Annotated in this window: 51 protein-coding genes and 2 pseudogenes (2 of these 53 cut by a window edge); 28 read left to right on the forward strand and 25 right to left on the reverse strand. The window is 72.3% G+C overall.

The genetic code is table 11. The annotated features are described in order from the left end of the window. Window positions 1–837 carry the 3' portion of a GlxA family transcriptional regulator gene (locus tag KIS93_RS57345; RefSeq protein WP_222108130.1) on the forward strand. The gene continues 144 nt to the left of window position 1, outside the view, so the window shows 837 of its 981 coding nt (coding positions 145–981); its start codon lies off the left edge, out of view; it ends in the stop codon at window positions 835–837. A 222-nt stretch (window positions 838–1,059) separates the two neighbouring features. Here KIS93_RS57345 and KIS93_RS57350 read toward each other — a convergent pair whose 3' ends face one another. Beyond that, window positions 1,060–1,737 carry a DUF998 domain-containing protein gene (locus KIS93_RS57350; protein WP_080039478.1) on the reverse strand — a complete coding sequence of 226 codons (678 nt, stop codon included), beginning with the start codon at window positions 1,735–1,737 and terminating at the stop codon, window positions 1,060–1,062. A gap of 119 nt (window positions 1,738–1,856) precedes the next feature. Here KIS93_RS57350 and KIS93_RS57355 point away from each other — a divergent pair, with 119 nt between their 5' ends. Continuing rightward, window positions 1,857–2,309, forward strand: coding sequence for a GbsR/MarR family transcriptional regulator (locus KIS93_RS57355; protein ID WP_080039479.1), 453 nt, complete (start codon window positions 1,857–1,859; stop codon window positions 2,307–2,309). Then, on the forward strand, window positions 2,306–3,481 hold the full coding sequence (locus KIS93_RS57360) for an FAD-dependent monooxygenase (RefSeq protein WP_080039480.1): 1,176 nt from the start codon (window positions 2,306–2,308) through the stop codon (window positions 3,479–3,481). The genes KIS93_RS57355 and KIS93_RS57360 overlap by 4 nt, the downstream gene beginning before the upstream one ends. A 903-nt stretch (window positions 3,482–4,384) precedes the next feature. Here KIS93_RS57360 and KIS93_RS57365 read toward each other — a convergent pair. The 3 genes from KIS93_RS57365 to KIS93_RS57375 form a co-directional block, all read right to left on the reverse strand. Continuing rightward, window positions 4,385–5,611, reverse strand: coding sequence for a cation:proton antiporter (locus KIS93_RS57365; protein ID WP_080046820.1), 1,227 nt, complete (start codon window positions 5,609–5,611; stop codon window positions 4,385–4,387). A 288-nt stretch (window positions 5,612–5,899) separates the two neighbouring features. Then, a complete protein-coding gene (locus KIS93_RS57370; protein WP_222108080.1) occupies window positions 5,900–6,796 on the reverse strand; it encodes an FAD-dependent monooxygenase in 897 nt (298 codons plus the stop codon). 116 nt (window positions 6,797–6,912) lie between these two features. Continuing rightward, window positions 6,913–7,953 carry an integrase core domain-containing protein gene (locus KIS93_RS57375; RefSeq protein WP_222108081.1) on the reverse strand — a complete coding sequence of 347 codons (1,041 nt, stop codon included), beginning with the start codon at window positions 7,951–7,953 and terminating at the stop codon, window positions 6,913–6,915. A gap of 294 nt (window positions 7,954–8,247) precedes the next feature. Here KIS93_RS57375 and KIS93_RS57380 point away from each other — a divergent pair, with 294 nt between their 5' ends. Beyond that, the gene (locus KIS93_RS57380; RefSeq protein WP_080039482.1) at window positions 8,248–10,935 is read left to right on the forward strand and encodes a tetratricopeptide repeat protein; all 2,688 of its coding nucleotides are present in this window, start codon (window positions 8,248–8,250) and stop codon (window positions 10,933–10,935) included. On the opposite strand, the gene KIS93_RS57385 is transcribed toward KIS93_RS57380, so the two are convergent. After that, on the reverse strand, window positions 10,898–11,557 hold the full coding sequence (locus KIS93_RS57385) for a transcriptional regulator (protein ID WP_080039483.1): 660 nt from the start codon (window positions 11,555–11,557) through the stop codon (window positions 10,898–10,900). The two genes, KIS93_RS57380 and KIS93_RS57385, sit on opposite strands and share 38 nt — an antisense overlap. A 206-nt stretch (window positions 11,558–11,763) precedes the next feature. Here KIS93_RS57385 and KIS93_RS57390 point away from each other — a divergent pair, with 206 nt between their 5' ends. Further along, window positions 11,764–12,036, forward strand: a complete 273-nt coding sequence (locus tag KIS93_RS57390; protein WP_080039484.1) for a hypothetical protein — start codon at window positions 11,764–11,766, stop codon at window positions 12,034–12,036. A 1,392-nt stretch (window positions 12,037–13,428) separates the two neighbouring features. Here KIS93_RS57390 and KIS93_RS57395 read toward each other — a convergent pair. After that, a complete protein-coding gene (locus KIS93_RS57395) occupies window positions 13,429–13,578 on the reverse strand; it encodes a hypothetical protein (RefSeq protein WP_155127659.1) in 150 nt (49 codons plus the stop codon). Between the two features lie 164 nt (window positions 13,579–13,742). Next, window positions 13,743–14,048, reverse strand: a complete 306-nt coding sequence (locus KIS93_RS57400) for a DUF1330 domain-containing protein (RefSeq protein ID WP_080046821.1) — start codon at window positions 14,046–14,048, stop codon at window positions 13,743–13,745. Window positions 14,049–14,266: 218 nt separating this feature from the next. Here KIS93_RS57400 and KIS93_RS57405 point away from each other — a divergent pair, with 218 nt between their 5' ends. From KIS93_RS57405 to KIS93_RS57415, 3 genes are all read left to right on the forward strand, one after another. After that, window positions 14,267–15,169, forward strand: coding sequence for a LysR family transcriptional regulator (locus KIS93_RS57405; protein WP_186405061.1), 903 nt, complete (start codon window positions 14,267–14,269; stop codon window positions 15,167–15,169). A 458-nt stretch (window positions 15,170–15,627) separates the two neighbouring features. Then, the gene (locus KIS93_RS57410; RefSeq protein ID WP_186405062.1) at window positions 15,628–15,759 is read left to right on the forward strand and encodes an alpha/beta fold hydrolase; all 132 of its coding nucleotides are present in this window, start codon (window positions 15,628–15,630) and stop codon (window positions 15,757–15,759) included. 454 nt (window positions 15,760–16,213) lie between these two features. Then, window positions 16,214–17,248: a polyprenyl synthetase family protein gene (locus tag KIS93_RS57415; RefSeq protein WP_080039485.1), complete on the forward strand. Its 1,035-nt coding sequence runs from the start codon at window positions 16,214–16,216 to the stop codon at window positions 17,246–17,248. A gap of 55 nt (window positions 17,249–17,303) precedes the next feature. Here the strand turns inward: KIS93_RS57415 and KIS93_RS57420 are convergent, their stop codons facing one another. Further along, window positions 17,304–18,041: a TetR/AcrR family transcriptional regulator gene (locus KIS93_RS57420; RefSeq protein ID WP_080039486.1), complete on the reverse strand. Its 738-nt coding sequence runs from the start codon at window positions 18,039–18,041 to the stop codon at window positions 17,304–17,306. Window positions 18,042–18,105: 64 nt separating this feature from the next. On the opposite strand from KIS93_RS57420, the gene KIS93_RS57425 reads away from it, so the two are divergent. Then, a complete protein-coding gene (locus KIS93_RS57425; protein WP_080039487.1) occupies window positions 18,106–19,308 on the forward strand; it encodes an FAD-dependent monooxygenase in 1,203 nt (400 codons plus the stop codon). Window positions 19,309–19,364: 56 nt separating this feature from the next. Here the strand turns inward: KIS93_RS57425 and KIS93_RS57430 are convergent, their stop codons facing one another. Both KIS93_RS57430 and KIS93_RS57435 read right to left on the reverse strand, forming a co-directional pair. Further along, window positions 19,365–19,976, reverse strand: coding sequence for a LysE family translocator (locus KIS93_RS57430; RefSeq protein WP_080039488.1), 612 nt, complete (start codon window positions 19,974–19,976; stop codon window positions 19,365–19,367). Next, a complete protein-coding gene (locus KIS93_RS57435) occupies window positions 19,973–20,722 on the reverse strand; it encodes a metallophosphoesterase (RefSeq protein WP_080039489.1) in 750 nt (249 codons plus the stop codon). The genes KIS93_RS57430 and KIS93_RS57435 overlap by 4 nt, the downstream gene beginning before the upstream one ends. 82 nt (window positions 20,723–20,804) lie before the next feature. On the opposite strand from KIS93_RS57435, the gene KIS93_RS57440 reads away from it, so the two are divergent. Further along, complete coding sequence (locus KIS93_RS57440; RefSeq protein ID WP_080039490.1) at window positions 20,805–21,422, forward strand: CGNR zinc finger domain-containing protein; 618 nt, start codon at window positions 20,805–20,807, stop codon at window positions 21,420–21,422. 206 nt (window positions 21,423–21,628) lie between these two features. On the opposite strand, the gene KIS93_RS57445 is transcribed toward KIS93_RS57440, so the two are convergent. The 3 genes and pseudogenes from KIS93_RS57445 to KIS93_RS57455 all read right to left on the reverse strand — a co-directional run bounded on the left by KIS93_RS57445 (window position 21,629) and on the right by KIS93_RS57455 (window position 23,888). Beyond that, a complete protein-coding gene (locus KIS93_RS57445; protein WP_155127662.1) occupies window positions 21,629–21,769 on the reverse strand; it encodes a hypothetical protein in 141 nt (46 codons plus the stop codon). 250 nt (window positions 21,770–22,019) lie between these two features. After that, a complete protein-coding gene (locus tag KIS93_RS57450; RefSeq protein ID WP_080039491.1) occupies window positions 22,020–23,231 on the reverse strand; it encodes a sensor histidine kinase in 1,212 nt (403 codons plus the stop codon). A gap of 1 nt (window position 23,232) precedes the next feature. Beyond that, window positions 23,233–23,888: pseudogene (locus KIS93_RS57455) on the reverse strand (response regulator transcription factor). 157 nt (window positions 23,889–24,045) lie between these two features. Between KIS93_RS57455 and KIS93_RS57460 the strand changes: the two are divergent. From KIS93_RS57460 to KIS93_RS57475, 4 genes are read left to right on the forward strand one after another with little or no spacing between them, the layout of a single operon-like run. Then, window positions 24,046–24,525, forward strand: coding sequence for a hypothetical protein (locus KIS93_RS57460; RefSeq protein WP_080039493.1), 480 nt, complete (start codon window positions 24,046–24,048; stop codon window positions 24,523–24,525). Then, window positions 24,522–25,592 carry an efflux RND transporter periplasmic adaptor subunit gene (locus KIS93_RS57465; RefSeq protein ID WP_246005530.1) on the forward strand — a complete coding sequence of 357 codons (1,071 nt, stop codon included), beginning with the start codon at window positions 24,522–24,524 and terminating at the stop codon, window positions 25,590–25,592. The genes KIS93_RS57460 and KIS93_RS57465 overlap by 4 nt, the downstream gene beginning before the upstream one ends. Beyond that, window positions 25,589–26,392 (forward strand): ABC transporter ATP-binding protein, encoded by an 804-nt coding sequence (locus tag KIS93_RS57470; RefSeq protein WP_080039495.1) that lies wholly within the window; start codon window positions 25,589–25,591, stop codon window positions 26,390–26,392. Before KIS93_RS57465 ends, KIS93_RS57470 begins: the two co-directional genes overlap by 4 nt. Next, a complete protein-coding gene (locus KIS93_RS57475) occupies window positions 26,389–27,585 on the forward strand; it encodes an ABC transporter permease (protein ID WP_080039496.1) in 1,197 nt (398 codons plus the stop codon). The genes KIS93_RS57470 and KIS93_RS57475 overlap by 4 nt, the downstream gene beginning before the upstream one ends. A 167-nt stretch (window positions 27,586–27,752) precedes the next feature. Here KIS93_RS57475 and KIS93_RS57480 read toward each other — a convergent pair whose 3' ends face one another. Together KIS93_RS57480 and KIS93_RS68100 are read right to left on the reverse strand one after the other, a co-directional pair. Further along, window positions 27,753–28,682 carry a helix-turn-helix transcriptional regulator gene (locus KIS93_RS57480; protein WP_186405063.1) on the reverse strand — a complete coding sequence of 310 codons (930 nt, stop codon included), beginning with the start codon at window positions 28,680–28,682 and terminating at the stop codon, window positions 27,753–27,755. Further along, on the reverse strand, window positions 28,679–28,813 hold the full coding sequence (locus KIS93_RS68100; RefSeq protein WP_268966973.1) for a hypothetical protein: 135 nt from the start codon (window positions 28,811–28,813) through the stop codon (window positions 28,679–28,681). The genes KIS93_RS57480 and KIS93_RS68100 overlap by 4 nt, the downstream gene beginning before the upstream one ends. 251 nt (window positions 28,814–29,064) lie before the next feature. Here KIS93_RS68100 and KIS93_RS57485 point away from each other — a divergent pair, with 251 nt between their 5' ends. Beyond that, the gene (locus KIS93_RS57485) at window positions 29,065–29,958 is read left to right on the forward strand and encodes a LysR family transcriptional regulator (RefSeq protein ID WP_222108082.1); all 894 of its coding nucleotides are present in this window, start codon (window positions 29,065–29,067) and stop codon (window positions 29,956–29,958) included. A gap of 241 nt (window positions 29,959–30,199) precedes the next feature. Here the strand turns inward: KIS93_RS57485 and KIS93_RS57490 are convergent, their stop codons facing one another. After that, window positions 30,200–31,147 (reverse strand): DUF5937 family protein, encoded by a 948-nt coding sequence (locus tag KIS93_RS57490; protein WP_186405064.1) that lies wholly within the window; start codon window positions 31,145–31,147, stop codon window positions 30,200–30,202. A 179-nt stretch (window positions 31,148–31,326) separates the two neighbouring features. Between KIS93_RS57490 and KIS93_RS57495 the strand changes: the two genes are divergently transcribed. The 3 genes and pseudogenes from KIS93_RS57495 (at window position 31,327) to KIS93_RS57505 (ending at window position 34,382) form a co-directional block, all read left to right on the forward strand. Beyond that, window positions 31,327–32,349: a helix-turn-helix transcriptional regulator gene (locus tag KIS93_RS57495; protein WP_222108083.1), complete on the forward strand. Its 1,023-nt coding sequence runs from the start codon at window positions 31,327–31,329 to the stop codon at window positions 32,347–32,349. A 122-nt stretch (window positions 32,350–32,471) separates the two neighbouring features. Next, the gene (locus KIS93_RS57500; protein ID WP_080039500.1) at window positions 32,472–33,206 is read left to right on the forward strand and encodes a hypothetical protein; all 735 of its coding nucleotides are present in this window, start codon (window positions 32,472–32,474) and stop codon (window positions 33,204–33,206) included. A 134-nt stretch (window positions 33,207–33,340) separates the two neighbouring features. Beyond that, a pseudogene (locus KIS93_RS57505) lies at window positions 33,341–34,382 on the forward strand (IS630 family transposase). A 13-nt stretch (window positions 34,383–34,395) separates the two neighbouring features. On the opposite strand, the gene KIS93_RS57510 reads toward KIS93_RS57505, so the two are convergent. The 3 genes from KIS93_RS57510 to KIS93_RS57520 form a co-directional block, all read right to left on the reverse strand. Then, complete coding sequence (locus KIS93_RS57510; protein WP_080038912.1) at window positions 34,396–36,033, reverse strand: ISAzo13 family transposase; 1,638 nt, start codon at window positions 36,031–36,033, stop codon at window positions 34,396–34,398. Window positions 36,034–36,309: 276 nt separating this feature from the next. Next, window positions 36,310–37,299: a radical SAM protein gene (locus KIS93_RS57515; protein ID WP_222108084.1), complete on the reverse strand. Its 990-nt coding sequence runs from the start codon at window positions 37,297–37,299 to the stop codon at window positions 36,310–36,312. Between the two features lie 41 nt (window positions 37,300–37,340). Then, on the reverse strand, window positions 37,341–37,541 hold the full coding sequence (locus KIS93_RS57520; RefSeq protein WP_080039502.1) for a hypothetical protein: 201 nt from the start codon (window positions 37,539–37,541) through the stop codon (window positions 37,341–37,343). Between the two features lie 213 nt (window positions 37,542–37,754). On the opposite strand from KIS93_RS57520, the gene KIS93_RS57525 reads away from it, so the two are divergent. The 3 genes from KIS93_RS57525 to KIS93_RS57535 all read left to right on the forward strand — a co-directional run bounded on the left by KIS93_RS57525 (window position 37,755) and on the right by KIS93_RS57535 (window position 41,057). After that, window positions 37,755–38,357 carry a TetR/AcrR family transcriptional regulator gene (locus KIS93_RS57525; RefSeq protein WP_186405065.1) on the forward strand — a complete coding sequence of 201 codons (603 nt, stop codon included), beginning with the start codon at window positions 37,755–37,757 and terminating at the stop codon, window positions 38,355–38,357. Then, window positions 38,354–39,229, forward strand: a complete 876-nt coding sequence (locus KIS93_RS57530; protein WP_080039504.1) for a phytanoyl-CoA dioxygenase family protein — start codon at window positions 38,354–38,356, stop codon at window positions 39,227–39,229. Before KIS93_RS57525 ends, KIS93_RS57530 begins: the two co-directional genes overlap by 4 nt. A gap of 250 nt (window positions 39,230–39,479) precedes the next feature. Next, window positions 39,480–41,057, forward strand: a complete 1,578-nt coding sequence (locus tag KIS93_RS57535; protein ID WP_080039505.1) for a right-handed parallel beta-helix repeat-containing protein — start codon at window positions 39,480–39,482, stop codon at window positions 41,055–41,057. Between the two features lie 48 nt (window positions 41,058–41,105). Here the strand turns inward: KIS93_RS57535 and KIS93_RS57540 are convergent, their stop codons facing one another. Beyond that, window positions 41,106–41,567 (reverse strand): Lrp/AsnC family transcriptional regulator, encoded by a 462-nt coding sequence (locus tag KIS93_RS57540; protein ID WP_080039506.1) that lies wholly within the window; start codon window positions 41,565–41,567, stop codon window positions 41,106–41,108. 102 nt (window positions 41,568–41,669) lie between these two features. On the opposite strand from KIS93_RS57540, the gene KIS93_RS57545 reads away from it, so the two are divergent. Beyond that, window positions 41,670–42,134: an aminoacyl-tRNA deacylase gene (locus KIS93_RS57545; protein ID WP_186405066.1), complete on the forward strand. Its 465-nt coding sequence runs from the start codon at window positions 41,670–41,672 to the stop codon at window positions 42,132–42,134. Window positions 42,135–42,396: 262 nt separating this feature from the next. On the opposite strand, the gene KIS93_RS57550 is transcribed toward KIS93_RS57545, so the two are convergent. Further along, on the reverse strand, window positions 42,397–42,993 hold the full coding sequence (locus KIS93_RS57550; protein ID WP_080039508.1) for a TetR/AcrR family transcriptional regulator: 597 nt from the start codon (window positions 42,991–42,993) through the stop codon (window positions 42,397–42,399). An 82-nt stretch (window positions 42,994–43,075) separates the two neighbouring features. Here KIS93_RS57550 and KIS93_RS57555 point away from each other — a divergent pair, with 82 nt between their 5' ends. Beyond that, complete coding sequence (locus tag KIS93_RS57555; RefSeq protein WP_080039509.1) at window positions 43,076–44,545, forward strand: amidase; 1,470 nt, start codon at window positions 43,076–43,078, stop codon at window positions 44,543–44,545. A gap of 50 nt (window positions 44,546–44,595) precedes the next feature. Beyond that, window positions 44,596–44,967, forward strand: coding sequence for a winged helix-turn-helix transcriptional regulator (locus KIS93_RS57560; RefSeq protein ID WP_080046822.1), 372 nt, complete (start codon window positions 44,596–44,598; stop codon window positions 44,965–44,967). A 99-nt stretch (window positions 44,968–45,066) separates the two neighbouring features. Here the strand turns inward: KIS93_RS57560 and KIS93_RS57565 are convergent, their stop codons facing one another. Continuing rightward, window positions 45,067–45,993: a TIGR03619 family F420-dependent LLM class oxidoreductase gene (locus tag KIS93_RS57565; RefSeq protein WP_080039510.1), complete on the reverse strand. Its 927-nt coding sequence runs from the start codon at window positions 45,991–45,993 to the stop codon at window positions 45,067–45,069. Window positions 45,994–46,167: 174 nt separating this feature from the next. Between KIS93_RS57565 and KIS93_RS57570 the strand changes: the two genes are divergently transcribed. Then, window positions 46,168–49,164 carry an MGH1-like glycoside hydrolase domain-containing protein gene (locus KIS93_RS57570; RefSeq protein ID WP_155127677.1) on the forward strand — a complete coding sequence of 999 codons (2,997 nt, stop codon included), beginning with the start codon at window positions 46,168–46,170 and terminating at the stop codon, window positions 49,162–49,164. A 52-nt stretch (window positions 49,165–49,216) separates the two neighbouring features. Here KIS93_RS57570 and KIS93_RS57575 read toward each other — a convergent pair whose 3' ends face one another. Then, complete coding sequence (locus tag KIS93_RS57575; protein WP_080046823.1) at window positions 49,217–49,765, reverse strand: MerR family transcriptional regulator; 549 nt, start codon at window positions 49,763–49,765, stop codon at window positions 49,217–49,219. Window positions 49,766–49,775: 10 nt separating this feature from the next. Then, complete coding sequence (locus tag KIS93_RS57580; RefSeq protein ID WP_080039512.1) at window positions 49,776–50,636, reverse strand: SDR family NAD(P)-dependent oxidoreductase; 861 nt, start codon at window positions 50,634–50,636, stop codon at window positions 49,776–49,778. A 245-nt stretch (window positions 50,637–50,881) separates the two neighbouring features. Here KIS93_RS57580 and KIS93_RS57585 point away from each other — a divergent pair, with 245 nt between their 5' ends. Then, window positions 50,882–53,611, forward strand: coding sequence for a SpoIIE family protein phosphatase (locus KIS93_RS57585; protein WP_080046824.1), 2,730 nt, complete (start codon window positions 50,882–50,884; stop codon window positions 53,609–53,611). A gap of 12 nt (window positions 53,612–53,623) precedes the next feature. Here the strand turns inward: KIS93_RS57585 and KIS93_RS57590 are convergent, their stop codons facing one another. Next, window positions 53,624–53,971 (reverse strand): STAS domain-containing protein, encoded by a 348-nt coding sequence (locus tag KIS93_RS57590; RefSeq protein ID WP_186405067.1) that lies wholly within the window; start codon window positions 53,969–53,971, stop codon window positions 53,624–53,626. Window positions 53,972–54,426: 455 nt separating this feature from the next. On the opposite strand from KIS93_RS57590, the gene KIS93_RS57595 reads away from it, so the two are divergent. Both KIS93_RS57595 and KIS93_RS57600 read left to right on the forward strand, forming a co-directional pair. Next, a complete protein-coding gene (locus tag KIS93_RS57595) occupies window positions 54,427–54,789 on the forward strand; it encodes a MarR family winged helix-turn-helix transcriptional regulator (protein WP_080046825.1) in 363 nt (120 codons plus the stop codon). A 40-nt stretch (window positions 54,790–54,829) separates the two neighbouring features. After that, window positions 54,830–56,182: the 5' portion of an MFS transporter gene (locus KIS93_RS57600; protein WP_222108085.1), read on the forward strand. 18 nt of this gene lie beyond the right edge of the window; the window shows 1,353 of its 1,371 coding nt (coding positions 1–1,353); it begins with the start codon at window positions 54,830–54,832; its stop codon lies off the right edge, out of view.

Consider the following 56,182-nt stretch of genomic DNA (forward strand, 5'->3'; position numbering starts at 1 on the left):
TGCGCACCCGAGCCCGGGGACATACACACGGACGCCGACTTCACCGTCACCGTCGCGCACGGCCCCGAGGCGCTGGCCGAGGCCGACACCGTCATCGTTCCAGCCTCCGTAGACGACTTCGAGCCCCGAAGCAGGCCGCTCGAACCCTCGCTCACCGCCGCGCTGGCGCGGATTCGACCCGGTGCCCGGATCGCCTCGATCTGCACGGGATCGTTCGTGCTGGCCGCGGCCGGCCTGCTCACCGGGCGGCGAGCCACCACGCACTGGCGCTCATCAGCCCGCTTCCAGGAGCGATTCCCGGACGTCCTCTTCGATCTGGATGTCCTCTACACCGACGACGACGGTGTCCTCACTTCTGCCGGAGGGGCGTCGGGCATCGACCTGTGCCTGCACATGATTCGCACCGACTACGGCGCAGCAGTCGCCAACGACGTGGCACGCGGCTCCGTCGTCCCGCCACACCGCGAGGGCGGGCAGGCGCAATACGTGCGGCGGCCGATGCCAGACCCGAGAATCTCCTCGACCAGCAAGGCACGCCGATGGGCACTGGCGAACCTGCACCGGCCCATCACGCTCCGGGAACTGGCGGCCCAGGAATCGACGAGCACGCGAACATTCACCCGACGCTTCCGTGAGGAAATCGGCACCTCGCCGGGACGGTGGCTCACCCAGCAGCGTATCGAGCGCGCCTGCTCCCTCCTGGAACGCACCGACCTGTCCATCGACGAGGTCGCCGTCACCGCAGGCTTCGGCACCGCCGGCTCCATGCGCTTGCATCTCCAAGCCGAACTAGGGGTCTCACCCAGCGCCTACCGCGCCACATTCCGCGGCCCCTGACCTGACACATTCCAAGGTCATGAGGGCGTTCAGTCCTGTCTGGTCCCGGGGTCGGACGCCGCGCCGGGTGGGGTGTTCTCACCGGCGAGGCGGCGGGTCATGAGGTCGATCATGACGGTGTGGACCATGGCTTCGGAGTGGTCAGGGCGGGCTTCGTACCTGACCGGCCCGGCACTGCTTCTCCGCCATATCCGCGGGATCGCCGAGTAGAAGCCCGACGCGTCAGCCGGTCCTGCCGGCCGCGGCGGTGTACGCCACGTGGCGTCGCAGCAGGTACGTGCCGACGGCGACGATCCAGCCGAAGCCGGTCAGCAGGGAGAGGTGTTCGAGCAGGCCCGCCGGGGCCGGCTGCCAGATCCCGAGCGCGTCCAGGCGGTAGGCGATGCCGGCGGCGAAGGCGAGGACGATGACCAGGGCACCGGCCAGCCGGGAGCGGGCCCTCCATCGGCGGTTCGTCTCGCCGAGCCGTCCGGCCAGGGCGAACGCGGCACCGCTGAGCCCGGCGAAGAGCAGGAAGCCGGCCACCTGGTGGATGCGGCCGTTCGCGGTGACGATGTTCGCCTGCCCGGGCGGATAGCCCAGCGCCGGGTCGGTGGGCACCAGCCCGGCCACCACCAGGCCCGCCGCGGCGGTGGCGAGCAGGATCGGGCCCCACGTGGCGCCGCGCCCCGGCCGCAGGGCGCGCCGTACCCCGAGGGCGAAGGCGGCCAGCAGCAGCCCGCCGAGCACGAAGTTGATCGTCTGCAGCCAGGCGCGCTCGCCGGTGCCGAGCTGGCTGGCGCCGTGGTGCCACAGGCTGTAGCCGGGCCGGGTGGCGCCGTCGGCCCACAGCAGCACCGGCACCAGCACTCCGGCGGCGATGCCGCTGCGGAGCAGCGCCCGAAGAGTACGAGAGGGCATGGGAAGTTCTCCTCTTCTCCGCGGCGACCAGCGACGCGGGCCGACCAGACTTCCCGGCTCACCTCTGACTTGATACAGTGATTTTAGCTTGTACTGAAACTACTGCAACAGGGGTGGGTGTGAGCGAGCAGGATCCATTGCTGGAATGGGTCGAACGAGTCGCCATGTACCTGGCGCGTGACGGGGTGCCGCCGATCGCCGGGCGGGTGCTGGGCTGGCTGATGGTGTGCGATCCGCCGGAGCAGTCGGCCGGACAGATCAGCGAGGCGATCGGCGCCAGCCGCGCCTCCCTGACCTCCAACCTGCGGCTGCTGACCGGCATGGGGTTTCTGACCTGGCGCACCCGGCCGGGCGAGCGCACCGTCTACTACCGCATGGCCGAGGACGCCTGGGCGGTCGTGGTGCGCAAGCAGATCGCCGGCCTGACCTCGTTCCTCGACATCACCCGCGACGGCCTGGACCTGGTCGGCCCGGACGACGACCGGGCCGAACGCATCCGCCAGGCGCACACCACCTTCGAATGGATGGCCAAGGTGTTCCAGAACGCACCACTTCCGGGACAGGACGCATGACCGGGCACGCGATCGTGGTCGGCGGCGGCATCGGCGGGCTGGCCACGGCGGTCGCCCTGCGGCGGATCGGCTGGCGGGCCACCGTACTGGAACGCGCCCCGGAGCTGGGTGAGATCGGCGCCGGCATGTCGCAGGCGCCGAACGCGCTGCGGGCTCTGGACGAGCTCGGTGTCGGCGAGCAGGCGCGCGCCACGGGCGTGCCCTCCTACTCCGCCGGCAACCTGCGCCTGCCCGACGGCCGTCACCTGCAGCGGGCCCGCCGGGGCGAGGCGACCCCGCTGCTCGCCTTCCACCGCGCCGACCTGCACGGGCTGCTGCTGGAGGCGGTGCCCGGCGGCTGGGTCCGCACCGGCACGGAGGTCACCGGCCTGCGTCAGGACGACGGCGGCGTGACGGTCGTCTGGGACGGCGGCGAGCTGAGCGCGGACCTGGTGATCGGCGCGGACGGCATCCGCAGCACCGTACGCCGCGCGGTGTGGCCGGACGCACCACCGCCCCGCTTCCTGGGCCGTACCGCCTGGCTCGGCGTCGCGGACACCAGCGGAATCCCCAGCGACTCCGGCGAGCTGTCCGGCAGCATCACGATGGGGCCCGGCGCCTACTTCCTCATCCACCCGATCAGCCGCGGCCGCGCCTACTGGGCCTTCGTCACCACCGCCGACCGGCCGGACCTGCGCTACGAGCAGGAGAAGGCGGAGGTGGCCGCTCGCCTGGCCGGCTGGCACCACCCGATCCCCGACCTGATCGCCGCCACCCCGGACAAGGCCGTGATCCACATCGACATCCGCGACCTGGACCCGCTGCCCACCTACGTCCGCGGCCGGGTGGCGCTGCTCGGCGACGCCGCCCACGCGATGAGCCCCGACCGCGGCCAGGGCGCCGGGCAGTCCCTCGAGGACGCCGTCGTGCTGGCCGCCGCCCTGCACACCGAATCCGGCATCGAGGCCGCGCTGGCCCGCTACGACGCCGAGCGCCGTCCCCGTACCCAGGCCACCGCGCGCGGCGCCCGCGCGGACGGGCGCCGCACCACCTCCACGGCGGCGCACCGGACCCTGGTCACCATGATCCGGCTCATGCCCGCACCGCTGTGGCGCAAGGGCATCGCGGCCGACGGCAACGCCACCTGGCGGTGGCGGCCACCCCGCCTGCCGGAGCCGACCACACACTCCTGAAACGAAGGACCCTTGCGGGTTGACTCAGGTGAGAAGGCAGCGACCCTCGCGGCGACACGGGGATAGTCGAGGCCGAACAAGATCAGGCGGCTGTCGGCCTGGCTGACCACCAGTTCGGCTCTCGGCATCGCCGCGACCAGAGATTCGGCGTGGGCGAAGGACACCGACCGATCGTGACGGGTCGCGATAACCAGTGCGGGCTGGCTGACCTGCGCGGCGCAGTCCGGTACGGGGAGCATGTCGGCGACGAAACCGTGCCCCGAGCGCATGAAGGTGAACAAGGCGACGAGCAGGCCACGCTCAGCCGTGGACAGGTTCCGCAGCACCTGGCGCGCAGGCAGGACCGACAGGTCAAGCAGTAGCAGGCGCAGCCCCAGCGAGGGTGCCGCGCGGAGCAGGAGTCGCAGGACGCCCCAGGTGCCGGCCTCCACCCGGCCGTTGAACACCGCCCGACCGCCCAGCCGGCCAGCCGGCCAGCCGGTCTGCCAGGGCAGGAACCCGACCGAGCTTTGCAGGATGACCCGCTCGACCAGGTGCGAGCGGCCATGCTCAGCGCGGTACGTCCGCCTGCCGAGATCCCCACGACGGCGGCCAGGCGGTCGATGCCCAGGACCCGGCACAACTGAGGGTGGCGTCGGCGAAGCCGACGGCCGTGGTGCCGGTCGGTCAGGGGCGTTCGCCCGTATCCGGGACGCGAGGGGGCCAGCACCGAGCATCCGGCGACGGCGAACGCCTCCTCGCCCAGCGCCGATCCTGCCCGCATGTGGCCGCCGTGGAACACCACGACCGTCCTGGGCCCGTCTGCCTCCAGGCGATACTCCACCGGCCCTGAGGGCAGGCTCACGACGGCGGCGCCGCGCTCGGGATGAGTTGGGGCAGCGGGCACCATGGCGTCTCCTGGCGTCACTGGAAAGGGCGTTCCCGGCGGCGGATCTTGCGGGTGACGGTGCCGTACCAGACGGGGACCTCGCGCTCGTCGTCGAACCAGCGGGCCACCACGATGTCGGTGGAGGAGTGCAGCAGGATCGACAGCACGATGGTCACGGCGACGAGCTGGAAGACCGGCACGGCGGCGGCGATCCCGGAGCCCAGCACTAGCAGCCCGTAGACGACGGAGGCGAAGCCCTTGGGCCCGAACCAGGCCACCGCCGCCTGCTCGCGCACCCCCAGTCCCGAGCGCAGGAACGACAGCCAGATCGCCACCGGCCGGGCCACGATCAGCGCGAGCACCGCGAACAGCCACCCCTGCCAGCCGACCGAGCTGAGCAGCGCCGGGGTGATGAGCGCGCCGAACACCAGCAGCGCGGCCAGCTTGAACACCTCGGCGATCAGCTCGCCGAAGTGCTCGAACGACTCGCGCTGCCGCGGCCCGAACGTGGCCACCGTGATCCCGGCCGAGAACGCGGCCAGGAACAGGTTGCCGTGCGTGGCCTTGCCCACGGCCAGCACGAGCAGGCCGATGGCCAGCGCGTTGAGCGGCTCGTACGGGGTGGAGGCGGCGAACCAGCGGGTCTGCTCCAGCTTGATCGCCAACCACGGGACGGCCACCCCGATGACGATGCCGAGGCCGAGCTCCAGGCCCAGCTCGCCCAGGTGCAGGTCGTCGGATCCGGCCGCGACCGCGAGGAAGAGGATGACGAACGGCAGCGCCAGCCCGTCGTTGACGCCCGATTCGACGTTGAGCAGCTGCCGCAGCCGGGGCGGCACCTTCTCGTTGCCGACCAGCGCGGCGGCGAACACCGGGTCGGTGGGCGCCAGGATCGCGCCGACCAGCAGCGACTCGATCCAGCCCAGCCCGAGCAGGTAGTGCGCCCCGACGGCGGTGATGACCAGCGTCAGCGGCAGGCCCCAGCCGAGCGCCCGGCCGGGCAGCCGCCAGGCGCTGCGCAACTCGGCCCAGCCGACCCGCATGCCGTCGGTGAACAACACCGTGAACAGCGCCAGCTCGGCCAGCGTGGCCACCAGGTCGTCGCCGGGCTTGAGCGAGACGACGCCGAGCACGCCATCGCCCAGCACGAACCCGGCCACCAGGAACAGCGCGGCGGTGGACAGGATGGTGCGGTGGGCCAGGCCGGACAGCAGGACGGCCAGCAGGAGCACGCACGCGAACGCGGTCAGCAGCACGCCCATCAGGGGCACCACGTGGGGGTCGTCATGGAACGGCCTTCCGGTCGGAACTCATCGCACGATCTTGCCGACCAGACTTCCCGGCGCACCGCGCCCACCCTAACAGGAGCGACTGTCAGAGCGACAAGCGCGTTCTTGGCGAGCGCTTTACTTTGTGAGGTGACGTGCGACGACCTCGACGTCGATGTCCACCTTGGCGACGTGACGAGTGCCGCCATCGGCAGGCGGAGGTATGGGCAACGACATTGCTCTTGCGACAGGCCGTTTCGTCCTCGTACCGGACCGGTCGCGCTACGCGACCATTGGTGTGGCCGTGGTGCCGGAGGCCTGGCGCATGACGTCGGTGAGTTTGGTGTCCTCGCCCGCGAGGATGGAGGTCACGTAGCCGGAGACGAAGGGCATTCGGGTGAGGCGGAGCATGACACGCCGGATGCGTAGATCGATCGGCGAAGAGGGCAGGAACCAGCGGGCCATCGACCGGGCGTTGCGTTGTTTGTCCTCGACCACGGGTCGCCACAAACGCTCGAATTCAGCGGTGCCCCGCTGGATTGCCGGTGCGTGCGCCAACCGGTCGGCGAGCAGGAAGGCGCCGGCGATGCCGAGCGACGCGCCCTGCCCGGCGATCAGTGACACCGCGTAGGCGGCGTCTCCCAGCAGGACGACCCGGCCAGCGCTCCACCGCGCGAGCTCGATCTGCGCGACCTGGTCGTAGTAGATGTCCACGGCCGGCGGGCACTGCTCCAGCGCGCGCGGCGTCACCCATCCCAGGCCGGCGTAGGCGCGCTGAATCGCCACCCTGTGATCGTCCGGGAGCGTGGGGTCGGCGCTGCGGTGCACCGCGAACGCGGCGACGCGGCCGTCGCGGAGGGCGTAAAAGCCCATCTGCCGATCGATGGAGTCGGTAAGGCAGAACGTGTGCTTGGTAGCGGCATGCACGTCCGGGTCGTCGAAGGTGAACGCCGCCGTGTGCAGGCCGAGGTAGCGCAGGTGACGGCTCTCCTGCCCGAACACGAGCCGGCGGACGGTCGAGTGGATCCCGTCTGCGCCCACAAGCAGATCGGCATCCAGTACGGTGCCGTCCTGAAGGGTCACCGTCACACCGTCGGAGCGATTGGCCACGTCGGTCAAGGCCGTACCGTAGCGCAGCTCCACCTCGGGTGGGAGGCATTGCCGCAGCACCGCCTCCATGTCAGGGCGCAGAAGGCTCAGGAGCAGTGCGCCTGCCGATAATTCCATCCGTGCTGGTCAAGCGGCATGTGAGTATTCGTGGAGGACGCCTCCAAGCCGGTCTCTTCTACGGATGTTCAGGTCGGTGATTCGCTCAGGGTCCGTGATCGGTCCGGGGCGGGACGCAGCGGCGCTGCTTGGCCCAGGGCTTGATGGGCCCGATGCTGGTTGTAGAACTGCTCGTACTCGAGCAGGGCGTGTCGCAGGTGGCGTTCATTCCAGACGAGGCAGCGGTCGAGAAGCTCGCGGCGGCACGACTGCACCCACCGCTCCATGATCGAGTTCATCCGCGGCATCCGAATACCGGTGAGCACCGTCTTGATGCCGGCCTCGGCGAGAATCTCGTCCATGAGGGCCGGGAACTTCCCATCCCGATCGCGGATCAGAAAGTGCGCCCGGCAGCCCGCATCGTCCAGATCCATCACGAGATTCCTGATCGTCTGGATGACCCAGCTCGCGCTCGGATGGACGGTAGTGCCCAGCACCCGGACGCGCCTGGTGGCGAGCTCGATCACCGCCAGGATGTACTGGCGCTGCCCGTTCAAAGTGATGGTCTCGATGAAATCGGCGGCCAGCAGGGCGTCGGCTTGCGAGCGCAGGAAGTCGGCCCAGGTGGTGGAGGCCCGATCAGGCGCCGGATCGAGACCGGCCTGTTTGAGGGTCTCCCACACGGTGGACGGCGCGACCTTGATGCCGAGCGTGGTGAGTTCACCATGCACCCGCCGATAGCCCCAGCCGGGGTTCTCTCGAACCAGACGCAGGATAAGAGCGCGGATGGAGCGGACCGTGGGCGGGCGCCCGGGCCGCTTTGGCCGGCAGGCACGGGCATGACGCCCTCGCATCAGATCGCGATGCCAGCGCAGCACGGTATCCGGCCGGATGAGCAGCCGCAGCCGACGCAGGACCTCCCGGGGCAGCGAGGTCAGGAGCGCAGCCAGGAAGGCACGGTCCTCGGGCGCGAATCTCACTCGGGTGTCGGCCCCGAGTTGGCGTTCCAGGACGGTGATCTGGTGACGCAGGGCGAGGATCTCCACGTCCTTGTCTCGATCGCCCATGGGCAGCAACCGCAGCGCGGCGAAAGCGTTCATGACGGTCAGATAGGCCAGGCGAAGGAGCACAGCCGATCATCCTGCCGTACGCACTCCCCTCTCCCGAGGGACCGGGGCTCGCGTACTCCACACACAAAGCGCTCGCAGGGCCACGACCTGGGCGGATGTAATTATCGGCAGGCGCACTGCCGTCCCGGACGAGCCGTTCCCGCACGAGAACCGCATGCGGGACGCTTGATCCGCTACCCCGGTCCACGGAGATGAATGGCGCGAATGCGACCAATGCGGTGGCATCATCCTGACTTTTTCGACAGTAGGGGGTGACGTGATGATGAAGGGGTGAGCCCCAGAGGTAAGCGGTGGATGGTCAGGGGCGTATGGTTCGCCGGTTTCGTGGTCACGGTCGTCGGTCTGACGTTCCTGGCGGTCTGGTGGCAGGGCGAGAACAAGACCAACGCCAAGCCGCTCGGCTGGCTGGAGCTCTTCAGCTGGATCAGCGGCACGCTGGGCCTGCCGGTGGCGATCATCGCCATAGTGAGCGAACGGCGGGCCGCGAGAAAGGAGCGGCCGCCCGTCAGGGTTCCGCTCGGACGGCGCCGCAGGGTGAGCGCGGCGCGGGTGATCGGGGAGGGCGTCCCGGCTGGGCGTAACGAGGCGGCTCAGCCCGCATGGCACAACCGCGACAAGGAACGCGGCCGGCTCATGCAGAAGCTCGTCAAGGAGCCCGGTGACGTCGTCGTCGTCCACGGCGATCGGGGTGTCGGCAAGTCCCGGCTGGTGGCGGAGGTGCTGAAGGCGCTGCCGGAGAAGTGGCGGAAGGCGCACGGCGAGGCCGGGCCGGAGATCCGCAGGTACCCGGCGGGCCCCGACGCGCTGCCGCTCCTCGACAGCCTGATCGCCGATCTCGGCAAGCTGCTCGGCGAGCAGGCGGAGGCGCGGGAAGCCCTCGACCTCAGAGCCACCTCGCTGGACCGGCTCAAAGCTGGTCTGGAGGCGCTCGGCACGACCCCCGTCGTAATTGTCATCGAGCAGGTGGAGCACCTGCTGGACCCCGTCGGCGAGTTCCACGACGCCGAGCTGGCCGAGGCGCTCGACATCATCGCCACGGACGCGTCCTCGCATCGGGTCACCGTCCTGCTCGTGACGCGGGTCGTGCCGAGGACGCCGATCCCGCGCACCCGGCCAGCCTCGCATGCGCTGCGGGTCGGCCCGCTTTCGTCCTGGCACTTCGGCAAGTACCTGAACGAGATCGACAAGGACCGGCGCGGCCTGAAACGAGCCGTCGGCAGGCACCGCGGGCGGCTCCGGGGCGACCTGCGCCTCGCGGAGCTGGCCTACCAGGTGCTGGACCTGCCGGAGTGGGACGCCCGCAAGCTGGGCGCGGCCCTGCGCGAGACCGCGAACGTCTCGCAGTTCCTCACCGGGCTGCTTCTGGAGAACGCCGGGCCGCTGGGCCGCGGCGTCCTGGAGGCGCTAGACGCGTTCGGCACGCCGGTGGACGCCGCCGACGTGTGCGAACTGTTGCAGAAGCCGCCGGACAAGGTCGGCGCGGCCCTGAAGGCGCTGGCGGACGCCGGAATCGTGTGGCGGACCGCCGCGGGCCAGTACCACCTGCCCCCCGGAAGCGACGACTGGAGCATCGACACCCGGCCGGAGGCGGAGCGGCCGGACGCCGCAGGACGCTCGAAGTTCTTCCGCGAGGCCGCCGCCCAGCTGAAGACGCATTTCGTCAAGTCCCCGGCCACCATCGCCGACCTGCGTTACGACTTCGCCGAGTTACGGGCGTACATGCGGGCGGGCAGGTTCACCTGGGCCTACGACTCGCTGCAGACCCTGGACGAAACGCTGCGCGACCGCTGGAACGCCGCCGTCCTGCTGCTCGACCAGCGCGAAGCACTGAGGAAGCAGCCGCTCGACGAGGACGACGCGATGGCCAACGAGAACGCCCTCGGTGACCTGTACGCGTCCAGGGGCGACTTCGAGCAGGCGGCGCGGGCGTACGGCAACGCGCTCGCCCGCGCCGAGCAGCAGGGCGATCTGTACCATCGCACCCTGATCCGCGCGAACCTGGCGGGCGCGTACTGGTGGAACGGCAACGCGCAGCACGCCCGCATCTACTACGAGCTGGTCCTGGACGACTGCGAGAAGCTGGCCCGCGAGCACGACGGCCTGGCGATGGTCCGCCTGGGCGCTCTGGAGGGCCTGGCCAATTGCGAGCACTTCTGGGGCCGGTACGACCCGGCACTCGAACTGGCCGGCAAGGCCCTTCGTCGGCCGGGTGACCCCCGATACCCCGGCACGGACGAGGCGTGGGCCTTCGCCGCAGGCAGGAGCGCCGTCCTCACGATGCGGATGGCCCGCTGGAACACCGAGCTGGGCAGGCGGAAGGCGGCCGACGAGCTCGTGGCGCTCGCCGGGCGGAAAGCGGAGGAGTCCGGCCAGGAGTGGACGCGGACCGCCTACCACAACGGCCTGGCCGAGATCTGGCTCCTGCGCGGCGACTACGAGCAGGCCCGGATCGAGGCGGACAAGGCTCTCGAACTGGCCCTCAGGTACGGCGACCCGACCGCCCTGCCGAGGGCCAGGACGGTGCTGTGCGCGGCACATCTCCTCAAGGGCAGGGGCGACCTCGACGAGGCCGCGCGGCAGATCCGCGCCCTGCGCTACCGTCCGGACGGGGCGCTCGTCGTCCAGGCGCTGCGCGGGCTGGTCGCGCTGGCCCTGGGCGAGCCGGACGGTGGCAGGGACGCGTCCCAGATCTTCGAGGACCTGCGCGACGAGACGGCCCGCCGCCTCCGGGACGACCCGCAGGACGTCACGGCGCTGGACTATCAGGGCTTCGCCCTGTGCGGCCTCCTCCTGAACACCGACGCTCCGCTCAAGGACGCCGTCGGCGCGTTCGAGCAGGCCCGCGCCCGCACCACCCTGCCCACGCCGAACCTGGACACGCACTTCAGACGCCTGCTGGAGCGGCTCGACCGGTGCGCCAGCCGCCCAGGCCGGCTGCGGCCGGTCATCGAGATCCTCTCGGCCGCGCAACCTCTCGTGTGAGCGGCTCCGGCCCGGCACGCAGCCAGCCCTCCTCCTGTGCCCGGACGATCGCCTGGATCCGCGTGCGCACGCCCATGTCCCGGTAGAGCTCCTGCAGCAACCGGAACATCGCCCGCTCGGAGTACCCCGCCCGCCTGGCCAGCTGCGCGACCGTCACCCCGTCCGCGAGCTGGCGCAGCCACGACAGCTGCTGCGGCTCCGGCGCGGCGGCGCCCTCGCCGGTGGAGTGCGCGCCGGAGGCGAGCGCGGCGGCCACGTCCGCCGGCAGCACCGCCTGCCCGTCGAGCGTCGCCTCCACGGTGCGCCGGAGCGTTCCCGGCGTGACCCCGCGCGGCAACACCGACCGGGCGCCGGTCCGCACCGCCCGCACGCCGAGGACGGCGGAGTCCTCCCCGACCAGCGCGATGACGGCGTGCGTCCCGTCCGCGTCACGTAACCGGCGGAGCAGGTCCCAGTCCTGCTCGGACTCGAGCGTCAGCAGCACCACCCTGTGTGGGCCGTGGCGCACCCATGCCAGGACGTCGGCAGGGGTGTCCACGGCGTGCCCGGCGGCGGACAGGACGGAGGCGACCCCCTGCCGGTACATGGGCAGGGGATCGACGACCGCGACGTGGACGACCACCAGTGGCAGCGGACCCTTCTCCGACGGCCACCGCGATCGCCGGAGGCCGGGGCATCAGCCTAGAGACCGCGATCACCCGCCGCCCAGGTCTGGCTACGGAAGACGGCGGCTTCCTGCGCGCCGCCGTCATGTTCCCGCCCGCGACTGTTCGTGGACCTGCGGCGGGCGCGTTCCTACCTTCGGGATGACCCGCGATTGGAGGTCTCATGGCCCACCCCGAGCCAGCGCCCTACTTCAACATCGTGACCAACAACCCGAAGGTGGGCCGTGAAATCAACAAGTCGTATCCGGGGAGCGAGGTTCCGAACGACATCGTCAGGGTCGTCCGGAAACTGATCGGTGACCTGTACCGGGAGAATCCCCAGATGAAGCCGGAGGACGTCTACCAAGCGTTCAAGAAGGGCAAGTCGGAGAAGATCACTCTGCTGGGACAGCACACCCTGATGCACCTGATCCGCGCCATCGGCTCGGGCCAGTGATCACCTGCCCAACCGACCAGGGTCGTCGAAGAGGTCGAACTATTCCCTTCCTCCACCGGGTCTTGCGGTGTCTCCCCGCACAGGCCGGTGAAGCGGCGTTCCAGCCCGCCCGGGTGGTGGCCGTGCAATTCCCGCAGGATCACCGGGTAGGGCCCGCCGATGGTGGCGAGCGCGGTGGATGTCGATTCCGCCGCCTGGCCGGCGAGGAGGCCTGCGAGGACGTCCCGCTCCGGCTGGGTGATGTCGGGCTGCAACGCGCATCGGTGAGCCAGGTCGTCCCAGCGGTCGCGGTGCTCGCTCAGCCGGCGCCTGCTCCGCTTCTGGGCCGCGTGCAGGCGCCTGCGCAGCCGTCCGGTCACGATGGGGGCCGCGTTCCACACGAGGCCCTCGATCCGCGTCGCGCACGAGCGGAGCGCCATGGAGGCCACCGGCGGCAGCGCGGCGCCGAGCTGGAGCACGGTCTCCCAGTCACTGTTCGCCGGTGCGGCCTGCTGTGGAAGAGGACGCTCTGGGCCGTGTCCACCGGGAGGTGGTCAGCATGCCAAGCCGGAAGGACGAACTGGCCGAACGCCGCTTCACAAGCTCGTCGACCAGATCAAGGCGATGATGCCTGCCGTCTCAAGCCGGGGTAGCGCGGCTTCTACGGCCAACTCGTTCTCACCCGTGACGCGGTGGCCGAGCTGGGGGATGCGGCCGAAGTCCGACGAGCCGCACGGACGGCCAGCAGCCGACTCGGCTGGAAGGGCCGAACCCACCTCGCCGACGACGAGATGCTGGTCATCATCGATGACCGCGACCCACCCAAGAGATCCGCGAGCTGGCAGCCCGCCGTTCCGCCGAGGCCCGCCTGCGCCGCACCAGCGCGCCCAGCACCTCTCCCACCCGCCCCGCCGACCCTAGAAAGAGTCTCTGAACGACCCAGCCGCAGGGCCGAGTTCTGTCGTGGCGATCAGGAGCCCGGCGCAGGTCCGGGACCCGCATCCATGGCCTGACGCAACCTTGACCCGAGACTTTCAACGCGACCGCATTACCGCAGGTCAAGACGGCTTTCCAGACGCGACGCCGTAGATCGCACCAATAAGACACAGCCTTCCCGAAGGGGGCAAACGGCACATAATGACGACAGTCAAGAACCCATGGTTGCTCGGTGGTTGCTCGCGTGCACGCGTTACAGCACGGCACGCGTCGGCACAGACCGACACGACGACGGGGATAATCCTGGTCACGACGATACAAAACAGCACTCGGTGACACTGAGCGACATCAACCGAGGATTCTCATAATCCGTGGGTTGTGGTTCAAGTCCCACCCGCCCTACCACGCCGACCTGCGGCTTTACCCTGGCTTGTAGTCGCTTCATCCGATCGTGAGTCACGGCGAGCCACATGTGAGTCACGTTGCCTCCCGGGCCTTGCCGATCTTCCGGTTGGTTTCCAGGATCGCCCTCAGCACCAGCCGCGCGCTCGCCCCGCCGCCCGCGCGGCGGGGCGGCTGTCGTGATAGCACCGAGACGTAGTTCTCGGCGGTCAGCACGATGCGCATGCCCCAACGTGTCCTGCACCACCTTCACCCGGTGTCCCTGCAACGGCGGCCAGAACCAGCAATTCACCAGGTCAGACCAGTGACAGCCCGCCCGGCCCGCGTCCGTCGCCGCCGGTGGCGTGCGTATCAGGTGACGGATGCCCAGCGATGGCGGGGCCCGCCGGTCAGTCGACGCCTTCGATGATGCGGAAGTCGCGCTCGAACCCGTCGGGGAGGGCCACCAGCGCCTTCTGGTAAGCCTCGCTCTCGTAGGCCGCGACGGCCTGCTCAAAGCTGTCGAACTCGATCAGAACGACGCGTTCCGTGATTCCGGCCTCGTGGGCGACCACTCGACCACCACGGGACGGGATCCGGGACAGGAGGCGCCCGCCCGCAGCCTGGACAGCCAGACCGGCCAGCTTGTCGTAGGTGGTCAGCATCTCAGGGTCGGAAATGGCGGGGTAGACACTGACCCAGTAGCCCTTAGCCATGGAAACCTCCTGTGTGGGGCCGGACATGTCCGGCTTCGTCTTGACACTCGGATCGATCGATCCCGGCGACGGGCGATGCGATCAGTCGAATCGTCATATGCGCAGGTTAGGGCTTGATGTCCGGGCGAGGGAAAGATCGGTACGGGATAGACTCAGAACGCTTCGTTATCAATCGGCATCCTTCGGCATCTATCGGCATCAATCGGCAGGGAGGGCACGTGGCGCCGGACACGGTCAGCCTGCGCTACTTCCTGGTCCTGGCACAGGAGCTGAACTTCACCCGCGCGGCCGCACGCATCGGCATCGCCCAGCCCGCACTCAGCGCCCGGATCCGCCGATTGGAAGCCGACCTCGGTACGCCCCTGCTGGTCCGCAACACACGTAGTGTCGCGTTGACCCCGGCCGGTGCGGCCTTGGCCGAGTCCGCCCCGCCCGCGCTCGCGGCGCTGGACCGGGCCTGGGACACCGCCCGGAGCGCCGCGGCCGGCGAACGCGGCACGCTGCGCATCGGATACAGCCTCAGCACCGGGGCCGAGACAGCACCGGCCCTGGTGGACCGGCTGATGCGCAGCAGCCCCGGGCTCGAGGTCCGCGCGGCCCCGATGGCGACACCGGAGATCACCCCCGCGGTCGCCGACGGCCGCATCGATGCCGGCATCACCCGCGGCGAACAGCCGGGCCGCGGGGTGCGCCGGTTCCTGCTGCGGCGTATGCGCGTCGGGGTCCAGCTGGCACAGCACCATCCGCTGGCCGACCACCCGGAGATCGAGATCGCCGACGCCGCCGCGTACCCGCTGCGGCTCCCGGACCGCGCCGCCAACCCCGTGATCCACGATCAGCTGTCCGCACTGTTCCGGGACATCCGGCCACACCCCCGCTTCCACACCCCGGCGCTCTCTGTCGACATGTCCCAGCGCGACCTGCGCGACGGGGTCATCCTCGCCCCGGCCGGAGAAGCCGCGGCCGCGGCACAACCGGCCGGTCTCACCTGGCGACCGCTGCGGGACGCGCCCAGCCTGACCATCCACCTGGTCCTCCCCCGCGAACCGTCGCCACTGCACCGCCGCGTCCGTGCCGTCGCCAAAACCCTGGCGCACGAGCTGCACTGGCTGCCGGACTGACACGCGAACCGAGATCTCGGGCTGGACCGGCCACGACATCGGCGGCATGGTCGCCTACGCCTTCGCCGCCAACCACGCCGCGCACGCCCGGCGCATCGCGTTGCTGGACATCGCGTGCCCCGACGAGCGCTTCTACGACCACTCCCTGCTGCCCCGCCCCGGACGGCAGCAGATCGACGGCGACATCCACGCCGGCCCGGGCCGCTTCCTGTGGTGGTCCGCCTTCAACCAGGTGCCGGGCCTGTCCGAGCGGCTGCTCCCGCGAGCTGATCGACTGGATGTGCGACTACCTCATCGAAGACCCGCCCGCCATCTACGCCCACGCCTGCTCCACACCGGACACGATCCGCGCCGGCAACTCCTGATACCGGGCGTTCGGCCAGGACATCGCGGACGAGAAGACGTACGGCAAGGTCACCGCTCCCCTGCTCGGCCTGGGCGGCGGCGAGGCAGGCCACGTGCTCCTGCGGGCGGTGCTGCCGGACAAGGGCACCGAGGTCGAGGTGGTGCAGGTGCCCGGCAGCGGCCACCACATCCCGGAGGAACAGCCCGAGATCGTCGTCGAGCACCTGACCCGGCTCTTCGCCTGACCCGAACCTCCGCCGCCACCACCCATGACAGCCGCCCGGCGCTCACCTGGAGGGCGGCGGAGTCCGATCGATGTCGCCGCTCTCGCCGCAAGGTGACGGCGTGCCGGAACTGCGTGGCGAGGCTCGTGTGCCGGTCACGCTGCCGCCGTCGCAGGACGTCCCGCACCGGCCCGGACGGCCGTCGAACTCCGGCAGGCCCATGCCGGCCAAGCACGCCACCACCCTGCGGCAAGCCCGCGTCGACCAGTTCGGGAAGCTCGCCGACGCACCCTCGATCGCAGCATGTCACTTCGTCGCTACTAATGGATAACGCTCAGTAGCGGGTCACGGAGTCAGCGTCGATGATGCAACCGATCAGCCGCTCCACGGCTGTGCCCTGAAAGCGTGCTTCAGGAGCGTATCGGCTCCGGCGTCCGCCGTTCAGAGGGGTACGTCGTCCGGAAGGAACCTGCCGATGCCCGCCGCCCTGCCGCCCGCCCTGCCCGCCCACGAGCTCCTCCGCATGACCAGCCAAGCAGTGCTGCCCGTCCTGCAATCCGCCGTGGACACCCTCAGCCCCGAGCTGCGGCGGGCGGCCCGCTTCCACTTCGGGTTCCCCGGCCCGGACGGCGCCCCGCCACCCGGGCGCGTCTCCCGTTTGCGCGTCACGGCCCTGGCGCTGCTGTGCACCTCGATCGACGGCGGGCCGGTCGAACGCGGCCTGCCCGCCGCGGCCGCCTTCACCCTGACCATGCACCAGGCCGGCATCCACGACAACATCACCGACCACGACGCCGTCCGGTACGGGCGCCCCACCCTGTGGCGCGCCTTCACCCTCGACCACGCGCTGCAGACCGGCACCGCGCTGCTGACCCTGGCGGTGCGGATGCTGGCCGTCAGCGGCTACCGCCGCCGCGACCAGATGACCACCGCGCTGATGGACGGCGTCGTGGGCAACAGCGAGGGCCAGCTCGCCGACCTCACGCTCGACTACACGACCGGCGGGCCGGTGAGCCCCGAGGCGTGCCTGGCGGTGGCCGAGGCCAAGACGGGCCCGATCATCCGCGCCGCCTGCCGCGTGGGCGCCCTGGCCGGCACCGCCGGCCCCGAGCAGGTGGACGACCTCGCCGAGCTCGGCGCCCCCATCGCCCTGGTCATGCAGCTGCGCAACGATCTGGACGACCTCTGGCCCCCGCTCACCGGAGACACCACCCCACGCCGTACGGATCTGCGCCACCGCAAGGTGACCTACCCCATCGCGGCCGCTCTGGCCGACACCGGACGCGCCCGTGACCGCCTGGCCGCCTACCTCGCCTCCACCGCCGAACCTTCCCCACAAGACCTCGACGACCTCGTCCGGGCGATCGAACGGTGCGGCGGGCGTGAACGTACCGAGGCCGCCATCCACCAGGCGACCGCCCAAGCCCGCCATCGCCTGGGCCGGGCAGCGCCCGCTCCCCAGGCACACGCCGACCTGCTCGCCCTCATAGACCTGCTCCAGCGCTCATGACCCACCCTGCTTCTCCGCACAGCGGACGGTCCTGATCGACGCGGCAAGGGAAACCTCAAGACAAAACGGGCGGGATCAGGGCTTGGACGCCGTCGAGGATTCTCGCCAGACCGAAGCGGTAGTCCAGCCCTCTTTCCTCTGGCAGCATGTCGCCGGGGTAGGCGTAGGCGCCGGCGTCGATGGCGGCGCGCAGGGCGGGGAGGCGCCGGCCGTCCACCAGTTCGCCGAGCAGCGTGCTGTATGCGGCGATCGACTCTCCGCGGGCGCTCTGGCCCAGTTCGGCGGCCAGTCGCGCGGTGGCCTGGAGGTAGGTGGCGATGAGCAGCACGATCTGCACCTTGTCGGCCTCGGCGAGCCCTGTGGGGTGCAGGGCGGCCAGGGCGCGGTCGGTCCAGGCGAGCTGGTTGGGGGTGATCGGTGGCCCGGTGACAGGCAGGTGCACGATCCAGGAGTGGGCGCGCAGCATCCGCCAGTGGGCGTCGCACCAGCGTTCCAGGCCGGTCCGCCAGTCCGGGCAGGGCTCCTCCAGGTCGGCGGGCACCGCCGCGACGGCGTCCAGCATCATCAGCAGCAGCTCGTTCTTGCTGTTGACGTACCGGTACAGCGACATCGGGGTGTAGCCGAGCCGTTCGGCGATCTTGGCCATGGACACGGCGTCGAGGCCGTCGGCGTCGGCCGCCTCCACCGCCGCCTGCACGATGCGTGCCAGGCTCAAGCCGGGTCTGGGTGCCGGCTCCGGGTGGTCCAGCAGGTCCCAGAGGCTGCGCAGTCCGGGCGGTAGATCGGCGTTCATGTGGTGTCCTCACGCTTGGTGCGAGGCTTGTGCGTCACGTCAGTATATGGCGTAGATTCGGTATATGGCATATACAGCAGTGGTCATCGGTGGCGGTGTCGCGGGCATGGCAAGCGCGATCGCCCTGCACAAGGCCGGGATCCAGGCGGTGGTCCACGAGGCCTACGAGCGTCCGGCCGACGACGTGGGCGCCTTCGTCACACTCGCGGTCAACGCCCTGGACGCCTTGCGTACCCTCGGCCTCGACACCACCCGGCTCGGCTTCCAGACCCCGCACATCACCCTCACCAGCGGGTCCGGCAGGCGGATCGGCCGATTACCGCACGGCCCGGCCCTGCCGGACGGCACGGTCAGCCGTACCGTCAAGCGCGCCGACCTCTACCGCGCCCTGCGCGAGCAGGCCGCCCGGTGCGGGGTGCGCATCCAGTACGGCAAGCGCCTGAGCGAGGCCCGCAGCACGGGCGCGGGCGTGCGGGCGGCGTTCACCGACGGCACCAGCGCCGAAGGCGACCTGTTGATCGGCGCCGACGGGTTACGCTCCCGCACCCGCCACATCATCGACCCGGCCGCGCCCGGCGCGCGCTACGGCGGCATGGTCAACGTCGGCGGCTACGCCCGCGGCATCCGGGTCGGCAGCGAACCCGGCACCATGAACGCGATCTTCGGCAGGCGCGCGTTCTTCGCCTACGCCGCCCACCCCCGCGGCGAGGTGTGGTGGGCGGCGAACCTGACGCGACCCGCCGAACCCGCCCCCGCCGGCCTGGCCGCCATCCGCGCGCCGCAGTGGCGGGCCGAGCTCGTCAAGGCCTTCCGGCGCGACCGCGGCCCGGCCCTGGCCCTCATCGAGGCGACCGACCGGCTCGTCACCGGCTGGACCACCTACGACGTCCCCTCAGTGCCGACCTGGCACCGCGATCGGCTGATCATCATCGGAGACGCGGCCCACGCGACGGTCCCCTCCCTCGGGCAAGGCGCCGCCATGGCCCTCGAAGACGCCGTGGTTCTGGCCACATGCCTGCGTGACAGCCCGGACATCATCCACGCGTTCGCCGCCTACGAACATCTGCGCCGCCCCCGGGTGGAACGCATCGTCGCCCAGGGCAAGCGCACCGACAGCTGGAAGACGCTCGGCCCCATCGCCCGGATCCCCCGCGACCTGATCATGAGCCTGGCACTCAAACACCTGGCCCGCACCGGCCAGGACCCGAACCGGTGGATCTACGAGCACCGCATCGCCTGGGATGAGCCGACCTGCTCGCCTGGCTGAGGCCCGGCTGCTCCCCGTGCACGGCCGCGCGTACTTGCCTGTGCACGACCAGCAACCTACGTGGTGGCTGCTCGGACGCCGAGGCTGACGAGCGCCACCGCGGTCACCTTGCCGATCGCACGCTTGAAGCGGGCCTTGCGGACGAGGTGCGCCCCTCGGTGGAGGAGGATCGTCCAGGTCAGCAGCCATACCGCCATCACCAGGGCGTGGGCGGTGGCCAGGGCGAGGATCTGCCCGCCGAGCGGATCTCCGGGCTGGAGGAACTGCGGGACCAGGGTCAGGTAGATGGAGGCGGCCTTGGGGTTGAGGACGTTGGCGAGCAGGGCCTGGGTGTAGACGGAGCCGGGCCGTTTCGGCTGGCGGGTGGGAGATGGGGGAAGGGTGGTGGAGTACCAGGTCCATAGGCCGAGGCCGACGAGGTAGGCCGCGCCGAGGAGTCTGACGGCGGCGAAGGCCTGGCTGGAGTGCATGACGAGGGCCGACAGGCCGGCGATGGCCAGGGCCGCGTGCGCGTACAAGCCGCTGACCGTGCCGAGGAGGACGGGGAGGGCCTGGCGGCGGCCGCCGGTCGTGACGTGCTGGATCAGCAAGGTCAGGCTGGCGCCCGGAGTGGCGATGAGGGGGAAGATCGCCAGCAGGAACGCGGCGACCGCGTACGGGTGGATCATGCCGGGAGCACGACGCGATAGTGCGTGGTGAGGCGGCGGTCGTCGTCCAGGACGTGGAAGGCCAGGCCGGGCGGTTGCTCGCGGTCGGCGGGCCGGTCGCCCTCCCAGGGCAGGCGCAGCGTCCACGTGACGGCCGGTCCGACGATCAGGGGGCGGCCGGCGAAGGTGGAGGCGGCGGCGGTGTGCGCGTGGCCGGTGAGCACGGCCACGACCTGGGGGTGGGCGTGGAGCAGCGCGGCCAGCGCGTCGGGTTCCCGCAGCCGGCCGGAGTCGGGCAGCGGGTGGTGGAGCTCGACGGGCGGCTGGTGGAAGGCGATCAGGGCGGGTGTGTCCGGGGCGAGGCCGTCGAGGGTGGTGCGCATCCAGGCGAGGGTTTCAGGATCGAGGAGACCCTCGTCGTGTCCGGGGATGGTGGAGTCGCACATCAGGATGGCGGTGCCGGCGATGTGGTGCACCTGGTTGACGGGGCCGTGGGCGGCCGGCAGGCGCAGCAGTGCCTTGCGGTAGGCGGGGCGGGCGTCGTGGTTGCCGGGGCAGGTGAGCACCGGAAAGGGAGCGGCCAGGATGTCGGCGGCCTGCTCGTACTCGGCCTCCTCGCCGTGGTCGGCGATGTCGCCGGTGACCAGCAGGGCGTCGACCGGGCGGGGCAGCGCGCGCAGGTAGTCCATGACCCGGGTGGCGCGGCGGGTCGCCCGGTCGGTGCCGTCGAGGTGCAGGTCGCTGATCTGGGCCAGCAGCAACGTCATCGCACGATCTCCTAACGGTTAAATAGGATTTAGCGTTAGGACCATAAGGTGTCGGAGGAGACTTGAGCAAGCGGAGGTGCGAGTGGAGCGCTGGCCGGCCCTGGAACTGGCGGGCACGATCCGTCACGACGGCGACGGCGGTGTCGCCGACGACCTGGCGACCTTGCCGGGCGCGACCCGCTGGATCCACCAGCACGCCAAGCCGCCGATCCTCGACGTCGACGTGGCGGGGCTCAGGATGAGCGAGGAGTTCAGGAGCGAGCTCGTCGAGTTGCGCCGGGCCGTGCGGGCGCTGTTCGCGCGGGCGGTCAGCCCGGCGCCGCCGAGCCGGGCCGACGCCAGCCGGCTGATGCCCGCCGAGCAGGCGCTGGCGCACCTGAACGCGGCGGCCGCCCGCGAGGCGATCGTTCCACAGCTCGACTGGCCCGCGGGCGGGACACCGCGCACGGGCCTGCTGTCGGCCGAGCCCGACGCGAACGTCCGGCTGATCGCGGCTCTGGCCCGGGCCGCCATCGACTTCCTCAGCGGGCCGCAGCGGGAGCGGTTGCGGTCCTGCCAAGCGCCGCGCTGCGTGCGCTACTTCGTGCAGAGCCACGGGCGGCAGGAGTGGTGCAAGCCGTCCTGCGGCAACCGCGCCCGGGCGGCACGTCACTACCAGCGCCACAGCGCCCCTGCCGCGCAGGACCTGTCCGGCTCCTGACCTCGGACGCGGCGCCGTCTCCGCAACACTGCCACGCGCCTTTACGTTGTAGATTCATAGCAGCCCATGTCGCATGCGCGCACGAAGACCTGCGGGTGGCTGGCACATCGCCCGGCCGGCGTGGCCGCGCCGCGGCGGTTGATCGTTGACTACAATGCGCTTGCACGCCATCACTCCGCGTGCTGTCGTGGCGATGTGCAGGACGGTCAGGAGCGCGCGGCCCAGGAGCTGCGCGCGTTGCCGCAGCGGGCGGTCGGCGTCGCCGAACTGGGTGCGGCGATCTCCGCCGCCATCGGGCCGTGGGTGCCCCACGACGCGCTGCGCCTGGTGGGCACCAGCCCGGCCACGCGAGAAGGCTCCGCAGTGCCGCCTCGAAGGCGGCCAGTTCCCCCCTCCTGCCCACGAAGGCGCGCTCGCGAGCCACCCGCAGGCGTCCCTCCACACTCGCTCAACCCCCACGCGTGCAAAGAGCTGCGGCTTTCCGCGCTTGCCCCGACATGCGCGTCCTCCCGCGCCGCACCCATCCACCTCACCGAGGGCCCCGCGGTACGACGAGACCGGGCCTTCACGGTGCCGGGCCTTCACGGTGCCGGGCCTTCACGGTGCCGGGCGTTCGCGTGGCAGGACGACGGTGACCGTCAGCCCGCCCCCTGCCCGGGGGACGGCCGACGCGGTGCCGTGGTGAGCGTCCGCGATGGCGCGCACGATCGACAGGCCCAGGCCGGTCCCGCCGTCGCGGGCCAGCCGCCGCCCGTTGCCCCGCTCGAACGGCAGGAACAGCCGCTCCGCCCGCTCCTCCGCCACCACCGGGCCCGTGTTGCTCACCACCACCTCCGCGCCGTCCGGCCGGGGGCCTGCCGTGACCTCGACCGTGCCGCCCGGCACGTTGTAGCGGACGGCGTTGTCGAGCAGGTTGCGTACGAGGTGCTCGAGCAGGACGGGATCGCCCTCCACGACAGCAGGGCGCACCCGCACGTCCACCCGCCCCCGCCAGTCCGCGGGCAGCGTGCCGGCGGCGCGGCGGACCACCTCGGGCAGCTCGACCGGCCGCCGCTCGGACAGGCCCCGCTCGCTCGACGCCAGCAGCAGCAGCCCTTCGATCAGCCGTTCGCTGCGCGCGCACGCCTCCAGGACCCGGTGCATGGCGGGCACCAGGTGGTCGGGGACCTGCCCCGTCGCCAGCGGCACCTCCACCGCCATGCGCTGGATGGCCAGCGGGGTACGCAGCTCGTGCGAGGCGTTGGCGGCGAAGCGACGCTGGCTGTCGAAGGCGGCCTGGAGCCGGGCCAGCATGCCGTCGAACGTGTCGCCCAGCTCCTTCAGCTCGTCCTGCGGGCCGTCCAGGGCCAGGCGCCGGTTGAGGTCGCGCTCCGACAGCTCGCGCGCGGTCTCGGTGATGCGGTGCAGCCTCGACAGCGTGCGCCCGGCGATGAGCCGCCCGGCCAGCGCGGCGACGGCGATCGCCCCGGCCAGGACGGCCGAGCAGCGCAGCAGCAGGTCGTACAGGACCTGGGCGCGGTAGCGGTCGAGCACGCTCTGCGGGGCGAACGCGGCGATGGCCGGCACCCTGTCCTTCACCCCGTCCTTCACCCCGTCCGGGGTGGTGCCGGGACGCTCGGCCACCGCGGGGCGCGGGGTGGATCGCCCGCCAGGCGACGGCTCGGCCTGGACGACCGTGGGCTCGGTGCTGCGGCTGACCAGGCTCTCGGCCACGATGGCGTAGTCGAGCCCGAGCAGCAGCAGCCCTCCGGCGGCGAACACGGCGGCGTACACGAGGGTCAGGCGCCCCCGTACGGTGAGCCTGCCCACGTCAGATCCGGTACCCGAACCTGGGCACCGTCTCGATCAGCGGCGGGTCGCCGAGCTTGCGGCGCAGGCCGTGCACGACCACCTTGAGCACGCCGCTGAACGGGTCGAGCTGGGCGTCCCACACCTTCTCCAGCAGGTGCACGGCCGACACGGGGGCGCCGCCCGCGCGTACCAGCTCCTCCAGCACCCCCAGCTCCTTCGGGGTGAGCGCCAGCTCGCGGCCGTCGCGGGTCGCGGTGCGGCGCAGCACGTCCACCACCACGCCGTTGCGGGCCAGCACCGGCGGGCGGCCGGCCGGGCGCGCCTGGCCAGCGCGTGCACCCTGGCCAGCAGCTCCACGTAGGAGAACGGCTTGGCCAGGTAGTCGTCGGCGCCCAGGGCCAGCCCGTCTACCAGGTCCTCCAGCGTCCCCGCGGCGGTGAGCATGAGGACGCGCGCCTCGATGTCCTGCCGCGCGGCCAGGACGCGGCAGATGTCGTCGCCGTGCACGCCGGGCAGGTCACGGTCGAGAATGATCACGTCGTAGCCGTGCACGGTGGCCAGCTCCAGGCCCCGGTCACCGTCGCCGGCGAGGTCCACGGCCAGGCCCTCGGCCCGCAGCCCCTCGGCGAGAACCTCGGCGAGCGCGGGCTCGTCCTCGACGATCAGCACCCGCAACGCCGTCTCCCCCTGATCCCCTCGGCCACCGGACGCCTCCCCATTCAGCCAGGCCACAGGTTAGCTCCCGGTTAGCCGGCCCGTCCTAACCCGGGCATAACCGCGCCTCTGCTGTCCTGTCGCCCGTCGAACGGACCCATCCGATGGAGGAACTGCGATGCGACGTGCCCTGCTCCTGGCCCCGCTGGCCGCCCTGCTGACGCTCACGGCCTGTGGGGGCGCGGCGCAGGAGACGGCCGTCACGAGCGCCGCGCCCGCCGCGCCCGAAAACGCGGCCACCCGCCCCGGCGTGCTGGACCCGGCCTTCCAGGAGGCCATGCTCAAGTACGCCGCCTGCATGCGCGAGAACGGCGTGGACATGCCCGACCCGCAGGGCAACGTGGCCCAAGCCCCGAAGGCGCCGGCCGACGTCCTGGAGAAGGCGCAGAAGGCGTGCGAGAGCCTGCGGCCGGCGCAGGCCGGCGCGCCCGACGCCGAGGCGCAGTACCAGCGCAACGTGGCCATCGCCAAGTGCCTGCGCGAGAAGGGCATCGACGTGCCCGACCCGCGGCGCGGCCAGGGCTTCCCGATCCCTGAGGGCGGGGACGAGGTGCTGGCCGCCATGCGCGAATGCTCGTCGAAGGCGCCGCGGCCGTGACCGACCGGCGACGCGGCCGGCGCGTGCTCGTCTGGGCGGCGGCGGCCCTGGCGGTGACCGGCGGCGCCGGCGCGGCCCTGCTGCTCGCGGACGCGGACGGGCCGCGCGAGCCGCCGCCCGCGCCGCCGGGGCCCGCGCGGGCGAGCGTGGAGCGTACGACGCTGACCGAACGCAAGACCGTACGGGGCAGGCTCGGCTACGCGGGCAGGACCGACGTCACCGCCGCCGCTCCCGGCCGGCTCACGTGGCGGCCCCGCCCCGGCCGCGTCGTACGGCCGGGACAGCGGCTCTACCAGGTGAACGGCGAGGACGTGATCCTGCTGCGCGGCGGGCAGCCCGCCTACCGGCGGCTGCGCACCGGCGACGAGGGCGCGGACGTGCGGCAGTTCGAGCAGGCGCTGGCCGCGCTCGGCTACACCGGCTTCACCGTGGACGGCGAGTACACGGCGCTCACGGCGGACGCCGTACGCCGCTGGCAGCGGGACCGCGGCAGGAAGGAGACCGGCGAGGTGGACCCGGCCGCCCTCTGGTACGCCGAAGGCCCGGTCCGCGTGGACGCCCACAGGGCCGCGCTGGGCCAGCCGCTGGCGCCGGGCACGCCGGTGCTGACCCTCACCACGCCCCGGCGCGTGGTCACCGTCCCGATCCGCGTCTCCGACAGCCGCCTCGTCCGCGTGGGCGGCGCCGTCACCGTCACCCTCCCCGGCGGCGCGACGGTCAAGGGCGAGGTCGCCTCGATCGGCTCGAAGGTGACCACCAGGGAGGGGCCGACGGGCGTACGGGAGGACACCGTGGACGTGACCGTGCACCTTCCCGGCACCCGCGCCACCCGCCGGTTCGACCGCGCGCCCGTGGAGGTGTCGCTGGTCAGCGCCAGCCGGCGGGACGTCCTGGTCGTGCCGGTGACCGCGCTCGTCGCGCTGCCCGGCGGCGGCTACGGCGTCACGCTGCTCGGCCCCGGCGGGGCCCGGGACGTGCGGGTGGAGACCGGCATGTTCGCCGACGGGAAGGTCGAGGTGAGCGCGCCGGGCCTGGCGGCGGGGGCCCAGGTCGAGGTGGCCCGGTGAGCCCCGCCGCCGAGCTCGCCGGCGTCTCGAAGATCTATCCGGGCGGGGTCGCCGCGCTGCGCGACGTCACGTTCTCCATCGGCAGGGGCGAGTTCGTGGCCGTCGTCGGGCCGTCGGGGTCGGGCAAGTCCACCATGCTCAACCTGCTCGGCACCCTGGACGTGCCGACCACCGGCACCGTGCGGGTGGCCGGGCACGACGTCGGCGCGCTCGGCGACCGGCGGACCTCCGAGCTGCGCGCCCGCGCGATCGGGTTCGTCTTCCAGCGCTTCCACCTGGCGCAGAACGTCAGCGCCCTGGACAACGTGGCCGACGGCCTGCTGTACGCCGGGGTTCCGCTCCGCGAGCGGCGCCGCAGGGCGGCGCGGGCCCTGGCCCGGGTGGGGCTCGCGGGCCGGGCGCACCACCGGCCGCACGAGCTGTCCGGCGGGCAGATGCAGCGGGTGGCCATCGCCAGGGCGGTGGTCGGCGATCCCGTGCTGCTGCTGGCCGACGAGCCCACCGGGGCGCTCGACACGGCCTCGGGGGAGGCGGTGCTCGGGCTGCTGCGCGAGCTGAACGAGGCCGGCTCGACCGTGGTGGTCATCACGCACGACCGCGAGGTGGCCGCCGCGCCGCCGCGCCGGATCGAGGTCCGCGACGGCCGGGTGGTGGCCGACGTGCGGCGGGACGAGCCCGGCGGGCGGCCGGACCCGGCGGGACGTGACGGGAGGGGGCCGCGGCGAGACGGGAGCGCGCGGCGGGAGGGGATGTCGTGGCCGGTGGGCGGTGGTCCCGGAGCGGGAAGGGAGCCGTCATGAGCGGCGGGCGGCCCCGGCTGTCGCCGGCCGACCTGCTGCGCGTCGGCGCGAGCGGCCTGCGGGCGCGCCCGGCGCGGGTGTTCCTGTCGGCGCTGGGCATCGCGATCGGCATCGCCGCCATGGTGTCGGTCGTGGGCATCTCCTCCTCCAGCCGGGCCGACCTTGACGCGCGGATCAGCCGGCTGGGCACCAACCTGCTGACCGTCGGCCCCGGGGACGCGCTGCTGGGCGGCAAGGCCGAGCTGCCCGCGGAGGCGACGGCCATGGTGCGCCGGATCTCGGGCGTGCAGGCCGCCTCCTCCATCGCCGCCATCGACGGCGTGCGCGTCTACCGCCACGACCGCGTCCCCCCGGGCGAGAGCGGCGGCATCACCGCCTACGCCGCGGACCTGGAGCTGCCCTCCGTGCTGCGGACCGCGCCGGTGACCGGGACGTGGCTCAACGCGGCCACCGCCCGCTACCCGGTCGTCGTGCTCGGGCACACGGCCGCGGCCCGCCTCGGCGTCACCCGTACGGGCCCGGGCGTCCAGGTGCTGGTGGGCGGGACGTACCACACGGTCGCCGGCATTCTCGCGCCTGTGGAGCTCGCCCCCGAGATCGACACGGCGGCCCTGGTGGGCGGCACGTCGGCGCGGCGGCTGTTCGGCCACGAGAGCCATCCGACGACCATCTACGTGCGGGCCGACGAGCAGCGCATCGAGGAGGTTCGCGGCCTGCTCGCCCCCACGGCCGGCCCGCGCGCCCCGGGCGACGTGGAAGTGTCGCGGCCGTCGGACGCGCTGGCCGCCAAGCGGCTGGCGGAGCAGGCGTTCACCGGCCTGCTGCTGGGGCTCGGCGCGGTGGCGCTGCTGGTGGGCGGCGTCGGGGTGGCCAACACGATGGTGATCTCGGTGCTGGAGCGGCGCGGCGAGATCGGCCTGCGCAGGGCGCTCGGGGCCAACCGCGCGCAGATCCTCGCGCAGTTCCTGGTGGAGGCCGTGGTGCTGGCGGCTCTTGGCGGCCTGGCGGGGGCGGTGCTCGGCGCCCTGCTGACGGCGGGGTACGCGCTGTCGCAGGGCTGGCAGGTCGTCGTGCCGGGCGCCGCGCTGGCGGGCGGCGTGGCGGCGACGGCGGCCATCGGCGCGCTGGCGGGCCTGTGGCCGGCCGTACGCGCGGCCCGCCTCTCCCCCACCGAGGCCCTGGCCGCCCCCTGAAAGAAGGCCGTGATCGCCCTCCCGAGAACCGTCCGGGCGGCCCGGGTCGACACCGGCTCGGGCCGGGGCCGCCCAGCGGGATCGCGGCGAGTTCGGAGCGCTTCCAGGTCGCCGCCGAGGGCGCGCCGGAGGCTCATCGGGCGATTACGGCCGGGATCCACCGGCCGTCAGAGCCAGCCGCGCTCCTTGGCCCGCAGGGCGGCCTGGAAGCGGGTCGCGGCGCCCAGGCGAGCCATGAGGTCGGCGACGTGGGCGCGGAACTTGCGGACGGAGATGTTGAGCGCCCTGGCCGCGGTCTCGTCCGTACTGTGCTCGGCGAGAACCCGCAGGACCTGCTGCTCGAGCGGGGAAAGGGGCAGGTCGTCCAGGTCGCGGGCACGCGCCCACATGCCGTCGAACACGTCGGCGAGCATGGCGACGAGGCCCGGCTGGCGGATCTGCAACCCGCCCGCGTTCGGCTGCGCGGGATCCGCCTGGACGAAGGCGACGCTCCGGTTCACGATCGCCAGGTGCCTGATCGGCTCGGTGGTGACGCGGTGCAGGTCGCCCAGGCCGTGCCAGTAGCGGGCGTACGGCTCCTGGTGCGGGTCGGTCAGGGCGTCGGCGGAGAAGAGGGTGCGGCTCCGCAAACCGCCCGCCAGGAGGCGCGCGAATGGTTTGTTGTCGAAGTGGCTGTTGTCGTTGCGCGGCCGGATCTTCAGGTGCATGAACTCGCCGGGATCGTCGGCCATCAGGGCGCGCAGGCGGCGGGTGACCGCGGGGCCGTCCGGCACGTGCTCGACCATCTGCACGGGGCGGCCGCTGCGGTGCTCCTCCGACAGCTCGGTGAGCACGTCCCAGGCCAGGCTCAGCTCGGTGAGCTGGCGCCGGGTCTGGTCGAGGCGCCGGCGTACCAGCAGGTCGACGGCCACGGCGGGAGGTATGGCGGTGAGCGTGTCGTCGACCAGGCCCGCTTCCCGCAGTTCGGCGAGGACCACCGGCAGCTCGGGCATGGCCAGGTCGGCGCGGGCGGTGCCGAGGTCGGGCCGCGGGTTGCGGAGCAGGTAGCGGTACAGGCGCTCCTGCCCGGCGCTCAGCCCCAGGTTGTTCAGGCTCATCCGGCCTCCCCGGCACGAGCGGGCAGGCGCCGCGAGGCAGGAAGGACATCGGTCATGGTCGATTCGCGGCGCAGGCGGTGTGCCAGGGCGGGCCGGGAGAGGCCGGCGCCGGAAGCGAGGATGTCGATCAACGTGCTCCATCGAGTGACTGGTTCCCGCAAGCCCCCGGGAGGGCGAGCCGGACGTGCTGAGCTGCCGGGGTCGCAGGCAGGCCGCCTGGGACGTCACAGCGGGGCCGGGGTCCGGCACCGCGCCGTTCCGGCCGACTGGACGATTGTGCCCCGGCCGTACCGCCGGGGGAAACAACGATGAATTGTGCCGAGCACAGCGGATCGCTGGTGCCGCTAGGGTTTCGGCCGTGGGCGATATCGATTTTCGGCACTTGCGTTCGTTCCTGGCCGTGGTGCGGGAGCGGTCCATCACCGGCGCCGGAGCGGTGCTCCACCTGACGCAGCAAGCGGTGTCGACGCACGTGCGGCAGCTGGAACGCGCCCTGGGCGTGGTCCTGCTCGTGCGCACCTCGCGCGGCGTGCTGCTCACCCCCGCCGGGGAGGAGCTGGCCGCCGGCGGCGCGGCCGTGATCGACGACGTCGCCCGGCTGGCCGCACGGGTGCGTGCCGTGGCCGACGCTCAGGCCGGCACCCTTCGCCTGGCCTGCTGTCCCGCCGCCGCCGCCCTGCTCGCCATCGACGTGGCCGACGCCCTGGAGAAGGCGGTCCCCGGCCTGAACGTGATGTTGACCGGCGCGCGCAGCCCCAAGGACGAACTCCGGATTCTCCGCGACGGGCGCGCCGACGTGGCGTTCATGTGGCTGCCGGTCGGCGACGTCGGGCTGCATCACGCGGTCGTGCGCAGCGATCCCCGGGCCGTGGTGCTGTCCACCCGCCATCCCCTGGCCGGCCGCCCGGCGGTGACCCTCGCCGACCTCGCCGACGATCCGGTCCTGCGTCCCGACGTCCTCACGTCTGAGGAGGCCGAACGGTTCTGGCTCGCGGACCCCCGGCCCGACGGCAGCCCCGCGCCGCGTGGCCCGATCGTGCCCCGCATGGAGGACTGCCTGCTGGAGATCGGCCGCGGCCGTGGCATCTGGCTCCCCCCGCAACCCCTGGGGGCGGTGATGCCCGCCGACAACCTGCGCTGGATCCCGGTCACCGACGCGGAGCACTTCGACCTCGGCGTCGTGTGGACCGACCGCGCCCCTCAGTCCCTGGTCACGCGCCTGATCGCCGAAGTCCGCAGCGTCACCGGCCACGATCAGCACCTCCACCCCGCGTGAAGCCGCGGCGTCAACGGCTCCCTGTGCTCCCGATGCGGTGCCCTCCCGACCGAGACCGTCCACGGGCCGCGTGTTCCCAGTGGCCACATCGATGGCGTGACGGTGCGGGAGCGGCTCTCCCGCCGCCTCGCCTCGATGAGCGGCCGGCCGCGCGCACGACGGCCGGCAGAGCGCCTCGCCGATGCCGGTCCGGGCGTACAGGACGAAGCGGCCCGTTCGGTGAGCGCTGACGAAACCGGCGTCACACAGCAGCCTGCGGCACGGACGCGGAGCGCCGTTCCCAGAGGGTGGCGATGCCCCGGGTCCCGTAGCGCAGGGTGGGCTGCCACGGCGCGGTGGTGATCGACCAGACGTTCGGCCAGGTGAAGGCCGATGGCACGAGCAGGAGCCCGCGGCCTCTCAGCGCCCGTAGCGCTGTGCAGTAGCGGTGCTGGACGCGCAGCGTGTCCTCGGACCACTCGACTGTGGGGTCGAGGGTGTTGAGGAGCCGGTGCGCGCCGCCGTCGGCCAGTTGTCTGGCGCGATAGAGCAGGTCTCCTTCGAGCAGGGCGCGGATCTTCGGCCAGTACGGTGCCAGCGCCGTCTTCCAGAACGCGGCGATCTGGTCGGCCAGCAGGGCCAGCCCGCGATCGGGGTCGTCCCTCAGCAGGGCGGTCGCGGGCGAGGGTGGCAGCCAGGCCAGGTCGGTGGCGAGGGTCTCGGGCGGGGTGGCGCGCAGGGTGGCGAGTTCGAGGTCGAGGTCCGGTACGGCCACCGCTGGGGGCGGCGCCAGGAAGGCGGGCAGCCCGCGTGGCGGGATGAGCGCGTCCAGCAGCTCCCAGCGGATGCCGTGCAGCCGGGGCCGTACCTCGTCGAGCCAGGGCCCGTAGAGAGGATGCGGCTGCTTGATCAGTCGTGCCCCGGCGACGGCCTCCCACAGCGGGGAGATCGCAAATCGGGTGTAGGCGCCACCGTGCGCTTCCTGTTCACCGGCGCGCTCGCGGTCGGCGCCGGCCTGGGCGGCGTGCTGGGCCAGCTCGCCGGGGTGGACGCCACCCTGTGGGCCGCCGCCGCGATCCTGTCCTCCGCATGGCTGCCGCCGCGCCCGATGCGCGGAGCCTGGAAACGAGTAGGTCCTGAGTCGCCGCGCCCGCGCCAAGGCCCTCGCCGCCGTCGGCCCGGCTTGCTGCTCATCGCCGGCGAAGGCCACGTCTCCGCCGGGCTGGACAGCCGGCGACAGGCACGGCAGAGGCTATGTCTCCGCCGAGGTGGACGGTCGGCGGCAGGCCGAGCCGTGAGCAGGTCCGGCCGCATCGGCGCGATGGGCGGGCGGATGGCGGCGACTACAATTCGCTTGCATGCCATCACTCCGCGTGCTGTCGTGGCGATGTGAAGGACGGTCAGGAGCGCGCGGCCCAGGAGCTGCGCGCGTTGCCGCAGCGGGCGGTCGGCGTCGCCGAACTGGGTGCGGCGATCTCCGCCGCCATCGGGCCGTGGGTGCCCCACGACGCGCTGCGCCTGGTGGGCACCAGCCCGGCCACAGGGCTGGGGCAGGGGTCGTTCAGCTTCTGGCACCGCTACGAGGAGGAGCTCGTCCGCTCGCTGCTGGCCCGCCGCTCCACCGGCCGCGGCGACCCCTGCCGCCCGGCGGCGCTGGCCAGACTGCGGGTTCCGGCCGCGGTGGCGCGCGGGGCGGAGGGCGGCGGCGAGCTGCGGGTGCTACTGCGGGACGGCCGGGGTGTGTGGGGGCTGCTCGGGCTGGTGCGCGCGGGCGACGCCCGGCCGTTCTGCGCGGACGACGTGCGGCGGGCCGTCCAGCTCGGGCCGGCGCTGATGACGCTGCTGCGCGGGCACGTCACGGCGGCGCCGCTCGCACCGACCATCCCCGCCCTGCCCGCGGGGCTGATCACCGTGAGCGCCGGGCAGGCGATCCGCACGGTGACACCGCAGGCCCAGGCGTGGCTCGACCGGCTGGGCCGTCAGGGGACGCCGGGCTGGCTCATGCCCGCCGTGGTGACGGCCCTCGCCCTGGACGCCCGCGGCACGGCCTGCCCCACCGCAGGGGGAACCGCAGCCGGGGCGGGCCGTTCGTTCGTCTGCGCCCCGCCGGCCGGCTTCGGGCGATGGCTGATGATCGAAGGGCAGGCCCTGGACGCGGACGGCACCGGTGACGTCGCCGTCGTCATCCAGTCGCCCGCGGCCCCGCTCGTGCTGCCGTCCTTCTGCGACTGGTACGCCCTGACCCCGCGCGAGCGCCAGGTGCTGGAGCTGCTGTGCCGGGGAGCGGCGCCCAAGCAGGTGGCGCGGCTGCTCGGCCTGTCCGCGCACACCGTCCACGACCACCTCAAGGCGCTGTTCCGCAAGACCGGCGCGGGCGGCAGGGACGAGCTCATGGCCGCCTTCACCGCCTGACGCACCTGCCAGTCTGGCCGCCTGCCGCGCCGCCGGCCATCCCCAAGGTTGGGGGGCTGCCCGGCAGGCGTCGCCCTCCCACCATGAAGGAGTCACAACAGACACCAGCAGGAAGGGCGACCATGTCGAACACCACCATCTCCCCCCAGACCCGCCGCCAGGTCGAGCGGTTCCTGGACTTCTCGGTACACGTCGGCGGGCTGCAGGAGGACGACGTGCTGGCGCTGCTGCGCGAGCAGGGCATCACCACCCTGGAGGCGCTGGTCGGCAAGGTGCTCACCGCGCCCCGCTCGGCCGCGCCCGTCGGGGTGGACCCGATCCGGGCGCTGGCCCGCTCCCCCCAGGCGGGGCCCGTCCGGCACCGGCCGCCGTCCATGGCCGTCGTCCTCGACGGGGTCGAGCACGACCCGCAGGACCTGTCGCGCTACGACGGCAGGCCGCTGACCTTCATCTACGGCGCGCGCGAGCTGGTCGCGCTCACCGACGACACCGCGCTGAACGGCGCGCTCTGGGCGGCCTCACAGCTGCGGGGAGCGCAGACGGCGACGGGCGACCCCCGGCCGCCGACGCAGGGAGAAGTCCAGATGTTCGAGCACGTCGACTACGGCGGCGACTGGTTCTGGCTGGGGGCGCGGCAGGCGTACAACGACCTGACGGGCGTCCACCATGGACCGTTCCACGCCCACGACTGGAACGACGAGATCAGCTCCCTGGGCGGCACGAACTGCACCGTCCGCTACTACGAGCACATCAACTTCGGCGGCAGCTCCATCCTCATCGCCCCGAACACCGACGTGCCCACCCTCGTCCCGAGCGGCTGGAACGACCGCATCTCCTCCGTCTGGAACGTGGGCTAAGCGCGTATCCAGAAGTTCTGCCTGTAACAGGGCGTGAGATCGTCAAGGCGGTTAGGCATTGACATGGGCCTCGCCGGGGGTTGGATCGAGGTTGCTCACACCGTCTCTCCGGTCCCGGCGAGGTCGTGGTCAGTATGCGCCCTCCTGTCGTGTTCGCCAATGCTCCGGCCGCCTCCATCGAGCACCTGCAGGCGGAGTTACGCGGCCGCTGGCGGCAGGCGATGCGGGCGGTGACCGGTGATGGTGCTGTTGTCGCTGCACGGGCTGCCACCGGCACAGATCGCTGACCTGCTCGGCTACGACCCGGGCACGGTGCGCCGCTGGATCGGGCGGTTCAACCGGCTGGGCGTGGCGGGCCTGGCCGACCGTCCCCGCCCCGGACGCCCGCGGCGGGGTGGCCGGCGGCTGGTGCGCCGCATCGCCGCGCTGCTGACCCGGCCCGGACCATGGACGATCCCCAGGCTGTGGCGGTGGCTGAACCGGCCCGCCCTGAGCCGCCGCACCCTGTACCGGCGGGTGCGCCTGGTGGCCATCTGGCGGCGGCCCAAACTGATCGCCCAAGGAGACCCGGACCGCTGGCGGATCCTGCTCGACCTCACCGCCCGGCTACGGGCGCTGCCACGCGGCGCGGTGGTGTGGGCCGCCGACGAGACCCACGTGCACTGGCTGCCGCACGTCCGCTCCAGCTGGACGCTGCGCACGCACCGCCCAGAGGTTCTCACGCCGGGCAAGAACCGGCAGGTCACCGTGCTCGGCGCACTGGAGATGACCACCGGCCGATGGGTGTACCGACTCGGCCGCCGACGCGCGACCGACTTCCTGCTCCTGCTCGACCAGGTGCTCGCCGCGTTCCCGGCCGCCCCGGCAATCGTCGTGATCTGCGACAACGACAGCATCCACCACGCCAAGGCCGTCACCGCCTACCTGGACAAGCACCCTCGCCTGGAGCTGCTGTACGGAGCGCGCTACAGCCCGCACGACAACCCCGTCGAACGCATCTGGGCGTCACTGAAGGCGTTCATCGCCAACACCGCCGTCACCTGGCCCGGCCGACTCCGGCAGATCCACGCCTTCTTCCGCGCCCGCTCACCCGACCAGTTCCTGACCGCCGCGATCCCCGAAGTCAGCCCCTGGCTCCCCGCCGGTTACAAGCGGAACTACTGGAATGCCGCTTAGGACCTGCAGATTATTAACACGCGGGTTTGATCTTGTTGGCGGCCTTGGTGTCTTCGGCGAGGACGCGTGCGTGCAGGACGCGCAGCAGCCCAGGCGGGGTGGGTGCGGGTGGGATGTGGGTGCCGTGCTGATCGAGGAGTAGGCCGATGCTTCGGGTGGTGCGGTAGGCGGTGGTCCGGCTGGTGCCGAACAGAACCGCCAGGGGTTCGATGGCAAGGCCCAGCCGCTGGTGCAGCACCGTGAGCAGGACCTGGTCGGTGAACGCCACAGTGGGCGGCCGGCCCGCTTTGATTCGCGGGCGTTGCTGATCGCGGGCTTGCAGGTTGATGGTCAGGCGGTCCAGTTCCGGGCGGGGCATGCCGGTCAGGGTGGGATCGGACAGGACCTGCGGGTCCCACCGTTCGGCCGGTTGGTCGTGACCGGTGGCGTCGGGGTCGGTGTCCAGGGTGGGGTGCAGGGTGTAGTTCCAGTCGCCGTGGAAGAGGTGCCGGGTCAGGGGCAGGGCGGCCAGCTCGGCGTCGCTGACGCGGGCGCCGAGCGGGTAGACGCCGGTGTCAAGTGCGGCCTGCACTTGCAATCCGGTGCTCGTGGTGGTGGCGGCGATGCTGTTGACCACCACTTCGTGGCTGGTCAGCGGTCTGCCGCGCCAGTTCATCGTGATGTGGGCGAACAGCCGGTGCTCCACCTTGTTCCATTTCGAGGTTCCGGGCGGCAGGTGGCAGACGGTGATGGTCAGGCCGGTCTCGGCGGCCAGAGCGGCCAGTTCGCTCTTCCAAGCGCGGGTGCGGTAGCCGTTCGCGCCGCCGGCATCGGCGGTGATCAGCAGCCGGGTGGCCTGCGGGTAAGCGGCGCTGCCCTGGGCATGCCACCAGCGGCGGATGGAGGCGACCGCGAACGCGGCGGTGTCGTGGTCGGTGCCGACGTTCACCCAGCCGGTGTTGGCCGCGATGTCGTAGATGCCGTACGGGATCGCCTTCCCGGATGCGGACTCGGCGAAGTCGTGGACGTTGACCAGCACCGGCTCACCGGCCGGCCGCCACTCCCGTCCGGCGTTCTTGAACGGCCCGAGCAGTTCCTTCTTCTTGGTGTCCACGCTGATCACCGGCTGTCCGGCATCGCGATACGCGCGGACCTGCTCATTGAGGTGGCGGAACTGCGCATCGCGATCCGGGTGCCGGCCGCCCTCCAGCGTCTTGGCGTTGCCCTGCAGGCTGAACCCCTCAGTGCGCAGGATGTCGGCGACGGTGTCGGCCGACACCCGGTGCCCCTGGCCGGTGAGCTCACCGGCCAGCTTGCGGGTGGACTTGGTGGTCCAGCGCAGCGGCGAGGTCGGATCCCCACGCTCATCCGGCTCCACCAGCGCCAGCAGCATGGCCCGTAACTGGGGGTCGATGTCGACCAGTCGCTTCCGTCCTCCGCCTGGCCGACGGACCCGTCCCAACGGCTCGGCGCCCGCCTCCAGCTCATCCACGCCCCGTGACACCGTGGCCTCGCGGACACTCGCCGCCTGGGCCACCGCCCGGATCCCGCCGTGCCCCAGTGCGCGCGCCTCGGCACCGAGCAGCAGCCGGCGTTGCCGCTCGTCCAGATGCGGCAAGATCACCTCAAGTTTCGCAGCCAGCATCTCTACGGTCTCCGCCGACACGCTCATACCAGACCATCGACCGCGAACCCGGAATGCTACGAGTTATTTCTCTGCAGGCCCTTAGCTCCCGCTCCGACGACCGGCGGGCCGGCTCCCGCCCTGCGGAGGCGGGGCCGGCTCGCTGAGCGAAGCGGCTCCGGAACGGCACGCCGGCCCGCACGCGCGGCCCCTCCACGGTGCCGTCACCGGACCGGCCGCTGCCCGCCGTTCCTTCCAGAGGCCGGCCCGGTGGTGGCGAAAGGAGAGCCGTTGGGCGGGACGTGGCGCGGGGCGGGCGGCGCGTCAGGAGCCGGGGCGTGCCGTCAGCTGCAGCAGTTTCGGGCCCTGCCGGGTGAACGCCTCGTACGGGCAGGCGGTCAGCTCGGGATCGCGTGACTCCCAGCCCTGCAGCCAGCGCCGAAAGAGCGGGGCGTCCACCTCCAGCGTGCCGTCGCGGAGCAGGCGCCCGACGGTGTTGCCGGGCTCGGACAGCCCGACGGTGCACTTGCCGAGCCGCCCGTCCGCTCGCACCATCAGCGAGTTGGCACGGGCGGCGTAGCACACCGGCTCCGCCTCGAACAGGCTCTCGCCCTGCCCGTCACGGACGACGATCTCCTCCAGCGCGGTGATCCGCTCGTCTTCCGCGTCGAGCACCTCCATCGACGCGTCGCCGGCGCCGCCGAGTCGCACCACCCGCTTGAGGAACACCCGGAATCTGCGGTCGTCCAGGAACGTGTCCCGCACCTGGGTGAGGAACGCCGGCATCACGTCCAGGTTGGCGGGGGTGAGGTGGACGCGCAGCAGTACGTGCGCGTCCACCGAGCCGTCCCTGATCGACAGGAGGTTACGCCAGATCCGCTCGAACGTGCCCTGCCCGTCGGCACGCACCCGCGTGTGGTCGTGGTGGCGGGCGGGCCCGTCCAGCGACACCTGGAACCTGCGGATCCCCAGCCCGGCCAGGCGCTCGGCCGCCGCGTGGTCGAGCAGGTAGCCGTTGGTGGTCATGTCGCTGCCGTACCCGAGGCCCGGTGTCCGCCGCTGCGCCTGGCTCGCGTGGGAGGCCACCTCCTCGATGACGGAGCGGGCCAGCATCGGCTCGCCGCCGAACCACGAGATCTGCAGGTGCGACAGTTCCGCGTGGCGCCGGTCGATGAGGTTCTTCACGCCCTCGACGACCTCGGGACGCATGCGTCCGATGGCGAAGTCCTCGTAGCAGTAAGTGCACCGGAAGTTGCACTGCTCGGTGGGGAGCAGGATGAGGTGCAGCCGGTCGCTGCGGAACGAGGTGACCATTTCCCGGTCGAACGCGGAAATGTCCGTAAGGGCGGCTCCGCTCATTTGGGGGCGCAGCCGCTGGCGCAGTTGCCGCCTTGGCAGTTGTTGGTGACGTGACCTTGATGACTCGGGTTGGGGGTGTACCGGGCCAGCGCCATCAGGGCCTGCGCGGTTTCCGGGTTCTCGATCGTGACCCTGCCCGCGTCGTCGATGCTCACGTCGCTCGCCCGGACGAGCACGCAGGATGCCTCTTCGGCCATCGTGCAACTCCTCTGTGTCGATGCCAGCCGGTCTTCGGCGATGACTGCGGGAACGGCGGAGCACGCGTCATCCGGTGCTGTCATCTGTGGCTAGCGGAGCATGTACCCGAGCGCCATTCCGGCGATAGCAAAGACATGGCCAAGACGGGCCGCCCGAGCGCGGCCTCCGGAAGCGTCTTCATTGTTGAGTTGAACTCAACTAACATGGGTGGGGTGGAGCCTTTGTCCGAACGTGCCGCCGCCACCAGGAGCCGCATCCTCCAGGCCGCCGCCGCCGAGCTCGTGGAGACCGGCGACATCGAGGTCGCGGCCGTCGCCCGGCGCGCCGGGCTCAGCGTCGGCCTGCCGTACCGCTATTTCGGCACTCGCAGCGGCCTGATGAGCGCCCTGCTCGCCGACTTCTACGACCGGCTCGTGACCGAGACCGTGCTCGGCCACTTCACCGGCCGCACCTGGCTCGAACGCTGGCGGGCCCAGCTCACCCGGTGGGTCGACTGGGTGTACGACGAGCCGCTCGCCCCCGTCGTGCTCGGGCGCATGGTCGGGGACGCCAGGGTCGCCGCCATGGAGGCCGACTGCGCCCGGCAGGTCATCGCCCTCGGCGCCAAACACGTCGCCGCGGGGCAGGCCGAGGGCGCGGTCACCCGGGGGCGGAATCCGGAGCTCATGTCGGCGGCCGTCGTCGGCGGCATGCGATCGGTCCTGGCCGTCGTGCTCGACCAGGATCCCCGCCCGGAGCGGGCCGCCGTCCTGGAGGAGATCTGGCAGTTCACCACCGCCGCGCTCGGCGCCAGGCCCGCGAGCGCCGCGCCATGACCGGCGACGAGCGCATCACGACCGCCGGCTACGAACGCGTCACGGCCGGCGAAAGGCGCACCTCGGCCGGTGGCGGCCGGCCCGACGGCGCACCGGCCAAAGGTGCGTCGGCCAGAGGCGCGTCGGCGGGAGGCGCGTCGGCGGGAGGCGCGTCGGCGAGAGGCGCCCTGTCCGCGCTGCACCGGGACGGCTACCTCGTCCTCCACGACGTGCTCGACCCCGGCGACCGCCGCCGGATGCGCGCCGAGCTCACGCCGCTGCTCGGCCCCGGGGGGCGCGACCCGTTCCGGTCGCGCCACATCCGCCGCGTGTACGGGGTCCTGCACAACACCCGGGCCGCGGACCCGCTCATCGACCATCCGCGCGTGCTCGCCCTGCTCGACCGGCTGCTGCTGCCCAACTACCTGCTGTCCCAGCTGGAGGTCGTCGAGGTGGGCCGCGGGGCACCGGCCCGTCCGCCGGGCTACGACGACCAGCCGTACCCGCTGCCACGCCCCCGCCCCGCCCTGTCCGTCGCGGCCCTCTGGACGCTCGACGCCGGCACCGTCCTCACCGTGTGGCCGGGCAGCCATCGCTGGCCCGCGGGCGATCCCGCCGCGCCGGGCGTGCCCCTGGCTCCCCCGCCGGGCTCCTGCGTCATCCTGCTGGGCACCCTCTGGCACGCCCGCCCGCCGCAACCGGCGACGAGTCTCACCGTCACCGCGCACTACTGCGAGCCGTGGCTGCGCACCCGGGAGGCGTTCGCCCTCTCCCCCGGCAGGCACGTGGCGCGGCAGCTCAGCAGCCGGGCCCGCCGCATGCTCGGCTACAGCATCCATCCACCGGACCTGGGCCTGGTGGACGGCGTGCACCCGCACCGCCTCTTCTCCTGACCCCGCCGGCGCCGGGTGAAAGTTTCATCGCGGCGGCCCCGCGGAGCGCGGGCCCAGGCGGCTGTGCCGGCATCAGCGCCGAGCTGCGCGGATCCGCTCCGGGCCACCGGCGGGCGCGGTCCGGGCGGGACGGCCTGCGCGCGGGTTGCAGCCAGGTCGCAGCCGGGTCGCAGTCCCCCTCTTCTCGTGCCCGGCCGTGCTGTGCTTGACTCGGCGCCGTTCTGGAAAGCGCTTACCAAGGAGTTGGGCGATGCGCCTCACCGCTGTCCTCGCGTGCGCCGGCCTGGTGGCCGGCTGCTACGCCGCCTTGTCACCCTCGCCCGCGTCCGCGGCGCCGACCCGGTACGAGGCCGAGGCGTCACCGGCGGTCTGCACCGGCGACATCGAGTCCGACTGGGCCGGCTACTCCGGCACCGGCTTCTGCAACGCCGACAACGCCGCCGGGGCCCACGTCCAGTTCACCGTGAACGCCTCCGCCGCCGGCGCCGCCACCCTCGGGATCCGCTTCGCCAACGGAACGGCCACCTCGCGCCCCGCCGGCCTGATCGTCAACGGCTCCACCGTCCAGAGCCTGTCCTTCGAAGGCACCGGCGCCTGGTCGGCCTGGGCCACCAAGACCGCGACCGTCCAGTTAAAGGCCGGCGCCAACACCATCAGGCTCGACCCGACCGGCTCCGCCGGCCTGCCGAACCTCGACCACCTCGACGTGGAGACGGGCGGCCAGCAGCCGGCGAGCGCGCTCTACGTGGCGACCGACGGCGACGACACCGGCCCCGGCACCCTGGCGGCCCCGCTGCGCACCATCCAGCGCGCCGTGGACCTGGCACAACCCGGTGACACGATCTTCATCCGCGGCGGCACGTACGCGCCCGGCACGAACATCCAGCTCCTCAAGAACGGCACGCCCGACCGGCCGATCACGATGACGGCCTACAACAGGGAACGGGTGGTCATCGACGGCGAGAACATGCCGTACACGCCGGGCGCGGTGGGCTCCAGCATCCCGCGCGCCGAGCGCGGCGCGGTGCACATCGAGGGCGACCACTGGCGGCTGGTCGGGCTGGAGATCGTGCACGGCCCGTACGGGATCTTCGGCCTCGACGCCACCGGCAACGTCTTCGACCGCCTGATCACCAGGGACAACTACGAGTCCGGGCTGCACCTCCAGGGCGCCTCCAGCGACAACCTGATCCTCAACCTGGACAGCTACGGCAACCGCGACCCGCGCAAGAACGGCGAGAGCGCCGACGGCGTCGCGATCAAGGAGGGCTCCGGCGGCGGCAACGTGATCCGCGGCGCCCGGCTCTGGAGCAACTCCGACGACGGCCTGGACTTCTGGATGTTCCTGGGAGCGGTGACCGTGGAGTCGTCCGTGGCCTGGGGCAACGGCTTCAACCGGTGGAACCTGCCCGACTACACCGGCGACGGCAACGGCTTCAAGCTCGGCGGCGGCGACCCGGACCCGGCGGTCGGCCACGTCGTCCGCAACTCCATCGCCTACGACAACGCGGTGGACGGCTTCACCGACAACGGCAACCCGGGCCGCCTGGTGACCGACCGCAGCACCGCCTGGCGCAACGGCGGCACCGGCTTCGACTACGCCGACTCCGTCTCGGTCCTGACCAGGAACCTGTCGGTGGCGAACCGGACCCAGGCCGCGCTCGGCTCGTCGTCCAGCTCGGGCAACTCCTGGGATCTCGGCGGCACCTGGACGTTCACGAGCACCGACGCGAGCACGATCACCGGCCCGCGCGCCGCGGACGGCTCGATCCCGTCGTCCGCCTTCCTGCGCCCCAGTAACGGCGCCGACCTCGGCGCCCGCTTCTGAGCGTCCGCCCCGATCGCCGCCGGCCGGGCGTCCGCGCTCCGGATGGCATCAGCCCGGCTGGTGGAGGATCGGGCGTTCGCTGACGAACTCTTTCATGACGATGGTCGAGGACACCCGATGGATGCCCGGCAGGGCGGCCAGATGCTCGTCCCAGAACCGCTGGAAGGACGGCAGGTCGGCGGTGCGTACCCGCAGCAGATAGTCAGGGTCGCCGAAAAGGCGCTGCGCCTGGTGCACCTCGGGCAAAGCGGCTACGGCCTGCTCGAATTCGAAGACCGTGCCGCGGTTCTGCAACGTGATCGAGACGAACACCAGAGCCTCGAAGGCCAGGCCGCACGCACTCGGGTCGACGACGGCGCGGTAGCCGCGGATGGCCCCCGTTCGTTCCAGGTCGCGTAGGCGCCGATGGCAGGACGACACGCTCAGCCGCACCCGCGCCGCCAGCTCGGTCACGGTCAGCCGCCCGTCGCGCTGCAGCTCTGCAAGGATTTTCCCATCGAGGCTGTCCATGCGCATCACTCTTACCATTGCGCGCGGCATGTCGCGAAAAAGTCGGCGCCATTGCCCGCTTTTCCGCGACTACCATCCCAGTGACCGCGAATGGAGGACGCTATGGATGATGCACACGACAGGATCGTGCGATACCTGAGCCGGAACGGCATCGCGCACAGCGTGATCCGTCACAAGCCGGCCGCCTCGGCCGAGGAGTATCACGAGGTCGTCGGCACCAGGTATGAGCAGCAGGCGAAGTCGATCTTCCTGCGGGTGAAGCGCGACGGCGAAAAGAGTTTCGCCGTGCTGGTCATCCAGGCGCAGAAGCGGGCCGATCCGCAACGCGCCGCGAAACTCCTGGACGCGCGGGAGGTGAAGCTGGCCACGAAAGAGCAATTGGAGACGCAGACCGGCTGCACGTTCGGCGAGCTGGCGCCTTTGGGAGGGCTCTACGGCTATCCCCTGCTGTTCGACACCGACCTGCTCGCCGAGGACGAGATCTACTTCAACGCAGGCGACCTGAGTGTTTCCGTGCGCCTTTCTCCCAAAGACCTGTACGAGCTGGAGCAGCCCAAGGACTACTGACGCTCGTTCGGCGTAAAGGTCATCGGCATGCCGCTCACAGCTGGTTCCTGATCGCTTCCGGGGTGTCCGGGACCGGTTGGGCGAGGTACAGCGCCGCCGGGTAATGGCCTTCCGGTCGGGCAGTCCGGCGCGTTCCCAGCAGTCCATACCGCTCTCCAGGCAGGCGACGGCCTCCTGGAGGCGCCCACGTGCCGGACGCGCCATCGTGCTGGGCGAGGCCTGCACGCGGGGGCCGCCGATCTTCGTGACGGCGCGGAGCCGGCTATCGGGCCGCCCGGTCCACGATCGCCTCCACGATCCTCATCAGCCGGTCCCCCGGCTGAGCGATGCTCCCGTTGTGCGCGCTGACCTGCGCGCCTTCGAGGACGAAGGTGATCTCGGCGGCGGCCTGCTCGGGGTCGGGCAGCCCGGCCGCGGCGCACATGCCGACCAGCCTGCGGGTCTGGAGCGCCTTGTGCTCCTCGATCACCTGCCGTGCGGGATGGGAGCGGTCGGGCAGCTCGGCGAGGGAGTTGATGAACGGGCAGCCCCGATAGGAGATCGCCGGCAGGCCGTCGGCGATGAAGCGGGCCAGGGCCAGGATCTGCTCCCGTGGCCGGTCGGGATGCTCGGCCTCGGCCCGGTCGAAGGCCGCCTGGTAGTCGGCCGCGACGATCCGCAGCCACTCCGCGACCAGCTCGTCCTTGGTGACGAAGTGCCGGTAGATGGCCATTTTGGTGGTCTCGGCCCGTTCGGCGATCGCCTGGACGCCCACCCGCCGGATCCCCTCGCTCTGGAAGAGCTCCTCCGCCGCGTCGAGGATGCGCTCGCGAGGCGGCAGTTTCGCCACCCTGCTCGGCCTTCTGACGGTCGCTGTCATGCCTGCTACGGTACCAGCGCGTTCCACGCGATACCGTTCGGTATCGTCAGAGACTCATGAGTATCGCTTTCGGGGAGAGACAGTGAGAGTGACCGAGTACGCGGCCTTCGACGCGGTCGGGCTGGCCGAGCTGGTGGCCAAGGGCGAGGTGAGCCCCGCCGAGCTGCAGGCGGCCGCGCACGAGGCCGCCCAGGCGGTCAACCCGCGGATCAACGCCATCGTGGAGACCTGGCGGGCCGACGACGAGCCCGTCCCCGGCAGCACCCCGCTGGCCGGTGTCCCCTTCCTGATCAAGGACATCGGGGTCGCCATGGCCGGCCGGCGCATGGAGCTGGGTAGCCGGCTGGCGGCCGGCAACGTCTCCGGCGCCGACTCCTTCCTGATGCGGCGCTTCCGCCGGGCCGGGCTCGTGACGTTCGGGCGGACCGCGACACCGGAGCTGGCCTACAGCAACACCACCGAACCCGTGCTGTACGGCGCCACCCGCAACCCGTGGGACCTGGGGCGCAGCGCGGGCGGATCCAGCGGCGGCGCCGGCGCGGCCGTCGCCGCCGGGGTGGTCCCGATCGCGCACGCCACCGACGCGGCCGGCTCGATCCGCATTCCCGCCTCCTGCAACGGGTTGTTCGGGCTGAAGCCCACCCGTGGCCGGGTCTCCGCGGGCCCCTCCGCCGACGAGGTCTTCAACGGCCTGGCCGTGCAGGGCGGCATCAGCCGTACGGTCCGTGACAGCGCGGCGCTGCTCGACCAGATTCGCGGCCCGGAGCCGGGCGACCCCTACTTCGCCCAGGAGCCGTCCCGGCCGTACGCCGAGGAAGTCACCCGCGACCCCGGCGCGCTGCGGATCGGCGTCCTCACCCAGGCGTGGGGCGGGCACCGCACCGCCGCTCCCGTGGCCGACGCCGTCTCCCGCACCGCGCGGCTGCTCGAATCCCTCGGCCACCGGGTGGAGGAGGCCGAGGTGGACCTCGGGGTGGGCTGGGAAGAGTTCGTCCTGGCCAGCGCCCGGCAGTGGACGGCGAACCTGACGGCCTCGATCGACGCCTTGGCCGCCGCCACGGGCCGGCCCATCGACTCCTCAACCTTGGAGCCGCCCGTCCTGGCCGGCTACCACTACGGGCGGCGGGTCAGCGGCGCCCAGTTCGTCACCGCGCTTGAGATCCGGAACCGGATCGCCCGAAGCCTGGCGCGGTCCTTCGACGCGCACGACGTCCTGCTCACGCCGACCCTGCCGGACCTTCCCGTGCCGTTGGGCACCCATGCCCATGCCGTGGAGGAGCTGGACGGCCTCGGCTGGCTCCGCCGCCTGTTCGACCTCTCGCCGTTCACCGCGGCGTTCAATGTGGCGGGGACGCCCGCCATGTCCGTGCCCGTGACGGCCGACGCGGAGACGGGCCTGCCGATCGGGATGCAGTTCGCCGCCGGTTACGGCCGCGAAGACCTGCTCTTCCGCCTCGCGGGGCAGCTTGAGCAGGCGAGCCCGTGGTCGGGCCGGACCCCTGCGGTGTGGGCGGGGAACGGATCTCCAGGTCAGCGGCTCGCCATAGCCTAGTGAACTTCGGAAGAACGAGGGGCGGAGCGCCGGGAGGTAAGCTGATGCGCATGGCCGAACACGTCTCCGGGAGCCTCGCCCCGGGCGCGGACGCGCGCGTCGACTCGTGCGACGTGCGGTTCGTGGACGTGTTCAAGGTGCTCGGCAAGCGCTGGAACGGCATGATCATCGTGGCCCTGATGCAGCGGCCCGCGCGGTTCGGCGAGCTGTCCAGGATGATCTCCGGGATCACCGACGGCATCCTCTCCGACCGGCTGCGCGAGCTGATGGCGGCCGGGCTCGTGGAGCGCCGCCTCGCCGAGGGCCCCGCGACCGCGGTCCTCTACCAGCTCACCGCTGTCGGCGAGGATCTACGCGGAGCCTTCCAGGAGCTGCGCGACTGGGCCGATCGCAACGACCTCGGCGGCCACTGCGCCCCCTGACCGCCGCCGGGCCCTTTCCCGGCGGAGCCGGAAAGAGGACCGGCGGAGCCGGTCGGCGAGGTGGGATCAGCGGCAGGCGAGGTCGATGAATTCGGCGTATCAGCGGCGGGCGAGGTCGATGAGCTCGGCGTAGAGGGCGATCGTCTCCTCGATCCCGAGGTCGCGGCCGTCCTGGCCGCGGCCCGAGGTGGAGAAGAGCACGTGGTCCACCCCGGTGCCCTCCAGGCCCGCCAGATCGTCGGCGATCTGGCGCGGTGAGCCGCCGAGGAACGGCCGGTCGTCGCCCAGGGCCCCGGCGGTGAGGGGCACGTTGGCCCTGGCCACCACGGTGACCGAGGCGGGGTCGCGGCCGAACTCCTCGACGGCCGCGCGGAAGGTCTTGGTCAGGTCCAGGAGCGCGTCACGGGAGAGCGCCACGGGGTTGAGCCCGTCGGCGATGCGCGCGGCACGGCGTACGCCACCGGGCGTCATGGCGCCGAGCAGGACCGGCAGGTGGGCCTGGACCGGCTTGGGGTTGATCTCCGATTCGGCGATGTGGGTGAACTTCCCGTCGTAGGCGACGGGGTCGGGGCCCCAGCAGGCTCGCATGGCGGCGATCACCTCGTCCATGCCGGGCCCGATCCTGCTCATCGGCACGCCGGCCGCGGCGAACTCCTGGGGCATCCACCCCTGGCCGACCCCCGCGACGGCGCGGCCGCCGCTGAGCTGGTCGAGGGTGGCGAACCGCTTGGCCAGGACGGCGGCGGGGTGCAGCAGGGCGTCGATGACGCTGGTGCCGAGCTTGACGCGCTCGGTGATCGCGGCCACGTAGCTCAGCGTCTCCAGCGGTTCGTAGGCGACCCGGTACGTCTCCGGCACGGGCTGCGGCTCGCCGCCGGCAATCGAAACGGGAGCGGTGGGCCGCAGCAGGCGCTCGTAGGTCCACACCGAGTCGTACCCGAGCCGTTCCGCCTCCCGGGCGACGCGGGCGATGTTGGCCGGTCCGGCCAGCGGGCCGGAGGTGGGCAGCGCGATCCCTAGTTCCATGCTCCGCAGACTACTTCATTTTTCGTAGTTCGGTAGAGAAACGGAAGTGTGCTGGGCAAGCAGTAGCACTCCCGGATCTTGCCTTTCGTTCGCGGCTGATCAATAGTGGGCAACATCGGTCAGATTCGGTCTTTACCGGTCCGCCGTCACCCCCCGAGAACGTTTGAGGTGACCATGAGACGCACGGCTGCGGCGTTCGCGATGCTCGTGGTGCTGTTCGCGCAGCCCGCCCTGACCCCCGCCCCGGCGAGCGCCGCACCCGCGCCGCCGCCCGTCTACCCGGAGGTCGGCCGGGGCACCGCCGTCCTCGACCACCGGGCGCTGCTGTCCGGGTACGCCGAGCCGGAGTGGTACGAGGCGAACATCCCCTTCCTGGAGGTGCCCGACCAGGAGATCCAGGACGTCTACTACTACCGCTGGAGCACCTACAAGCGGCACATCCGCTACACCGACTCCGCGACCGGTCACATCATCACCGAGTTCCACAACGCCCCCGGCTACGCCGCGCCGCTCGGCGGCATCGTCGCCGCCGCGGGCCACCACGTGTACGAGGGCCGCTGGCTGCGCGACACCCGCCCGGTGGACGACTACCTCACCTACTGGCTGCGGGGCCCCGGCGCGAGCGCCAAGCCGCGCGAGGAGTACGTCAACAAGGACACCGACGACTGGGCCCACGAGTACTCCTGGTGGGCGGCCGACGCCGCGTACCAGCGTTACCTGGTCACCGGCGACGCGTCCTTCGTCGAGGACCTCCTGCCCGACCTGGTCCGCCAGTACGACAAGTGGGGCGGCCAGTACGACGAGAAGCTCGGCCTGTACTGGTCGGTGCCCGTGTGGGACGCGATGGAGTACACCGCCTCCTCCTACGAGAGCGACCCGGCCAACCCCTACCACGGCGGCGCCGGCTACCGGCCCACGCTCAACGCCTACCAGTACGGCGACGCCCGGGCCATCGCCGCCATCGCGCGGATGCGCGGCGACGGCGCCCTGGCCAGGACGTTCGAGCAACGCGCCGCCTCGCTGAAGGACGCGCTGCACCGCCACCTGTGGGACCCGGAGCGGCGGTTCTTCTACCACAAGGCCCGCGCCGACCTGGATCCGCGGCAGCGGCTGGTGTCCACCAGGGAGCAGATCGGGTTCGTGCCGTGGGCGTTCGGGATGGCCCGGCCGGGCACCGAGCAGGCATGGAAGCAGCTGCTGGACCCGCAGGGGTTCGCCGCGCCGTACGGGCCCACCACCGCCGAGCGGCGCAGCCCGTTCTTCATGCGGGACGCGCTGAGCGGCTGCTGCCGCTGGAACGGCCCGAGCTGGCCGTACTCCACCTCGACCACGCTCACCGCCCTGGCGAACCTGCTCAACGACCGTGACCAGGACGTCGTCACCGCCGCCGACTACTACAAGGTCCTGCGCGGCTACGCGCTCACGCAGTACAAGGACGGCCGCCCGTACGTGGCCGAGGCGCACCACCCCGACGAGCCGCGCTGGATCTACGACGGCCGCGGGCACAGCGAGCACTACAACCACTCCACCTTCAACGACCTGGTGATCAGCGGCCTGATCGGGCTCCGCCCGCAGCCGGACGGCACGGTCGTGGTGAACCCGCTGGTCCCGGCCGGGTGGGAGTACTTCGCGCTGGAGAACGTGCCCTACCACGGGCACAACGTCACGGTCCTGTGGGACCGCGACGGCACCAGGTACGGCCAGGGCAAGGGGCTGCGCGTCTACGTGGACGGCCGGCCCGCCGCCACGCGGCCCGCGCTGGGCGAGCTGACGGCCCGCGTGCCGGCCGCCGTCGCATCCGGCCGTTCCACGCGCCCGGTCAACGACGCCGCCAACCCGTACGGCACCGGCTACCCCAAGCCGTTCGCGTCGTACACCAACGGCATCGACGACGTGTGGGACGCCGTGGACGGGCGGATCTTCTACGACGACATCCCGCACAGCCGGTGGACCAACTACCGCTCCCCCAACCCGGAGGACCATCTCGGCGTGGACTTCGGCGTGCCGACCCAGGTGAGCGACGTGCGCTTCCACGCCTACGACGACGGGGGCGGGGTGCGGGCGCCGGCCTCGTACCGGCTGGAGTTCTGGGACGGCGCGGCCTGGCGGGAGGTGCCGGGCCAGGCACGCACGCCGCGCGAGCCCCGTGCGGCGCTGAACCGGGTCACCTTCCCGGCGCTGACCACGACCCGGGTCCGGCTGGTGTTCGGCAACCCGCCGGGCGCGTACGTCGGCGTCACCGAACTACAGGCGTGGTCGCCCGCTTCAGGCGGCACCCGGCTGGAGGCGTCCGTCACCGGGCACACGGTGACGGCCACGTTCGCCCGCGACGGCGGCAGGCCCGCCACCGGGCTCAAGGTGGTGCTGGCCGTGCCGCCGGGCTGGGCGGCCGAGCCGCTCGGGCGCACCGGGACACCGGTGGTGCGGCCCGGCGGCACGTTCGAGGCGCGCTGGCGGGTCACGCCGCCGCCGGGGGCGTCGCCGCGCCCCGGCCTGTACCCGGTGCGCGCCTTGGCCACGTACGACCGGTCGGCGCGGGCGGCCAGCACGTACGCGCACGTCGAGGTGGCGCTCGACCCGGCCGCCTACGCGAACGTCGAGGCGCAGGACGCTTTCACCGCCGACACCTCGGCGGGCTACACCGTGCACCAGCCCTTCGACGGCGAGGCGAGACCGGCGATCGCGGCCGGCGGCGGCCGGTTCGCGGGCAGCGCCGCGCAACCGTTCTTCGGCATGGTGGCGGGCCCGGCGGGGCCGTCGTCGGCCGACGCCGTGAGCGTCGTGACGGCCGGATCGTTCGCCGGGACCGGCGGCCCTGAGGACAGCGTGTTCGTCGGCTGGGTCAAGGATCGGGACAACTACGTGACCGCCTGGTACAACCACACCCGCAAGCAGTCGGGCATCAACGTGCGGGCCGGCGGCCGCTTCCTCGACACGCCCGGCGACGCGGCGCTGAGCCTCCAGCCGGGCGACCGGTTCGCGCTGGTGCTGTCCGGTGACACCATCACCTCCTTCGCCCTGACCGGCGGGCAATGGCGGCGGCTGCGCACGGCCGGCATCGGCGGCACGCTGGCCACCCCGCAGGCCCGCGAGGGCTACCGGTACGGCTTCGGCCTGCGCGGCAGCTCCGGGACGATCGCGATCGCGGGCCTGGAGGGCCGGGCCGCGTAGCCGTGGGTGAGGCGGTCGCGACGCGGACGCGGGCGTCGTCGATCGCCTGCCCTCACCCGGCCGGGAGTGCCCGGCGCGGCGGCTCGTCCGGCAGCGCCGTGCGCTCGGCACCGGTGGTGGTGCCGAGGGCGTGCACGTCGGGCCCGGTCGCGCCCCCGTACGTGGCGATCTTGTATTCGACCGCCGCGAGGGAGAGGGTCAGCTCGCGGATCCGGCGGCGGATGGTGTCGCGGTGTTCGACCAGCACGTCGAGCCGCTCCGGCACCGTGTGCTCTCCGGCATCGGCGAGCGCGACGTAGTGCTGCAGATCACGCATCGCCATGCCGGACAGCCGCATCCGGGTGAGGAACACCAGGCGCCGAACCGCGTCGGCGTCGTAGACGCGGTGACCGTTGCCGTCGCGGGCCACCTCGACCAGCCCGGCCCGCTCGTAGTAGCGCAGCGTGTGGGGCGAGAGGTCGAGGAGGTCGGCGACCTCGGCGATGGTCATCGTCTCGGGCACGTCGGGCACGTCGGTGAGGCGGTGGATCGCCTCGACCGACAGCGGGCCGTCGTCCCCGAGCGCTTCGAGCGCCCTGGTCATGAGATCGTCGGTGGCCATGACCACGAGCCTAGACGGGCCGTACCGATGCGGGGACATCGTCGAAGTCGGCGCCGCGGGCGGTCTCGGCCCACTGCTCGACCTCGTCCAGGCCGCGCCGGTAGGCGCGCGAGATGCGCTCGACGGCCTCGCGCCCGAGCGGCAGCCGCAGCGGCACCTCGTCGCCGTGCGCGAGGGACACGATGATCTCGGCCGCCCGCACCGGGTCGCCTTCCTGCCGGCCGTCGGTCCCGGCCATGTCCGCGCGGACGTCGGCGAGCAGGTCGCGGTAGGTCGCGGACGGCTCGGCGAACTCCAGCACGTCGCCCCGGTTGAAGCCGGTCCTGAACCGGCTGGGCTCGACGAGCATCACCCGGATCCCGAACGGGGCGACCTCCCCGGCCAGGGCCTCGGACCAGCCTTCGAGGGCGAACTTCGACGCGCAGTACGCCGACACGCCGGGGAACGCCATCCGCCCGCCCTGGCTGCTCATCTGCACGATCGTCCCGCTGCGCCGCTCACGCATCGCGGGCAGCGCCGCCCGGACGAGCGCGGCGGGCCCGAACAGGTGCAGCTCCATCAACTCGCGCAACTGCGCGTCGCCGACCTCCTCGACCGCTCCGACCACGGCCCGGCCCGCGTTGTTGACCAGCACGTCGAGCTGGCCGAAGCGGCCGAGGGTGTCGCGCACGAGGTCCGGGGCCGCGGCGACGTCCCGGGCGTCGAACGCCGCGACCAGGCAGCTGTCCGGGTACTTGGCCGCCAGGTCGGCCACGCTCTCGGGCCGGCGCACCGCCGCCACCACGTTGTCGCCCGCCGCGAGCGCCGACTCCGCCAGTGCGCGTCCGAAACCGCGGGACGCGCCGGTGATGATCCACGTCTGTGTCGTCATGGCAGGGACGGTATGCCTTCGAGCGCGCTCGAACGCAAAACCGACGTGACCCCCGCGGCGAGCGCCAGGCTGCGCAGGTCAGGGAGGGGTCCGGGGCCGCGGTGGCGGGTCAGCCTTTGGTCAAATCGGTCTCGACCTTGCGCCGAACCCGCATTCTCCGGGTAGTCCAATTCGGATATATGGCCCATACCTATGGATTCCTCCCGGACCGATGCCGCACACGCGTCCTGGAGAGGGGGATGAGGATGAGCGGACGGCATGCGCGCAGCCTGCGCACCACGTGGGCGGACCGGGTCTGCGAGGAGCGGAAACGGCTGCTGGCGGCCGTCGGCGACGAGCTGTGGGGGACCGAGCTCCTGCGGTTCACGCTCCAGCAGGCGGTGGCCGAGCTGTCCGGGCTGGGCGGCATGGTGCACCTGTGCGGCCCCGGCCACGGCGGCGGGCTGCGCCTGGTCGCGGCCAGCGGGCTGCCCTCCGCCTTCGCCCAGGCGTGGGAGCGCATCGACCGGGACGCCCCGCTCGTCCCGGCGCGAGCGCTCCGGGAGGCCGCGTTCGTGTGGGAACCCTTGACGGACACCGCCGCCGGAGAGCGCGCGGGCAGGCGGCAGGGGGACGGATCCTGGTCCTGGCCCGCCGGCACGGCGATGGCCGCCGTTCCGCTGCTCGGCCCCGCCGGGCCGGCGGGCGCGTTGTCGGTCGTGACGCTCTCCCCGCACGAGCCGCCGGCCCGGCGACGGTCCTTCCTCCGCATGCTGGGCCGGTGGGCCGGCGAGCACCTGAGCAGATACCCCGCGCCGCCGCCGGACCCGGCCGGCCCGGGACGGCGCGACCAGCCCGCCGGCTCGCACCTGCGGCAGGACCTGCCGACGGTCGGAACGTGGGACTGGGACGTCAGGACCGGCCGGATCACGTGGAACGCGGCGACGCTCGCCATCCTCGGCGTCGACCCCGGCACGTTCGACGAACGGATCGAGACCTGGACCAGCATCGTCCACCCGGAAGACCTGCCCTGGGTGCTGGCCGACATCGACGAGGCGATCCAGACGGGGCGAATGTACGGCAGCGAGTACCGGATCTGCCGCCCGGACGGGACCTCCGGCTGGGTGCGCGCCCGCGGCCGCTCCATCGCCGACGAGAACGGCCGGCCGGCACGCATGGTCGGCACCCTGATGGACATCACCGCCGTCCACGACGCCATCGACACCGTCGCCGAACCGCCGGCGCGGGCGGCCGAGCCCGCCGCCGTGACCAGGGCCGACGCCGAACGAGCCGCCGGGATCGGCCGGCTGACCCGGGCGCTGGCCGAGGCCATCACCGTGCAGGACGTCGCGGACGCCTCCGCCGCCCACATCCTGCCGCTGTTCGGCGCCGTCGGGCTGATCGTCGCCCTCGTCGAGGGCGACCACCTGCGGCCGGTCGCGTTCTGCGGCTACACGCAGGAGTTCATCGACCGGATCACGCGGATACCGGCCTCGGGCAAGCTCACGATCGCGCAGGTCCTGCGCGAGCGTACCCCGATGTTCATCAGCTCGGCGGAGGAGTACATCGAGCGCTACCCCGTCGTGGCCGACCTTCCGGCCGCCGGCGGCAAGCAGGCGTGGGCGTTCCTGCCGCTGATCGCCTCAGGACGCCCCGTGGGGACGTGCGTCGTCTCCTTCGCCGAGCCGCACAAGTTCACCGGCGAGGAGCGTACCCTGCTCACCGCGCTCAGCGGGCTCGTCGCCCAGGCCGTGGAACGGGCCCGCCTGTACGACAAGGAGCACATGCGCGCCCACCAGATGCAGCGCGAGCTGCTCCCCCGCGAGCTGCCCAGCCTGCCCGCCGTCACCCCCGCGGCCCGCTACCTGCCCGCCGGCAAGGACATGGAGGTGGGCGGCGACTGGTACGACGTCATCCCGCTGTCGGCGGACCGGGTCGCCATGGTCATCGGCGACGTCATGGGGCACGGCGTGGCCGAGGCCGTCACCATGGGCCGGCTGCGCACCGCCGTCCGTACCCTGGCCGACCTGGAACTGCCGCCCGACGAGCTGCTCGCCCACCTCAACGACCTGGTCAGCGAGCTCGGCGACGACTTCTACGCCACCTGCCTGTACCTGGTCTACGACCCCACCACCCGCACCTGCGACGTCACCCGCGCCGGCCATCCCCCGCCCGCCGTCGTCCACCCCGACGGCAGCGTGCACTTCCTCGACTCCGACCCGAACTCGCCGCTCGGCGCCGCCACCCCGCCCTTCGACACCGTGGAGCTGGAGGTGCCCGACGGCAGCCTCCTGGTCCTCTACACCGACGGCCTGGTCGAATCCGCCACCCTGGACATCGACCAGGGCATGGCCGACCTCGCCGCGGCACTCGGCGACATGGCCCCCGCGGCACTGCGCCCGACGCCGTGCCGGGAGCACGCGGCCCTGCCGGGCGGCTCGGGCGACCACTGCGCCGCCTGCCTCGAAGCCCTGTGCGACAACCTCACCAGCACCCTGCTGCCCACCAGGCAGGGCACCGCCGACGACACCGTGCTGCTGATCGCCAGAACCCACGCACTGCCCGCCGCCGACATGGCCTCCTGGCCGCTGCCCGACGATCCCAGGGCGGCGGGCCAGGCCCGCGAGCACGTCCGGGCGCAGCTCAGCGCCTGGCACCTGGAGGACCTGTCCATGACCACCGAGCTCCTGGCCAGCGAGCTGGTCGGCAACGTGGTACGCCACGCCAAGGGCCCCATCCGGCTGCGCCTGCTCCGCAGCAACGTCCTCACCTGCGAAGTCTCCGACGGCAGCCTCACCACTCCCCGCCCCCGCCGGGCCGGCGCGACCGACGAGGGCGGGCGCGGGCTGCAGCTCATCTCCGCGATCGCCCACCGCTGGGGCACCCGCTACACCGCCACCGGCAAATGCGTCTGGACCGAGCAGCCGCTGACGCGCACCGAACAGCACCCCGTCAACCTGTACGACGTGCTGGAGGACAGCCACTCCCCCGGGTGAGAGCGGCGGTCATCAGGGGATGGGCTCGGGTGGAGAGGCGTCCTTCGGGCCGGGGCGGGCGTGACCGTTGCGTGCCGGGCACAGGCGATTGCCCTGCCCCACCTGCCAGCCCAGCACTCTCAGCAGCCTGCGGGCCAGCGGCGGAACCGCATCGACGATCAGCCTGCGCGGCGCCGGAAGCCCGGCGGCGACCTGGCCGATCAGCCGCAGCGCGCCGGCGTCGATGAAGTGCAGCCCGCCCAGATCAAGACGGACGTCGCCGCCGCACACGGCCACCGCCCAGGCCAGCGCGCGGGCCAGCCGGGGGTGGGCGGCGCGGTCGATCTCACCGCCCAGGCGCAGCCCGCAGGGATGCACCATGAGCGTGATGTGGGCAACGCTGTCACTACTCGGGGACGTCATGACACTCCAGCAGAGGTAAGCCGGGGCCGCCGCTCGTGACGGTCCTGAGCCGGGCTGTCGTACCCGCGCCGGACCCGGGAAAGGAGCCAGGGGTCGGCTTCGCCGGCGGCTCGATCCCGCCCGGCGAAGCGGTACGGCCCGTTCTCGGCCGCCGTCCGCGAGGCCGTGGGGCGCTCCGCGCCCTGGGCTGTGCTCGCGGTTGCTGTCCCTCTCCTGCCCGCGGCGGCCCGCATTATGCCCCATAGCAACCACTCGACCACGAAGCGCGCCCGCCGCCCTTTACATAAACTATGAATATAAAACTGTTATGCTTACGGCGTGAGCCGCCAAGACGCCGACCCGGTCGCGGCCGCCGCCATCGCGGCCGCCCTCTACGGCCTGGCCACCAGGGCCGCGAGACGCCTGCCCGCGACATGAGCCTGACCTCCGCCGCCACCCTCGCCACCCTGGACCGGACCGGGCCGCGGCGCATCACCGACCTGGCCGTGGTCGAGGGCGTCACCCAGCCCGCGATGACCGCCCTGGTCCGGGTGATGGAGGAGTCCGGCCTGGTCGAGCGGCGGGGCGACGCGTCCGACAAGCGGGTCACGCTGGTGTGCCTGACCGACGCCGGCGCCTCCTACGTCCGGACGCGGCGCCAGGCGGGCGTCCACGCGTTCGAGCGGTTGATCGGGAAGCTCACCCTCGACGAGGTCGAGGCGCTGGTGGCGGCCCTTCCGGCGCTGCGGCATCTGGCGGAGCTCGAAAGCCAGGACCGCGAAGGGCCGAGACGGTGACCGGGCAGCCGGTCGGCGGGCCGCGGTGAGGGCGCTCCCGGTGGCGCGGCTGCTGGTCCCCGCCCTGATTTTCATCGCGCTGGTCGTGGCGGCGGTCGCCAGCCTCGGGACGCCGCTCATCACCAGCGTGGCGACCTCGTTCCACGTCCCGCTCGGCAGCGCGCAGTGGACGCTGACCGTCGCGCTGCTCAGCGGCGCCGTCGCCACGCCGGTCCTGGGCCGGCTCGGAGCCGGCCCGCACCGGCGCGCCGCGATCCTCGCCACGCTGGCGGTCGTCGTCGCCGGCAGCGCGCTCACCGTGCTGCCGCTGCCGTTCGCGTGGCTGCTGGCCGGCCGGGCGGCCCAGGGCGTCGGGCTCGGGCTGACGGCACTGATGATGGGCGTGGCCCGGGACCACCTCCCCGAGCGGCGCGGCGCGGCCGTGATCTCCCTGATCTCGGTGGTCTCGATCATCGGGGCCGGCGTCGGCTACCCGCTGGCCGCCCTGCTCGCCGAGCTCGGCGGGGTACGGGCCGCCTACGGCCTCGGCCTGGCCGTCACCGCCGCCGCCCTGCTGACCGCGTGGCGCTCCGTCCCCGAAGCCCCCGAAGGCCGCTCCGCCCGCGTGGACGTGGCAGGCGCGGTCGTCCTGGCCGCCGCGCTGCTCCTGGTGCTGTTCCTCGCCGGCGAACGGATCCTGTGGAGCGGGCACCTCGCCGTGGCGGCGGGCCTCGCCGTCGTCGCGGTGGTGCTGCTCTGCCTCTGGGCCGTCATCGAGCTGCGCGGCACGACGCCCCTGGTCGATGTGCGGGCGATGCGGCACCCGGCGGTCGCCGGGGCGAACCTCGCCACGTTCGCCGGCGGGATCGGCATGTACCTCCTGCTCACGCTCATCACCCGGTACGCGCAGACGCCGCACGGCGCCGGCTACGGCTTCGGGCTGACGACCTTCGCCGCCGGGCTGGTCCTCGTCCCGTTCTCGGTGCTGGGGTTCGTCGCCGGCCAGCTCACGCCGCGGATCCGGACGCGGATCGCCGGCCCCCTGCTCCTGGCCGGCAGCGCCGTCGTGGTCGGCGGCGGGTTCGCCCTGTTCGCCGCGGCCCGGACGAACCTGGCCGAGCTGTTCGCGGCGATGGGCGTGCTCGGCTTCGGCGTCGGCGGCTTCTCGGCCGCGATGCCCGGCGTCATCCTGGCCGTCACCCCCAAGAGCGAGACGTCGAGCGCCATGAGCGTCAACTACGTCGTCCGCAGCGTCGGGTACTCCCTGGGCAGCGCCCTCGGCGGCCTGATCCTCGCCGCCGGCACCGGCCCCGGCCACCTCTTCCCCGACGACAACGCCTACACCACGGCGGCGCTGGCCGGCATCGGCGCCATGGCGATCACGACACTGACCAGCCTCGCCCTCGCCCGCCGC

The organism is [Actinomadura] parvosata subsp. kistnae (genome assembly GCF_900323885.1).
GTDB lineage: Bacteria > Actinomycetota > Actinomycetes > Streptosporangiales > Streptosporangiaceae > Nonomuraea > Nonomuraea composti.

Bases quoted from the DNA above. Each gene is read 5' to 3' on its own strand.
- KIS93_RS57350 (WP_080039478.1), bottom strand. From the start codon at position 1,737: ATGCCCTCTCGTACTCTTCGGGCGCTGCTCCGCAGCGGCATCGCCGCC.
- KIS93_RS57360 (WP_080039480.1), top strand. From the start codon at position 2,306: ATGACCGGGCACGCGATCGTGGTCGGCGGCGGCATCGGCGGGCTGGCC.
- KIS93_RS57365 (WP_080046820.1), bottom strand. From the start codon at position 5,611: ATGGGCGTGCTGCTGACCGCGTTCGCGTGCGTGCTCCTGCTGGCCGTC.
- KIS93_RS57370 (WP_222108080.1), bottom strand. From the start codon at position 6,796: ATGGAGGCGGTGCTGCGGCAATGCCTCCCACCCGAGGTGGAGCTGCGC.
- KIS93_RS57380 (WP_080039482.1), top strand. From the start codon at position 8,248: ATGGTCAGGGGCGTATGGTTCGCCGGTTTCGTGGTCACGGTCGTCGGT.
- KIS93_RS57390 (WP_080039484.1), top strand. From the start codon at position 11,764: ATGGCCCACCCCGAGCCAGCGCCCTACTTCAACATCGTGACCAACAAC.
- KIS93_RS57395 (WP_155127659.1), bottom strand. From the start codon at position 13,578: ATGCGCATCGTGCTGACCGCCGAGAACTACGTCTCGGTGCTATCACGA.
- KIS93_RS57400 (WP_080046821.1), bottom strand. From the start codon at position 14,048: ATGGCTAAGGGCTACTGGGTCAGTGTCTACCCCGCCATTTCCGACCCT.
- KIS93_RS57415 (WP_080039485.1), top strand. From the start codon at position 16,214: ATGCCCGCCGCCCTGCCGCCCGCCCTGCCCGCCCACGAGCTCCTCCGC.
- KIS93_RS57420 (WP_080039486.1), bottom strand. From the start codon at position 18,041: ATGAACGCCGATCTACCGCCCGGACTGCGCAGCCTCTGGGACCTGCTG.
- KIS93_RS57425 (WP_080039487.1), top strand. From the start codon at position 18,106: ATGGCATATACAGCAGTGGTCATCGGTGGCGGTGTCGCGGGCATGGCA.
- KIS93_RS57430 (WP_080039488.1), bottom strand. From the start codon at position 19,976: ATGATCCACCCGTACGCGGTCGCCGCGTTCCTGCTGGCGATCTTCCCC.
- KIS93_RS57435 (WP_080039489.1), bottom strand. From the start codon at position 20,722: ATGACGTTGCTGCTGGCCCAGATCAGCGACCTGCACCTCGACGGCACC.
- KIS93_RS57460 (WP_080039493.1), top strand. From the start codon at position 24,046: ATGCGACGTGCCCTGCTCCTGGCCCCGCTGGCCGCCCTGCTGACGCTC.
- KIS93_RS57475 (WP_080039496.1), top strand. From the start codon at position 26,389: ATGAGCGGCGGGCGGCCCCGGCTGTCGCCGGCCGACCTGCTGCGCGTC.
- KIS93_RS57480 (WP_186405063.1), bottom strand. From the start codon at position 28,682: ATGAGCCTGAACAACCTGGGGCTGAGCGCCGGGCAGGAGCGCCTGTAC.
- KIS93_RS57500 (WP_080039500.1), top strand. From the start codon at position 32,472: ATGTCGAACACCACCATCTCCCCCCAGACCCGCCGCCAGGTCGAGCGG.
- KIS93_RS57510 (WP_080038912.1), bottom strand. From the start codon at position 36,033: ATGAGCGTGTCGGCGGAGACCGTAGAGATGCTGGCTGCGAAACTTGAG.
- KIS93_RS57515 (WP_222108084.1), bottom strand. From the start codon at position 37,299: ATGGTCACCTCGTTCCGCAGCGACCGGCTGCACCTCATCCTGCTCCCC.
- KIS93_RS57520 (WP_080039502.1), bottom strand. From the start codon at position 37,541: ATGGCCGAAGAGGCATCCTGCGTGCTCGTCCGGGCGAGCGACGTGAGC.
- KIS93_RS57530 (WP_080039504.1), top strand. From the start codon at position 38,354: ATGACCGGCGACGAGCGCATCACGACCGCCGGCTACGAACGCGTCACG.
- KIS93_RS57535 (WP_080039505.1), top strand. From the start codon at position 39,480: ATGCGCCTCACCGCTGTCCTCGCGTGCGCCGGCCTGGTGGCCGGCTGC.
- KIS93_RS57540 (WP_080039506.1), bottom strand. From the start codon at position 41,567: ATGGACAGCCTCGATGGGAAAATCCTTGCAGAGCTGCAGCGCGACGGG.
- KIS93_RS57545 (WP_186405066.1), top strand. From the start codon at position 41,670: ATGGATGATGCACACGACAGGATCGTGCGATACCTGAGCCGGAACGGC.
- KIS93_RS57550 (WP_080039508.1), bottom strand. From the start codon at position 42,993: ATGACAGCGACCGTCAGAAGGCCGAGCAGGGTGGCGAAACTGCCGCCT.
- KIS93_RS57560 (WP_080046822.1), top strand. From the start codon at position 44,596: ATGGCCGAACACGTCTCCGGGAGCCTCGCCCCGGGCGCGGACGCGCGC.
- KIS93_RS57565 (WP_080039510.1), bottom strand. From the start codon at position 45,993: ATGGAACTAGGGATCGCGCTGCCCACCTCCGGCCCGCTGGCCGGACCG.
- KIS93_RS57570 (WP_155127677.1), top strand. From the start codon at position 46,168: ATGAGACGCACGGCTGCGGCGTTCGCGATGCTCGTGGTGCTGTTCGCG.
- KIS93_RS57575 (WP_080046823.1), bottom strand. From the start codon at position 49,765: ATGGCCACCGACGATCTCATGACCAGGGCGCTCGAAGCGCTCGGGGAC.
- KIS93_RS57580 (WP_080039512.1), bottom strand. From the start codon at position 50,636: ATGACGACACAGACGTGGATCATCACCGGCGCGTCCCGCGGTTTCGGA.
- KIS93_RS57585 (WP_080046824.1), top strand. From the start codon at position 50,882: ATGAGCGGACGGCATGCGCGCAGCCTGCGCACCACGTGGGCGGACCGG.
- KIS93_RS57590 (WP_186405067.1), bottom strand. From the start codon at position 53,971: ATGGTGCATCCCTGCGGGCTGCGCCTGGGCGGTGAGATCGACCGCGCC.
- KIS93_RS57595 (WP_080046825.1), top strand. From the start codon at position 54,427: ATGAGCCTGACCTCCGCCGCCACCCTCGCCACCCTGGACCGGACCGGG.